The organism is Clostridium sp. AF15-41 (genome assembly GCF_003604095.1).
GTDB lineage: Bacteria > Bacillota > Clostridia > Lachnospirales > Lachnospiraceae > Coprococcus.
In genome coordinates this window covers 1-57,671 of record NZ_QTMQ01000011.1, presented here as the reverse complement: position 1 = coordinate 57,671, position 57,671 = coordinate 1, and the positions used below count along the sequence as shown (strand labels likewise).

Genomic DNA, 57,671 nt, shown 5'->3' with positions numbered 1-57,671 from the left:
ATGGACATCCTTTCGGGATACAGGTAATAAAGTCATAATATTTGAAACCACTGAAAATTTAAAATCGTTATTTGCTAATGTATTTATCATTTTTTCTTACCTTTCTCAAATATGCTGAATTTAATAATATGCATTTGGACATATGACTGATTTGTAAAGTATGCCTGCTAAGCCCGATCAATGGTCGGTTTCGAATCAGCCGATTGTTAATAAAGAAGAAATCACAGTCGAAAGCAAGCATTAGGTCCGATTCAGAACTGATTGTCCGGTATGGAACCAGATGGATGCCTTCCGGCATTGATAAAGCTGATTTTCGATCGAAAGACTGGGTGCCGTTTGTGTAGTCATATACAATGTAATGGTATTGTCTGGGCAAAAGATCATACATGATCTCAGGGGATGCAATGACGACGTGTTTTCCTGTTGAAATGTCTTTTAAGGTATTTCCGGTATCCATAAAGCCATTTGCCTGTATTGTCTGATGTTTTCTGCCTATAAATAAATTAAAAAAATAGTTCATATGATTTACTTTCTTTTATTTTGCAAATGCAATTATATATACATACAGGGAAATATTTCGTCGTATTAGGGAATTTGAAAACAAGGAATCCCGACTGTATATGACAAATGTGGATAAATATAGGATGAAATACCTGTTTTTTAGACTGAAAATCTTATTTTTGTGTATAAATCTGTTGATAATGTGGAAAAGTTCTAACTTTATTTATATTTTTCGATGTTTTCAAACAATTAACAACATTTTACAAAATGATTTGAATATTCTAAATTGCTGTAAAAAAACATATGATTAACAGATAAAGATTATACCTGAAAACAGGGTGGAAGTTGAAAATGGAAAATAATATTGATACGCAATTGGAGCTTGCGATATCGACAAGAAATACATACAACGAGAGCGAGGCAGAGCTGTATATCGGATACAGTTCCGAGAAGAATACATGGCAGCTTTTGATTCGATATAATGATGATATATCTGATCTGGTGGAACGGTATCGGATGCAGATATATTATCTGTTGGCAGGCTATGCGATTATTGAGATTTCAGAAGCATATTTGAATGCATTTGCAGCAGATCCCAGAATTATCTATATAGATAAACCGAAAAGTGTGGAACAGCAGGTGTCTTATGCTCAGTATGCATCCTGTCTGTCCGGAACTTTCATCAATAATTACGGCCTGGATGGTGACGGAACAATCTTTGCGATTATTGATTCGGGAATTGATTATAGACATAATGAATTTGTCAGGAATGGAAAAAGCAGAATTTTATCTTTTTGGGATCAGCAGGCGGTATATCAGGATACATATGCAAATACTTATAAGCTGGGACGTATTTATACAAATGAAGAATTGAATTCAATACTGGATGGAAGTTATGCAGGAATTCTTCCATCTGAGGATCGTTCCGGGCACGGAACACAGGTTGCGGCTATTGCGGCCGGTACGAATATTGGCGTTGCTCCTCAGACAGAGCTTTTGGTTGTAAAGATCGGAAGCGATACCGCATCTAAGCTCCCAACTACACTTGGTCTTATCCTTGGAATTGACTATGCAATTCGGACGGGAATCGAAATGAATCGACCGATATCGATAAATCTCAGTTATGGAAATAATTACGGCTCCCATAAAGGTGATTCGCTGCTTGAAAATTATATCAACGATGTGTCCAGATTTGCTATCTGCTCAATATCGACGGGAACAGGAAATGATGCGATCAACCGAAGGCATCAGCGTGTAATTCTCGGAAATACTTCATATCGTATGATTGATCTGCTTGTAAGCGACTATGTAGCTTCATTTAATCTTCAGTTATGGAAAAATTATAATGACCGCTTTGATATTGTGATCATTGCGCCAAACGGAGACATCATACTGACCTTAAGTGAGTCGCAAAACATCGGAACAGGATCCTATCGAAACACTTTTGTAAAAGGAATCTATGGAACGCCAAATCCGTATAACCGTAATCAGGAAATATTTGTATCATTTCAAGGACAGAAAAATTATATAGATAAAGGGCAGTGGAAGGTCTTGATTCACCCGAAGCAAATTGTTAGTGGGGTGATAGATGCCTATCTGCCGATTCGGGCAAGTCTTACAGGAAATGTGGAATTCCTGAATCCAACAGAATTTGGGACACTTACGATTCCCGCTACTGCCGAAGGGCTGATTACGGTAGCGGCTTATGATCAGAATGTGGATGATTTTGCATATTTTTCAGGAAGAGGTTATACGGCAAATGACAGGATCAAACCGGATCTTGCTGCACCCGGTGTGGATATTTACACTGCATATCCGGGAAATGATTATTCCTTTGCATCGGGAACATCTATGGCTGTTCCGTTTGTATCCGGATCTGCATGCTTGCTGATGCAGTGGGGAATTGTAAACGGAAACGATCCGTTTCTGTATGGAGAAAAGCTGAAGGCTTCGTTGATCCGCGGAGCAAAAAGGATAAAATCAGCGAGAGAGTATCCAAACATATATATCGGTTGGGGAACTTTATGTGTAGAAAATTCTATCCGTTAGAAATGTGAGCCGTAAGGAACACATAAAAAGAGCCAGTCACTAGAAAAGCTAGTGATTGGCTCCGCTTAATACATGATTTTTAATTGCTTTAAAGCTTTCTTTGCTGATCACATGCTCGATCTTGCAGGCATCGGCAGATGCAATATCGGGATCAACACCAAGTTGTATAAGCCAGGCAGAGAGAAGTTCATGTCGTTCATATATCATTTCAGCAATTTCTTTTCCTGAATCGGTGAGTGAAATAAACCCTGCATCACTCATCGTTATGTAGTTGTTCTCACGAAGATTCTTCATAGCAACACTGATGCTTGATTTCTTATAACCAAGTTCGTTTGAGATATCAACCGAACGGACAACAGGCAACTTCTTGCTTAATACCAATATTGTTTCCAGATAGTTTTCAACTGATTCATTCGTTGTTAACATAGCTTTACCCCATTAAAAATTTATTTACAAAAAATTATATCACAAACCGGAATAAGGTTCAAATGAAAGAAAGATAAAACTAATGGCATCCGTGACAATTGTTACAGTTTCCTCCGCACTGAACAGATTTTCCGGATTTTTTATCTTTTACCATTGAACGGATCGCAAGTACGCACACAAGTATAATAATAGCAGCAACAATAATAGTACCTATATATTTCTCCATAATAATCCAACCTTTCAATTTTATAATCGTAATTAGTTTAAACTAACCACATGAAAATGTCAAGCATAATAAATAAATTTGCATTTTAAGAATATAGCTTTGTTATATACGACTAAGATACGTTACAAGCTTCTAAATGATGTTATTTTTTTCTAAAAAATGTTATTGACTTCTAATGAGGGTTAGTATATACTAACGATGAAATTTGAAACAGCATATTGCTTAATGATAAATTTATACGATTATGAAAGAAGATGGAATATGATGCCTTTAACTTTTATGAATATTGGAGAAACAAAGACCATTACCAAAGTTGGTGGAAAAAATGAAACAAGACAGTTTCTTGAGAAGCTTGGTTTTGTCGTAGGTGGAGAAGTAACAGTTGTTTCAGAGATAAACGGTAATATGATCGTAAATGTAAAAGATTCCAGAGTTGCCATCGGAAAAGATATGGCAGCCAAAATTATGGTATAAGTATGCCGAAAAAACAGAAATATAAGTATTTGCACATTGGTATCTGCCGGTGCAATTGTTTATATACACAAATGTATAAGAAGAAAAGCCGTCACAGAATCCGGTCTGAATATGTGGAGACTTTCTTATATGTATAAAGAAAAAAGAAGGAGCGAAATGGTATGAAGACATTAAGAGAGGTTGCCGTCGGTCAGACAGTTAAGGTAACAAAACTTGTTGGCGAAGGGCCTGTAAAGAGACGTATCATGGATATGGGAATCACAAAAGGTGTAGAAATCTATGTCAGAAAAGTTGCGCCGCTTGGTGATCCGGTTGAAGTAACAGTACGTGGTTATGAGCTTTCTTTAAGAAAAGCAGATGCCGAAATGATCGTTGTTGAATAAATGTGTGGATCGTACCGATCCTACATACAACGAAGCAGATGATTTACTTATTTGATGAATCATAGAAAATGACAGACAAAAAGGAAGGAGCATAAAAATGTCAGTTAAAATAGCGTTGGCAGGTAATCCAAACAGTGGAAAGACAACATTATTTAACGCACTTACAGGTTCAAACCAGTATGTAGGTAACTGGCCTGGTGTTACAGTAGAGAAAAAAGAAGGAAAATTAAAGGGTCACAAAGATATTATCATCACTGACCTTCCCGGTATTTATTCACTTTCTCCATATACATTAGAGGAAGTTGTTGCCAGAAATTATCTGATCAAGGAATATCCGGATGCGATCATCAATATTATTGATGGTACGAACATCGAAAGAAACCTGTACTTATCAACACAGTTGATCGAGCTGGGAATCCCGGTTATCATGGCAGTTAACATGATGGATCTTGTAAAGAAGAATGGTGACAAGATCGATATCAAGAACCTGAGCAATGCACTTGGATGCGAGGTTGTAGAGATCTCTGCATTAAAGGGTACAGGAATTGATGAAGTAAAAGAAAAAGCAGTTGCGGCAGCACAGAAGAAAGTACAGAATAAGCGTGTACATAGCTTCGATCAGGCTGTTGAAGACGCAATCGACAGCGTAAGTGCAAAGCTTACAGTTGAAGAAAGAAAGAAGAGATTCTTTGCGATCAAGCTTCTTGAAAAAGACACAAAGATTGCAGAGCAGATGGACAGTGTTCCGGATTGTAAAGATGAGATCAAAGCACTGGAAGACAAATTTGATGATGATACAGAGAGTATTATCACCAGTGAGAGATATGCATATATCTCATCTATCATCGGAAAATGTGTGAAGAAGAATACAAAGGGCGAAAAGCTTACAACCTCAGATAAGATTGATAAGATCGTTACAAACCGTATCCTTGCACTTCCGATTTTCATCATTGTAATGTGGCTGGTTTATTATATTGCGATGTCAACAGTCGGTGCATGGTGCACAGACTGGACAAATGATAATCTGTTTGGTGATGGTTTCCATTTATTTGGTATCGGAACCAAAGATTATGAAGAGGCATCCGGTGATTACGATGCAGCTACAAATGCACTTGATGCATATGGCGTACTTGTAGCAGATGATGAAGATGCAATAGATGTTGACGCAACAAAGGCAGCTATCGAAGCAAATACAAATACAGAAGCAAGTGTTAAGTATCAGATGGAAGATGAAGAAACTCTTGATACTTACGATATCGATGTATATTATTCAGAAGTACCTGCCGGTGCAAAAAAAGATAAGACAAATGCTATGTCTTATTTAGATGCAGTAGAATACTTCAACAAGACAGAAATGGCAGAGATCGATCCTGCTGATTATGGTGTGTTCGTTCCGTCTATTCCTGATCTTGCGGAAAGAGGTCTTGACAAGATCGGATGTGCAGACTGGTTAAAGGGACTGATCCTTGACGGTATTATCGCCGGTGTTGGTGCTGTACTTGGTTTTGTACCTCAGATGCTTGTATTGTTCATCTTACTTGCAATTCTTGAGTACTGTGGCTACATGGCACGTATCGCATTCATCATGGATCGTATCTTCAGAAAATTCGGCCTTTCAGGAAAGTCCTTCATTCCTATTCTTGTAGGTGTAGGTTGTGGTGTTCCTGGTATAATGGCATCTCGTACAATTGAAAATGAAAAAGATCGTCGTATGACAGTTATGACAACAACATTTATTCCTTGTGGTGCTAAGGTTCCGTTTATCGCTATGATCGCAGGTGCGATTTTCGGTGGATCTTCACTGGTTGCTACAAGTGCTTACTTTATCGGTATTGCAGCAATTATCTGTTCCGGTATTATCTTAAAGAAGACAAAGATGTTCGCAGGAGATCCTGCTCCATTCGTTATGGAGTTACCTCCTTACCATATCCCGACAATCGGTTCTGTATTAAGAAGTATGTGGGAGCGTGGCTGGTCATTCATTAAGAAGGCCGGTACCATCATCCTCCTCTCAACAATCCTTGTATGGTTCACAACATACTTCGGTATTCTGGATGGTAAATTCCAGATGCTTTCAGAAGATCAGATCGACCACAGTATCTTAGCTAAGATCGGTGGAGCAATCTGCTGGATCTTTAAGCCACAGGGATGGGGCGACTGGCAGGCAACTGTTGCATCTATTACAGGCCTTGTTGCTAAGGAAAACATCGTTGGTACTATGGGTATCCTTTATGGTGGTGGGGAAGGCACTGTATACAGCGAGCTTGCAAAAGCATTCACAACAGCAAGTGGTTTCTCATTCCTCGTATTCAACTTACTCTGTGCTCCATGTTTCGCAGCAATGGGTGCTATTAAGAGAGAGATGAACAGTGCAAAATGGTTCTGGTTTGCAATCGGATATCAGTGTGGTTTCGCATACCTTGTATCCCTTGTTGTTTACAGAATTGCAGGACTCTTCACAGGTGCATGCTCATTCGGTATCGGCACTGTTGTAGCAATCCTGATCATCGTTGCTTTCTTCTTCCTGTTATTCCGTCCGGATCCAAACAAGAAGGTCAAGACAAGCAAAGAATTCTTAAATGCATAATTATAAAGGCTAACATATAATACACATACAATACGATGCGCGCTTCCCTTTGTGGCAGCGCGCATTTTGTGTATCGGTTATTATACAGAAATCAGATTTATATAAATTCCTGTCTGCCGGCTGGCGTTCATAGAATTGACAGACAAGATGACAAATGTAGATATTTATTAAAACTCCGTGAAATGAGTTGACAAATAAATGTATGATAGAGGAAAATGAATGTATACTATAATACAAGAACACTTACTTGTTAGAAATGTTTTTTGAAAGTACAGATGTAAGATGATTGAGATGTCTGTATAATTAACGAATGACGAATTGGAGGTTTTTACTATGGCAGTTATACATTTAAATGAAAAAGAATATGAAGATCAGGTTTTAAAGGCAAAGGGACTTACGCTGGTTGATTTCTGGGCCACCTGGTGCGGACCATGTAGAATGGTTGCACCGATCGTTGAAGAATTGGCTGACGAATTTCCTGAGGTAAAGGTATACAAGGTGGATGTAGATGAGAATCAGGAACTTGCACTTGCAAACAAAGTTGCATCGATTCCGACATTTTTATTATATAAAGATGGAGAAGTCATAAAGAAAATTGTGGGAGCAGTTCCAAAATCCGAGCTGATTCAGGCAATCCGCCAGTTTCAGTAGATAAGAATGCAGTCCAAAACGCTTGCAAAAGAAAGCATATTATTATAAGATGAAAGACAGCGACCAGATAAATGGGTACATGAATTGACTAATTTACTAAACGGAGGTTTACAAATGAAAATGTTATCATTATCAGAGGAACTTAAGGGTAATTCTTATCCCGGCAGAGGAATCGTGATCGGACGTTCGGAAGACGGAACAAAGGCAGTTACCGCATACTTTATCATGGGTAGAAGTGTGAATTCCAGAAATCGTGTATTTGTTACAGAGGGCGAAGGAATCCGTACAGAAGCATTTGATCCATCCAAGCTTGAGGATCCAAGCCTTATCATTTACGCACCGGTTCGGGTTCTTGGCAATCGGACGATCGTAACAAATGGTGATCAGACCGATACGATCTATGATGGAATGGATAAAGAGCTTACATTTGAACAGTCACTCAGATGCCGCGAGTTTGAACCGGACGGTCCAAACTATACACCGAGAATTTCCGGAGTTATGCATATCGAAGGCGGACAGTATGACTATGCAATGTCTATCTTAAAGAGCAATAACGGAGATCCGTCGGCATGCAACCGATATACATTTTCATATGAGAATCCCGCAAACGGAGAAGGACATTTTATTCATACATATATGCATGATGACAATCCACTTCCAAGCTTTGAGGGAGAACCGAAGTTAGTTGGTATATCAGGTGATATCGATACATTTGCAAATATGGTATGGGAAAGCCTGAATGAAGACAATAAGGTATCCCTGTTTGTCAGATATATCGATATCGCAACAGGAAAGTATGAGACAAGAATCATCAATAAGAACAAGTAATTATCACGAATCTGGAGGAAATACAGAATGAACGAAATTCAATTAAAATACGGATGCAATCCAAATCAGAAGCCATCAAGAATCTATATGGAGGATGGAAGTGATCTTCCGGTTACCGTATTAAATGGTAAGCCGGGCTACATAAATTTTCTGGATGCATTTAATGGCTGGCAGCTTGTAAAAGAATTAAAGGCAGCAACCGGACTTCCGGCAGCTACATCTTTTAAGCATGTGTCACCGGCAGGTGCAGCAGTAGGACTTCCTCTTACAGATACACTTGCAAAGATCTACTGGGTAGATGATCTGGGCGAACTGTCACCACTTGCATGCGCATATGCAAGAGCCAGAGGTGCAGACCGTATGTCATCCTTTGGTGATTTCATTGCATTGTCAGATGTCTGCGATGCGGATACAGCCCGTCTCATTAAGCGTGAAGTATCAGATGGTGTAATTGCTCCCGGGTATACAGACGAAGCTATGGAACTTCTGATGCAGAAGAAGAAAGGTAATTATAATATTATCCGGATCGATGAGAATTATGTTCCTGCTGAGATTGAACGCAAGCAGGTATTCGGAATTACATTCGAACAGGGAAGAAATGAACTGAATATTGATAAGGATCTTTTATCCAATATTGTAACAGAGAATAAAAATATACCGGAAGAAGCTCTTATCGATATGAAGATCGCACTGATCACATTAAAATACACACAGTCTAATTCTGTATGCTATGTAAAGGGCGGGCAGGCAATCGGTATCGGGGCCGGTCAGCAGTCCAGAATCCACTGTACAAGACTTGCCGGTCAGAAGGCAGATAACTGGTGGCTTCGTCAGTCTCCACAGGTTATGGGACTTCAGTTTGTTGATGGACTTGGACGTGCAGACAGAGATAATGCGATCGATGTATATATGGGTGATGAATATGAGGATGTTCTCCGTGATGGCGAATGGCAGAAGCGTTTCAAGGTAAAGCCGGAAGTATTCACAGCAGAAGAAAAGAAAGCATGGCTTGCCGGAAATCAGAATGTTACACTTGGTTCTGATGCATTCTTCCCATTCTCAGATAACATTGAACGTGCGAAGAAGAGTGGTGTTGCGTACATTGCTCAGCCGGGTGGATCTGTCAGAGATGATCTTGTGATCGAAGCATGTGATAAATATGGAATGGTAATGGTATTTACAGGTATCCGTTTATTCCATCACTAATCAGGAGCGACAGATATGGCAAGAAGAAACAGAAGACGACGCAGAAAGAAAAGATCCAATATTGATTTTGGAAAAGTATTTATATTTTTGCTTGCATGTGCGATCATTATTTTTGCTGCTGTTGTGATTCTTTCAAAATTAATATCACATAAAGATCGGTATTTTGATGAAGGACTTACATATTATCAGAATTCGGAATATGACAAAGCTCTTGATAAATTCACAGAAGCTCTTTCGGAAAAACAGATTTTTTCTCAAAACAAGGATAAGAATACCAGACTTTATATTGCAGATATCTATATGAAAACTGCAGATTATAAAAAAGCGGTAGATGAATACGATACGATCCTTCAGAAGACATCAGCGGATAAGAAGGATGTGAAAAAGATGCAGGAAATTGCTCAGGCGTTATCGGATTTCTCAGATTCGAATTATGCCGGAGCACTTCCGGTTCTGGAACAGTATGTTAAAGATTATCCGGAATTATATCTTTATATCGGAACCTGTTATGCTTCCATGAATGATTCCGAGCATATGTTTGAAAATTATGAGAAGTATATAAAAAAATATGGATATAATTCTTATCTGTATGCACAATATGCGGCATATTATATCAGTATCGGCGAACTGGATAACGCATACGGCTATATCAATAATGGTCTGGCCAGTGATAACACATTCCAAAAGGAACTCCGTTTACAGGAGATCACATATTATGAGAAGATACAGGATTATGATAAAGCATATGAGCTTGCAAAAGAATTATATAATCTGTATCCCGATTATCAGGCGGGTGCAGATGAATATAATTTCCTTTACACCAGAGTATCCCATGATGATGAATAGATAGAATTGGCAGGAGGCATTTTATTCATGGAAATACAATTATGGAAGGAGATCTTATCTCCATATGAGCAGGCAGTAGATGAACTGCTTCTGAAATTTAAGCATATCATAAAAGATTACCGCAGTCAGGGAATGTATTCTCCGATCGAGAATGTGACTGGACGTGTGAAAAGAATTTCAAGTATTTTAGATAAGATGCAGAAGAAACATATTCCGATGGATCATATCGTGGAAGAAATGGATGATATCGCAGGAATCCGTATTATGTGCCAGTTTGAAGAGGATATCTACAAGGTTGTAGAGATCATAAGAAATCGCAAGGATATGTCAATCCGAGAAGAGAAAGACTATATTACAAATGTAAAGGCAAGCGGATACAGAAGTTATCATATTATACTGAATTATGATGTTTATACGATCAAGGGACTGCAGACAATCCAGGCAGAGATCCAGATACGTACAATGGCAATGGATTTCTGGGCGACAATCGAACATTCTCTTCAGTATAAATATCGTCACAATATGCCGGAGCATATCCGGGAAAAACTGTTAAATGCAGCAAATGCAACCGTTGCACTGGATAAAGAGATGTCATCTGTCCGTGGCGAGATTATGGATGCACAGAATTCATTTAATTATAAGGCATCTGTAGTAGCAGATATACTGACTAATATACAAAATCTGTATTATGTCGGTAATCAGCGAGAGGTTGTAAAGATACAGAATGAATTTTATGATATTTACCAGAAGGATGATCTGGAAAAGCTGGAGGATTTTTCCAAACAGCTTGATATTATCGCAGAAGGATACAAAGCACAGGGGTTATAGATTATGAACTTACCGGAGTCATTTACAAACAGGATAAAGACACAATTAGGAGACGAATATGAAGCATATATGAATTGTCTGGATCAGGGCATGCATCATGGACTTCGTGTGAATACAAATAAAATCAGTGTGGAAGATTTCTTAAAGATCTCTCCATTTGAATTAAAGCCTGTACCATGGACAACAAATGGTTTTTATTATGATGATAAAGCATGTACACCATCCAAACATCCATATTATTATGCAGGGCTTTATTATATTCAGGAACCGAGTGCGATGGCACCGGCGAGTATTCTTCCTGTTGAAGACGGGGATGTGGTTCTTGATATCTGTGCAGCACCGGGAGGTAAATCAACCGAGCTTGCAGCAAAACTTCATGGAACCGGGTTCCTGATCTCAAATGATATCAGTAATTCCAGAGCCAAGGCATTGCTAAAGAATCTGGAATTATTTGGAATCGGTAATATGTGTGTGGTAAGTGAAGCTCCGAATAAGCTGAGCACAAAATTCTATCAGACCTTTGATAAAATTTTGATTGATGCGCCTTGCTCCGGTGAAGGAATGTTCCGTAAATCCCAGTCAATGGTAACAGCGTGGGAGAACAATGGCGTTGAGTTATTTGCCGGTTTACAGCGAGGAATTTTAAATGAAGTTGTAAAAATGTTAAAGCCGGGCGGAACCATGCTGTATTCGACCTGTACGTTTTCTCCGGAAGAAAATGAACAGTCAATCGAATATCTTTTATCACTGGATGATACATTAGAATTAATCGAAGTTCCGAAGTATCCGGGCTTTTGCAATGGAAATCCGGCATGGGGAAAGACCGAAAATGCAGAGCTTGAGAAATGTGCAAGATTATGGCCGCATCATATCGAAGGGGAAGGCCATTTCGTTGCACTTATCCATAAAAAAGAGGCAGAGCAGACACAGGTGTTTCAGTCATGGATACACAGAGGCTGTAAGCCGGATAAAAATGCAGAAGAATTTTTTACACATATTTCGGCTGATGCAGGAATTAAGTCTGCATATATTGAGGAAAATAACGGAAGACTGTATTACATGGCAGAATGTATGCCGGATGTATCTGGGCTTCGGATGTTAAGACAGGGCTTGTTCCTTGGCGAGATCAAGAAGAACCGGTTTGAACCGAGTCAGTCACTTGCCATGTATCTGCGGCAGGGACAGTTTGATAATGAAGTAAATCTGACTTCTTCAGATGACCGTGTTTTTAGATATCTGAAAGGCGAGACGATTGAAGCATCGGATCAGAAAATTAAAAATGGATATGTGCTTGTTCTGGTGGACGGATATCCGCTTGGATGGGCAAAAAATACAAACGGAACGTTAAAAAATAAGTATTTATCTGGATGGAGGATGATGTCATGAGTAAAATAGCAGTCGTTACCGGAGCTTCTTCCGGACTGGGCAGAGAGTTTGTTGTTCAGATCAGTGAAAAATATAAGACGATAGATGAAATATGGGTGATTGCCAGACGTACAGAACGCTTGTATGCCTTAGAAAGAGAGATTGAAGGCAAGAAGGTTATTGTTCTTCCGCTGGATGTAACAAAGCAGGATGATCTTGAATCCTATAAGAAGATGCTTGCAAAGGAGCATCCATGGGTGCGTGTTCTGGTAAACGCAGCCGGTTATGGCATTATGGGACATGTAGAGGATGTTGTATGCGAGGAACTTACAGGAATGATCGATGTTAACTGTAAGGCTTTAGTTGCCATGACGAAGATTACTCTGCCATATATGAAAGAACAGAGCAATATCATTAATATTGCATCATCTGCGGCATATCTGCCACAGCCATCCTTCGCTGTATATGCAGCAACAAAATCAATGGTAAGAAGCTTTTCCAAGGCATTAAATAAAGAATTGGAGGACAGAGGCATTACAGTGACAGCAGTATGTCCTGGACCGGTTAATACTGAGTTTTTTGATGTAGCCGAGAAATATTCCCATACAAAGGCATTTAAAAGATTGTTCCGTGTAGAAGCAAAAAATGTAGTAAAACGTGCCTTATTTGATGCATATTATCTGAAGACAGAATCTACCTACAGCATAACGATGAAAGCGTTCAAGGTCGTAACAAAGCTGCTGCCGAATGACTGGATCGTTTCCATGATCAAATAGAGACAGATATCCGGTTAATACAAAGATTTACCGGGGATTTGAAGAACATTATAATAAAAACAGAACAGGACAAAAACAATGGAAAAAGGACAGTATGGATATATAAAAAAACATAAGAAAAAAATCATAACCAGTATTATTATACTTGGCGTTATGATCCTTACAGGAGTAATTCTTTCGCTTGTCATGTTTAAAACAACAAAAACCTTGATCATCATACTTCCGATATTGATCAGCCTGCCATTTGCCAAACAGATCGTAGCACTTATCATGTGCTCCAAATTCAAGCCTTTAACAGAGGAAGAACACAAGAAAATAGAAAAAGGGATCCATTATGAGAACCGGGACGGCATCCTGTATGATATCTCAATCAGTCGATACGAGGGAATGATGTTTTTCCCTGCCGTGATCGTACGGGATGGCAGAATGTTGTTCTTGTATCAGGAAGCATTTGATAAGAAGATTCCTGATGTGGAATTCCTGAAAAAAGAAATTGCACGTTCCTTTGAAATGATAAAGAAACCGTATGTCATTATTACAGCGTTAACCGTAGATGAATTTATAAAAAAGGCAGAGACGATCAAAGAACCGGATGAAGATTACGTAGTAAAGGATCAGTCTATGCGTGAAAAAATATTTGAACTTGGTGTATAGGAGCCGGACATGAAAGAGATCATTATATCGCAGAATGAAGCAGGACAGCGTGTAAATAAATTTCTTTTGAAATATCTGAATAAGGCACCGTCAAGCTTTGTTTATAAGATGATGCGAAAGAAAAACATCAAATTGAACAATAAGAAAATTGAAGGAAACGAATACATCTATATCGGAGATACGATCCAGATCTATATGTCCGATGAAACGATCGCCAATTTCCGAGAAGATGTCAGCGGGACAGACAGCACTTCCTCTAAAAAGAAGATTCCGGTCGAGATCATCTATTCGGATGAAAATATTCTGATCGCAGATAAGCCGGCCGGCGTTTTGTCACAGAAAGCATCAAAAGATGACTACTCCTTTAATGAAGCATTGATCGACTATCTGCTCGACAGTGGTCATATCACAACTGAAGAATTAAGAACATATCGTCCGTCTGTATGCAACCGTTTAGACCGCAATACATCCGGACTCATTCTTTGTGGGGTGAGTCTTACCGGAAGTCAGGAATTATCCAGAATTATAAGAGAACATCTATTACATAAATATTATTATACACTTGTACGGGGACGCCTGACGCAGAAGCTTGACAGTACCTGTTATCTACAGAAGGATAATGCAAAAAACAAAGTCCGGATATCGGATCGCCCATGGGAACATGGCAAGAGTGAAGAAATCCATTCAATCTTTTATCCGGTTAAAAAAAATGATGATTATACGTTGGTAAAGGTTGAGCTTATCACAGGTAAGTCTCATCAGATCCGTGCGCAATTAAAGCATCTGGGATACCCGGTAGTCGGTGATACAAAGTATGGCATACCTGAAGTGAACCGGTATTTTTCAGATTCTTATCATGTAAAGCATCAGCTTCTTCATTGCGGAAACATTATATTTAAAGAAACAGACGGTCCGCTTTCTTATCTGGGCGGGAAAGAGTATTCGGCATTTCTTCCGGAACCGTTTCGGACGATCGAAAAAGATTTATTTGGGTAATTTGGATAATAACTTTAGTAAGATCAGAATCAGATAAAGATAAAGAGGCAGAATCGGATGGCAACTTGGAATTCCAGAGGACTTCGTGGTTCCTCACTTGAGGAACTGATTAATTATACAAATGAATATTATCGGGAAAAGAAGCTGGCAGTTGTCCAGAAGATCCCGACTCCGATCAAACCGATCCGTATGGATAAAGACAGCAGCCAGATCACACTGGCGTATTTTGAAAAAGATTCTACGGTCGATTACATCGGTGTCGTACAGGGCATTCCGATATGCTTCGATGCGAAGGAATGTGCGGTTGATACGTTTTCCTTACAGAATATACATGAGCATCAGTATCATTTTATGAAAGAGTATGAGGAACAGCAGGGAGTCAGCTTCCTGATCATATTTTTTACGCATAGAAACAAATATTACTATTTACGTTTTTCGGAATTAAAGACTTATATGGATCGCGTGAATGAGGGACATGCAAAGAATTTCAAATATGAAGAACTGAATCCGGATTTCTTTATTCATGCAAAAAACGGTGCATTGGTTCATTATCTTGAGCTTCTCGATAAAGATTTGCAGTTAAGAGCATAAGGGTTCAGGAAAAAATCTTGACAAATATCGACTGCTCCCCTATAATGAGCACGTTGTTGAAATAACTAATTACCATGTTATCACTTCAATGTAGTAAAGCGATATGTGGATACAAGGAGGAAAAAAGATGCAGGACAAACTGTTGCAGACTCCGGATGGAGTAAGAGACACTTATGATGTAGAATGTAAAAAGAAAAGAAAGATTATTGAAAAACTGCATCATACTCTGGAGTTATACAGCTATCATGATATAGAGACACCTACATTTGAATATTTTGATATATTTAACCGTGATAAGGGATCTGCACCGTCAAATGAAATGTACAAATTCTTTGATCGTGATAATAATACACTGGTATTACGCCCCGATATCACACCGAGTATTGCAAGATGTGTAGCAAAATATTATAAGGACGAACAGTTACCGATCCGTCTGTGTTATACCGGTAATACTTATTCAAACCCGAGAAAATTACAGGGTAAATTAAAGGAAGTAACACAGATCGGTGCCGAGCTTATAAATGATGATTCATCTGCGGCAGATGCAGAGATCATTGCAACCGTTGTTGATTCTTTTAAGGCACTTGGAATCGATGAGTTCCAGATCGAGATCGGGCAGATCGATTACTTTAAGGGAATCGTCGCAGAAGCCGGAATTACAGAAGCTGAGGAGCTTCAGATCAAAGAATATATCAATATCAAGAACTTCTTTGGTTTGGAGGAATATTTAAAGAAGCTGGATATGAGCCCTGTTTTAAAGAAAGCCTTTCTTGCGTTTGACTCTTTATTCGGTGGAGAATGCATGTTAGAGGAAGCAGAGAAGCTGGTTACGAATCCGGTATCACTTGCAGCCGTTCACAGATTACAGAGAATCCATAAAGCGTTATGCTGTTATGGATATGACAAATATATCGGCTTTGATCTCAGTATGTTAAATGGTTATAACTATTATACCGGCGTGATCTTCCGCGGATACACCTACGGAACCGGAGATGCAGTTGTAAAAGGTGGACGATATAATAACCTGTTAAAGCAGTTCGGCAAAGATGCACCGTCTATTGGTTTTGCATTTACCGTAGAAGAACTGATCATGGCACTGTCCAGACAGAATATCGAGGTTTCGGTTGAATATTCGAATACGATCATTCTCTATGATATCGAGAATCAGGAGCCTGCGATCAGCCTTGGTAAGTCTCTGCGCCAGAATGATAAGAAGATTGAATTGATACGCAAATCTGTCAGAAAGTCAGTGGACGATTATCTGGAATATGCAAAAAGAGAGCATTTCTCCGGACTGTTTTATTTTGAAAACAGTGATACGGTCAAGGTATTTGATCTTGTGTCCGGTGATGAGAATGAGGTGGCAATCGCATCCCTGAAATAAGCGGACAAAAGCAGAAAGAAATTCAAAATTAGAATTTGATCGATGGATAGATTGGAGAGATAAATCAATGAGATATTTAACATTTGCGCTTGCAAAGGGCAGACTTGCAAAGAAAACCCTTGCATTGCTTGAACAGATAGGAATTACCTGCGATGAGATGAAAGACCCGGATACCAGAAAGCTGATTTTTATAAATGAAGAACTGAAGCTGAAGTTCTTCCTTTCAAAGGCAACAGATGTACCAACCTATGTAGAATACGGTGCAGCAGATATTGGTGTAGTTGGTAAGGATACGATATTAGAAGAAGGCAGAAACCTGTACGAGGTAATGGATCTCGGATTCGGCAAATGCCGGATGTGTGTCTGCGGTCCTCATAAAGCAAAAGAATTATTGAAGAAAAATGAGATCATCCGAGTTGCCAGCAAATATCCGAATATTGCAAAAGATTATTTTAATAATCAGAAGAACCAGACGGTTGAGATCATCAAATTAAACGGTTCGGTCGAGCTTGCGCCGATCGTTGGCTTATCGGAGGTGATCGTTGATATCGTCGAGACCGGAAGCACCCTTCGCGAAAACGGACTGGAAGTTTTAGAAGAAGTTTGTCCGTTATCTGCAAGAATGGTTGTAAATCAGGTAAGCTTAAAGATGGAAAATGAGAGAATTAGAAAGCTGCTTGCTGATCTGAATTCGTTAATTAATAAGGAGGCATAAAAATGAGAATTGTAAATCTGACGGAAGAAACCAGAAAGAACATTTTAAAAGATCTGTTAAAAAGAAGCCCAAGCAATTTTGGATCTTATGCAGATACAGTAGAGAAGATCGTAAATGATGTCAGAGATCGTGGAGACGAGGCGTTATTTGGATATACAAAGCAGTTTGATAAAGCAGATATCAATGCCGGAAATGTTCTGGTTACAAAAGAAGAGATTGAATATGCTTATACACAGGTTGATGAGAAGCTGATCGAGGTTATCAGAAAAGCAAAAGAAAACATTCGTACCTATCACGAAAAACAGCGTCAGTACAGCTGGTTTGATTCTGATCCGAAAGGTATCATGCTTGGACAGAAGGTAACAGCATTGGAATCTGTCGGAGTATATGTACCGGGCGGAAAAGCTGTGTATCCATCTTCCGTATTGATGAACATTATGCCTGCAAAGGTAGCAGGTGTTAAAAATATTATAATGACCACTCCTTGTAACAGCGAGGGTGAAGTATATGCGACTACACTGGTTGCAGCAAATGAAGCCGGTGCGACTGCTATCTACAAGGCAGGCGGCGCACAGGCAATCGCGGCTCTTGCATATGGAACGGAATCCATTCCAAAGGTTGATAAGATCGTAGGACCCGGAAATATCTTCGTTGCACTTGCAAAACGTGCGGTATACGGACATGTCAGCATCGATTCGATCGCAGGTCCATCCGAGATCCTTGTAATTGCAGATGAGACTGCAAATCCAAGATATGTTGCTGCCGATCTGTTATCGCAGGCCGAACATGATGAGATGGCATCCGCCATTCTGATCACAACTTCAAAAGAACTTGCCGAAAAGGTATCAGCACAGGTTGATGAATTTATAGAAGTATTATCCAGAAAAGAGATCATACGGAAATCTATTGATACATACGGCTACATCTTATTAGCCGATAATATGGCAGATGCGGTTGAAACAGCAAATGCAATTGCCTCCGAACATCTGGAGATTGTAACTGCAAATCCATTTGATGTCATGACAAGAATCAAGAATGCCGGTGCGATCTTCATCGGTGAATATTCATCCGAACCATTGGGTGATTATTTTGCCGGACCGAACCATGTACTTCCAACAAACGGAACAGCGAAGTTCTTCTCCCCGTTAAGTGTGGATGATTTCATTAAGAAATCCAGTATCATCTATTATTCCAGAGAAGCTCTTGAAGAGGTACATGAGGACATTGAAAGCTTTGCAAAATCAGAGCAGCTTACAGCACATGCTAATTCTATTGCAGTAAGATTTGAATAGTGGTATAATATGAAACCAAGATTGCACAGGCGTCTGTATTATCAGTCCGCCTGTGCTTGTAGTTGCCAAAGTATCGGAAGAAAAATGTATAAAAACAAGGGAGAAAAGATATGGCGGATAGAGCAGTAAAATGCACAAGAAAAACCAGCGAGACAGATATTGTTCTGGAATTAAATCTGGATGGAAAGGGAAATGCAAAGATCGATACCGGTATCGGATTTTTCGATCATATGCTGACAAGCTTTGCCAAACACGGATTCTTTGATCTGAATCTGACTGTAAAAGGTGATCTGTATGTGGATTGTCATCATACGATCGAGGATACGGGAATTGTTCTCGGAAAAGCGATCAAGGGTGCGCTTGGAGATAAGAAATCCATTAAGCGTTTCGGTAATTTCTTTCTTCCTATGGATGAAACGCTTGTTATGTGTGCGATCGACCTTTCCGGAAGACCATACCTTGTTTATGATCTGAACCTGACAACAGAACGGGTTGGATATTTTGATACACAGATGGTAAAGGAATTCTTCTATGCAGTATCCTATGGAGCAGAGATGAACCTGAATCTGAAGCAGTTCTCCGGTTCCAATGACCATCATATCATCGAAGCAGCTTTTAAGGCATTTGCAAAAGCTTTAGATGAAGCAACTTCTATAGACGACAGATTAAATGGTAAAGTGTTATCTACCAAAGGTTCACTTTAAGGAGGTACTATGAGTTATAAGAAAATTATTCCATGTCTGGATCTTGAGAATGCACTCGAAATGGCAAAGTTCTATAACGATGCCGGTGCAGATGAGATTGCATATTTTGACAGTAAAGCAACAAAGGAAGGCAGAGAAGCGAATATTGCAGTTATCAAAGAGATCTGCAAGAATGTCGATATTCCATTGATCGCATGTGGTGGAGTAAGAAGACTGGAAGATATCAAGAAGATGTTATACGCAGGTGCTTCCAAGGTTTGTATGAAATCAGCAGCATTAAATACACCGGAGCTTGTAACGGAAGCCGCTGACCGTTTTGGTTCAGAACGTATCATCGTAACGATCGACCTGAGCGAATGTAAAGAGCCTGTAGCCTATGCAGAGCAGCTTAAGGAACTCGGAGCAGGTGAGCTCCTGTTATTACATAATAATATGGTTCCGGAATATATGGATATCGTAAATGAGATCAAAAATCGTGTAGCACTTCCTGTTATTGTTTCCACCTATTCAACAAATGGGGAAGCAATCTGTGAGATGCTTGAAAAGACAAATGCTGAATCCATTTCTTTATATAATCTGAAACAAATGGATATAATGGAGATAAAGCAGGAATGCAGAAAAGAAGGCATTCCGGTTAATACATTTGAAAGTGCAGTATCCTTTGATGAATTCAAGCTGAATTCTGACGGGCTGATTCCATGTATCACACAGCATTATAAGACCGGGGAAGTTCTTATGATGGCATACATGAATAAGGATTCCTTTGAAAAGACGATTGCAACCGGCAGAATGACATATTACAGCAGAAGCAGACAGGAGCTTTGGACAAAGGGAGAGACATCCGGTCATTTCCAGTTCTTAAAATCATTAAAATTAGACTGTGATAAAGATACCCTGCTTGCAGAGGTTTCCCAGATTGGTGCAGCATGCCACACCGGCAGCCCGACCTGCTTCTTTACTGATCTGGTTAAGAAGGAATACGATAATACCAATCCGTTAAAGGTATTTGAAGAAGAATACGATATTATCGTTGACAGAAGAAATCATCCAAAGGAAGGTTCCTATACAAATTATCTGTTTGACAAAGGAATTGACAAAATACTGAAAAAGGTTGGCGAAGAGGCAACAGAGATTGTAATTGCTGCCAAGAATCCTGATTCAGATGAAATAAAATATGAGATATCAGATTTCCTGTATCACCTTATGGTTCTTATGGTTGAAAGAGGTGTCAGTTGGACTGATATTACCAAAGAACTGGCTGATAGAAGGTAGGAGGAGAAAACAGTGGAAAAATATGGCGTAAATCAGTTAAGAAAAATGTTTCTGGAATTTTTTGAGAGCAAGGGACATCTAAAGATGAACAGTTTCTCACTGATTCCACATAATGATAATAGTTTGTTATTGATCAACTCAGGTATGGCACCATTAAAGCCTTACTTTACAGGACAGGAGATCCCGCCAAGAAGACGTGTGACCACCTGCCAGAAGTGTATCCGTACCGGAGATATCGAAAATGTAGGTAAGACTGCAAGACATGGTACATTCTTTGAGATGTTAGGTAACTTCTCATTCGGCGATTACTTCAAGCATGAAGCAATTTCATGGTCATGGGAGTTCCTGACCAAGGTTGTAGGCTTAGATGAAAATCGTTTATATCCATCTATCTACGAGGATGATGACGAAGCATTTGATATCTGGAATAAAGAGATTGGAATTGCACCGGAGAGAATCTTCCGTTTTGGGAAAGAAGATAACTTCTGGGAGCATGGCGCAGGTCCTTGTGGTCCATGTTCCGAAATCTATTATGACAGAGGCGAAAAGTACGGATGCGGTAAGCCTGGCTGTACAGTAGGTTGTGACTGTGACCGTTACATGGAAGTATGGAACAACGTATTTACCCAGTTTGAAAATGACGGCCATAATAACTATACAGAACTGGTTCAGAAGAATATCGATACCGGTATGGGACTGGAGCGTCTGGCTGTTGTTGTTCAGGATGTAGATTCCATCTTTGACGTTGATACGATCAAAGCGTTACGTGATAAAGTATGTGAGATGGCTGGCGTAAAGTACATGGAAGATGAGAAGACAGATGTCTCGATCCGTGTTATTACCGACCATATCCGTTCTGTTACCTTTATGGCATCTGACGGTATCCTTCCATCAAATGAAGGACGAGGTTATGTATTAAGACGTCTTCTCCGTCGTGCAGCAAGACATGGCAGATTACTTGGTATCGAAGGCAGATTCCTTGCAGAGCTTTCAAAGACAGTGATCGAGGTTTCTAAGGATGCATATCCGGAGTTGGAAGAAAAGAAAGCACATATCTTTACCTGTATCAATACAGAAGAAGAAAACTTCAATAAGACGATCGATCAGGGCTTATCAATCCTGAACGGCTTCGTTGAGGAGTTAAATAACAGCGGCAAAAAAGTATTAAATGGCGAAAATGCATTTAAGTTATATGATACCTATGGTTTTCCTCTTGATCTTACAAAAGAGATTCTGGAAGAAAAGGGTATCGAGGTTGATACCGAAGGCTTTAATAAGGCTATGGACAAGCAGAGAGAGACTGCTCGTAAATCAAGAAAAGTATCAAACTACATGGGAGCAGATTCAACTATTTATGAAGACATCGACACAGCTCTTACAAGTAAATTCATTGGTTATGACAAGGTAGAAGCATCTTCCAATATCATTGCCATAACAGCAGAATATAAAGAAGGCGATCAGGTAACATCCGAACTGGTTGATGTTATTTCCGAAGGCACAAACGGTTCGATCATCACAGCAGAGACACCATTTTATGCTACTATGGGTGGCCAGATCGGTGATGCCGGTGTGATCGAGACAGAGAGCGGACGTTTCATCGTTAAAGATACGATCAAGGTTGCCGGTGATAAGATCGCACATCTTGGCTATGTTGAATCCGGTGAATTAAAGAATGGAAGCACAGCGAAGCTTTCTGTAACAGCAGACAGACGTGCACTGATCTGTAAGAATCATTCCGCTACACATCTGCTCCAGAAAGCCTTAAAGATGGTCCTTGGTGATCATGTAGAACAGGCTGGTTCTTATGTATCCGAAGACCGTTTAAGATTCGACTTTACACATTTTCAGGCTATGACTCCTGAGGAAATCGCCAAGGTTGAAGCAATCGTAAATGAACAGATTGATAAAGACCTTAAGGTTAAGACAGAGGTTATGAGTATTGAAGATGCCAAGAAGACAGGTGCTATGGCATTGTTTGGTGACAAGTACGGCGAGAAGGTTCGTGTTGTATCTATGGATGACTTCTCCGTTGAATTCTGTGGTGGTACTCATGTTCCGAATACCGGTGTGATCGGTACATTTAAGATCATCTCTGAAATGGGTGTTGCTGCCGGTGTCAGAAGAATTGAAGCACTGACTTCTGTTGGCGCATTTAATTATTATAAAGAGATGGAAGACGAGTTGAAAGCAGCAGCAAAGGCAGCAAAAGTTGAACCTGCAAAGCTGGCTGAAAAGATCGAGACAATGCTCGCTGAGATCAAGGCGCTGACATCTGAAAATTCCAAGCTGAAGGATAAGCTGGCAAAGAATTCTGCCGGAGATGCACTTGCAGATGCAATAGATATAAATGGCGTAAAGGTTCTTGCTACCAGCGTAGAAGATACCGATATGAACGCACTTCGTAATCTGGGTGATGATTTCAAGAACAAGCTTGGTACATCGGTTATCATTCTTGCTTCCGCAAAGGATGGCAAGGTAAATCTGATCGCTATGGCAACAGACGATGCTGTAAAGAAGGGAGCACATGCAGGAAATATTATCAAAGCGTCTGCAGCACTTGTAGGCGGTGGCGGCGGTGGTCGTCCAAACATGGCTCAGGCCGGGGGAAAGAATCCTGCCGGTATTGTAGATGCACTTGCAAAAGCAGTTGAAACAGCCAAAGAACAGTTAAATGCCTAAAAATAGAAAAATAGAAAATAATAAAATTTTTTGTTGACGTTTTAATAATATATGTTATAATTGACTTCGTGCTTAAATAATACCCAAACAGTTGTTATTTTATTAGCATAGTACACAACTGGAGGGAGGTCAGGTGAGAGAATGTCAAATGTAATAGTTAAAGAAAACGAAACATTAGATAGCGCTCTTCGCAGATTCAAGAGAAATTGTGCGAAGGCTGGTATCCAGCAGGAGATTCGTAAGAGAGAACATTACGAAAAGCCAAGCGTTAGACGTAAAAAGAAATCAGAGGCAGCTAGAAAGCGCAAATATAAATAATCTATAGTTTGGATTAGTAAATATGATTTTTTTGAGTACCGAGCAATCGGTACTCTTTTTTTACGCGAGCAACGAGCCGAAGTCTGTGTTTACACGAGACCTCGGCGACTGCCGCGATAACCACAAGAAAATTACAAAGTAATTTTCTTGTGGTTACGGAAGTATCTATCTGTGCTTGGCTCACTTACGCAAAAAAAGAATATATAAAACGTATGCGAAACAATTAGGTATGATGGTGCGGTGTAAGAACATGAAATGTTCTTACAAACACAAAAAAGTTGACGCTGACATCACTATAATATATGATGAAATTAATATACAAAAACGAAAGGGACAAACGAATATGAAAAACGCAATTAATATTCTTGCAATAATCTTTGCCTGGGGAGCACTGATCTTAAGTATTTTTGCATTTGGCGATATGACCGGAAATATATTTAAGGCAGTTACCTATGGATTGATTGTAGGAAATGCCGTTCTGGTTAATTTTATCTGTGTCCATAATCTTAAAGAGAATAAAGAGTAAGTCATAATCCGATACCCAACCAACATAGTATAGATATAAAGTCAATTGGGTATCAGATCATGCAGCTTCCATTTAATCATAACAGTCTATATGATGTGCCGGATGTCACACCGGACATTAAAAAAAGTTCGTCTAAAATCACAATTCATGATAACCACATTATCTATATTGAAAACTATAAATGTATTATATCCTGTTCAGATACTCAGATCCTTGTTAAAACTAAAAAGAATACCATATCGATAAATGGAATTTGCCTGAAAATTGAATATTACTGCCCGGAAGAACTGAAGATATCAGGCAATATTCTATATATCAATTATGAATGATAATGTTGTGTACATAGAAGGGAGAAACCGGATGTTTGATATTATATTAAGGTATCTGTATGGCTTTGCAAAAATTCATCTTCGCGGCATTCATATCAACCGTTTTGTTAATCTATGCAAAGCGAGAGATATTAAACTTTGGGATCTGGAGCAGAAAGAGAATGAAATCTTCTTTTTTGTTGCCTCTAAGGATATAGCGCACTTAAAAGAGCCGGCACTCAAAACCGGAAGTGAAGTCGAAATTCTGAAAGAATATGGTATCCGACAGTTTATTCGAAAAAATAAAAAAAGAATTCCGTTTGTGATTGGGTTTATCTTGTTTACAATTCTGGTCTATATACAATCGTTATTTATATGGGAAATTTCCGTTTCCGGTGAATCAGATTATACATCGGATGAGATACTACAGCATATCAATGAATATTATGTGCAGACAGGAACTCCGAAATCAAAAGTAGATTGCGCCGAGCTTGAGAAGAACCTCCGAAAAGATTTTGAAGATATCGCATGGATATCATGTGCGCTTACAGGAACAAAGTTGTCTGTAGAGATTACGGAAACATTGAATGTATGTACGGACACCTCCATGAAAGGACCATGCAACATCGTTGCATCAAAGAACTGTACGATCGCAGAGATCGTAACCGCTTCCGGTACACCGGTGGTTAAATCAGGGGATGACGTAAAAAAAGGGGATGTCCTGATATCCGGAGCTGTCTATCTGTATGATGACAATAACGAAGTGATGGATACAAATTATGTGTCGGCAGAGGGAGAGGTTTATGGCATCTGCGTGTATCATTATGATGAAAGTATACCAAGAACAAATTATGTGAAAGAGTATACCGGAAACGAGAAAAAATATTATTCCTTTGGATTGTTAAAGTATGATTTTACCCCTTATGTACCGAAATGTCCTTATGATACATTCGACCGATTAAGTGATGATAAGAGATTACACATAGGAAAAAATCTTTATCTGCCATTTGAGATAAAAAAGACTACAGTCAAAGAATACACATTGATGATGAAAAAATTGTCCGAAAAAGATGCTACAGATAAAATGCAGGAAAAATTAAATCACTATATTGGCAATTTGCAAGAAAAAGGGGTGCAAATAATAGAAAAAAATGTTAAAATAACATGTAGCGAGGACGCATGCCATGCAGTTGGAGATATCACTGTAAAACAGCTGATCGGTGTCCCGCATGAATTACAGATAATAAGTGAGGAGCAGACACTTGAGTGAATTCAGCAAATCAATTACTGTTATGTCCGAATACGTTCAAAATGTATTTGGACAATTTGATGTACATGCAAAAAAAATTGAAAAAGCATTTCATGTTTCTATGATCCTGCGCGATGATAAGCTGAAGATTTCAGGAGAAGAAAAAGACGTGGAGCAGGCGGTTCATGTACTGATCCAGTTATTTGCAGTTGCAGCCAGAGGTACTGCGATTGATGAACAGAAGGTCGATTATACGATAGCCATGTCTAAGGATCATCCTCAGGAAACACAGGAAAATATCGCTGAGTTGGATCGGGATATCATTTGTCATACGATCAACGGCAAACCGATCAAACCAAAAACACACGGACAGAAAGCATATGTAAATGCAATCGATAAATCCATGATCGTATTCGGTGTAGGTCCTGCCGGAACCGGTAAGACATATCTGGCAATGGCGAAAGCGATCACTGCATTCAAAAACGGTGAAGTGAATCGTATTATATTGACACGTCCGGCGATCGAAGCAGGCGAGAAATTAGGTTTTCTGCCCGGCGATCTGCAAAGCAAGGTCGATCCTTATTTAAGACCGCTTTATGATGCGCTCTATGAGATCATGGGACCGGAATCTTTCGCTAAAAATATGGAAAAAGGATTGATCGAGGTTGCCCCACTTGCGTATATGCGAGGCCGAACTCTGGATAATGCGTACATCGTGCTTGATGAGGCACAGAATACAACTCCTGCACAGATGAAAATGTTCTTAACCCGTATCGGATTTGGATCAAAAGCCATCATTACCGGTGACCTTTCACAGAAAGATCTTCCGTTTGAGACAAGATCCGGACTTGAAGTTGCACTGATGGTTATTAAAAACATCGAAGAAATCAGTGTTTGTCATCTGACAAGTCTTGATGTTGTGAGACATCCGCTTGTACAGAAGATTGTCAATGCCTACGAAGTGTATGAGGAAAAGCAGAACAGACAGAAGAAAAGATCCGATCAGACAAAGCATGAGATAAGTGACAGCAAGCGTTACGGAGATAACCGCAATAATAAGAGAAAAAGGTAAGGATGTACAATGTCTTTAAATATTGAAAATGAATTCGGAGAGATCCGTGTGCCTGATTATGAACATGTAATAGAGACTGTGATCGGACAGGCGCTGGATTTTATCAAATGCCCATATGAATGTGAGATTTATGTATTACTCACAGACAATTCGGGCATACAGACTATCAATAATTGTCAGAGAAATATCGATGCACCTACAGATGTGCTGTCATTTCCTCTGATTGATTATAAAGAACCCGGAGATTTTAGTGTTGTAGACGGGGATACCTGTGATTATTTCAATCCGGAATCAGGAGAACTGATGCTTGGAGATATTATTATTTCCATGGATCGAGTATATGAACAGGCAAAAAGTTACAATCACTCGAACACCAGAGAACTGGCATTTCTGGTTGCACACAGTATGCTTCATTTATTTGGTTATGATCATATAGATGAAGAAGAACGCAAACAGATGGAAGATCTTCAGGAACAAATACTTAATGAGAAAGGATACACAAGGGATTATGAAGAAAACTAAATATGCAATTGCATTAGCAGCATTAGGAGTTTTATCACTTGGTGTTATGGGATGTGGAAAGAAAGAGACATCAACAGAAGGAACCACAGAAACCACAACGACAGAAGCAACAACAGAAGCAACTACAGAGGCAACAACAGAAGCTCAGCATGAGGGCGTGTACAACGACCTGACCGGAGAATGGGTTACAGACCGTACAGAAGAATATGGACGCCCGATCGCGGTTATGTTAAATAACATTTCTGACGCAATGCCGCAGTGTGATATAGGAAAGGCAGATATTGTTTATGAGATGAAGGTAGAAGGTGGAATCACACGTTTGCTTGGAATCTTCAATGATTATTCCAATCTTGAAAAACTGGGTTCAATCAGAAGCTGCCGTCCATATTATGTAACAGTTGCTATGGAATATGATGCTATCTACATGCATTATGGTCAGTCTCCACAGGGAGAAGATAAGCTTGCAAGCTCAGGGATCAATAATCTGAGTGGCTTAAGCTCAGAAGGTGGCGTAACATACTACAGAGCATCTGACCGGGTATCTCCACATAATGTATTCACAGATACCGAGAAGATCAAAGCCGGAATCGAACAGAAGGGCTATGAAACAAAACACAGCGACAGCTTTGAAAGTGTATTTTCATTCAATGATGAGATCACAACACCTGCCGGTGGGGAAACCGCTAACGAGATCAAGACACCAATCAGCAACTATACATCACCTTGGTTTGAATATCATGCTGATGATGGTCTCTATTACAGATTCCAGTATGGCGGAGAACAGACCGATGGAAATACAGGCGAACAGCTTAAGTATGAAAACGTCCTGATCCAGTTTGCTCATTATACAAGCATTGACGATCACGACAGACAGCAGCTTGATCTGGTCGGTGAAGGCACAGGCCTTTACGCATCAAATGGTGTGATCATTCCTGTAACATGGAAAAAATCTTCTGAAAATGCTATAACAAAGTACTACACAGAAGACGGCAATGAATTAAAACTGAATCCGGGAAAAACATGGGTAACTGTTTTTGAAAAAGATAAAGCAGACAGTGTAACCTGGAACTAAAATTTAATCAGACTTTTAAGATGTCTGTCATATCGGTTATGATATGGCAGGCATCTTTTTGTATATTTAGCCGTAAAATGCAGATAATCACTGATAAGAGGTGATTATTATGAAAAAAGTGCTTTTTTTGATCGGTGGAGCGGTGTTACTTTTTTTATTTTCATTTTACTGTTCATATTCGATCTATAAGAATTCTCGTGGATGCAATGATACAACGAAAGGACAGTCTAATATCGAAGAATATATCTGGACGATTGACAGAACAGATTCAGAAGAAACCACGGATGCGGTTGACAGGGTAGAGACGGTTGAAACCATATCAAAAAAAGAAAACTCCGAAACAGAAGAAGCTGCAGAAAAAGACTATCATTTTCTGGTCAGTGATCTGAATGGTTATGTTGCGGTTTTTACAGAAAAGGGAAGCTTATATGAATTTACCGACATTCGGATGGATCAATTGGAAAATAATATGAAAAAACGAATAGAAAATGGAATAAAATTTCAAAAAGCGAAAGAATTATTTACTTTCCTTGAATCATGTTCCAGTTAATGCTAGAATATGGGATGATTTAAAAGGAGAGAACAAATGATATATGATATGATCGTTATCGGTGCGGGAGCATCCGGCATGACAGCGGCTGCCTGTGCAGCAGATCCGAATATGATTTCAGATAAAAAGACTGATCCGGCATCGAAAAAACAACTTAAAATTCTGCTACTTGAAAAAAATAAAAAGATCGGGAAGAAGATTTATGCGACAGGAAACGGAAAGTGTAATATCGCAAATCAGGCATTTGATATAAACTGTTATTTCAGTAACAATGAGTTTTTCCCTTATAAGGTAATCGCTGCGGATGATTATAAAAAAGTAATTTCATTTTTTGAACAGGTGGGTGTATTGGTATCAGATGAAAATGGATATTATTACCCGATGTCCAGACAGGCTTCGACTGTTGTATGGGCATTTAATGATGTTCTGAAAAAGAATGAAATCGAGATCCATACCGGAGAACAGGTTGCAGAGATATCCATAAACAAGGATCATATCTATGAGATAAAAACAGATTATGCCGTGTATCATACAAAAAATGTTGTTCTTTCATGTGGCGGATCGGCAGCCCCGGCTCTTGGAGGAACAGATGCCGGTTTAGATCTGCTGGAACAGTTAGGCGTTCCTGTTTATCAGTTTCATCCGGCATTATGTAAGGTGAAATGCGCAGAAGATATATCTGAATTATCAGGTGTTCGATGCAAAGCAGGCGTTTATGTTGAATGTGGAGAAAATTCGACTTCTGATCACGAGAAAGAATTTGGCGAGGTACAGTTTACTGATACCTGTATCTCCGGCATTGTCGTATTCAACCAGAGCCATATCATCGGTGAAGCCTTAGAAGCCGGCGAACATGTCAGGCTCCACATATCACCGATACCGACGATGAATAAAGAAGATGTATTAAAGTATCTGAGAACATTTGTAAAGAACAATCCTGAGCGGAATATTCAGGCCTGTCTGAACGGACTGGTGCATGAAAAGCTCGGAGCCTATATAATAAAAAAATGCGGCACAGAGAAAAAGAGTGTGCAGCAATTATCAGAAAAAGAACTGGTAGAGCTGGCAGGTATACTCTTTGATCTACGGTTTGAGATCACGGACACAGCAGAGTTTACAGAGGCACAGGTAGCACGCGGAGGAGCAGACACAAGATTTGTAAATCCTGAAACAATGGGATTAAAGATGGTTCCCGGATGTTATGTTACAGGAGAACTATTAGATGTAGATGGTAAATGCGGCGGATACAATCTTATGTGGGCAGTTATCACAGGAATGAAAGCAGGAAAGAGTATATATGATTCGTATAAATAATATCAAATTGAAAATCGGCTATACGGCAGATGATATAGAGGCTGTAATTAAGAAAAATCTGAAGCTTTCGTATGTGCCTGCATATAAAATTGCCAAATTATCGATTGACAGCCGTAAAAAAGATCAGATCCATTATGTGGCAGCTGTAGATGTAATTTGCGACAACGAAGAAAAAATATTGCAAAAAGTTCACAATAACAATATTATGTTAACAAAAGAAACGATATACCTGATACCGGAGCCGGGAACTACGCCGATGCAGTATCGACCGGTTATTATCGGAAGCGGCCCGGCAGGTTTGTTTGCAGGACTTTTTCTCGCAAGAGAGGGCTATCGACCGATTATTCTGGAACGTGGTATGGCGGTTGATGAACGAACAGCCTGTGTAAATGGATACTGGAAAAAGGAACATCCGTTAAATCCAAACTGCAATGTTCAGTTTGGGGAAGGCGGAGCCGGAACATTTTCTGACGGTAAATTGAATACCGTAATTAAGGATAAATCAGGAAGAAGGACTGCGGTTCTTAAGACATTTGTCGAATTTGGTGCAGATCCGTCAATCCTATATGTGAATAAGCCTCATATCGGTACAGATGTGTTATTGACTGTAGTCAAGAATATCAGAAATGAGATTATAAGGCTGGGTGGAGAGGTGCGATTTGAGCAGCTTGTAACAGATATAGAAGTGATAGATTCTGAGACAACGCTCTTACATATAAAGAAGCTTTTGAAACCGGAAGACACATATGAATTAAAAAGCAATGCGGTGATACTTGCAATCGGTCACAGTGCAAGAGATACCTTTGAAATGCTCTATAAGCGTGGAATTCCGATGGAACAGAAGCCGTTTGCAATGGGACTCCGGATCGAACATCCAAGAACCTTTATCAATGAAGCACAATATGGATATCATCCCGATTATGAAGATTTACTGCCGACAGCAGATTATAAGCTGGTGCATCAGGCAGCAAACGGACGGGCGGTCTACTCCTTCTGTATGTGTCCCGGTGGTTACGTTGTAAATGCATCCTCAGAATCCGGAAGGATATGTGTCAATGGTATGAGCTACAGTGATCGGAAAGCGGATAATTCAAACAGTGCGATCGTTGTGAATGTTACGCCGGAAGATTATCCGGGAGATCATCCGCTTGCCGGTATGTATTTTCAGAGAGAGCTTGAAGAAAAGGCGTATCAGGCAGGAAAAGGAGCAGTTCCGGTACAACGTTTCGGTGATTTTAGAATGAACAGAATGTCTGAAATAGCCGGCAAGATCAAGCCTTGCATAAAGGGGGCTTATACGTTTTCCAACCTGAATTGTTGTTTGCCAGAGTATATCAGAGATGCTATAATAGATGGTGTTTTGTCATTTGACCGGGTGATATCCGGTTTTGCAGATGATGATGCAATATTAAGCGGCGTGGAAGCAAGAACATCTTCGCCGATAAAGATACTACGCGATGCAGATCTGACATCTGCACATACTTGTATTTATCCCTGTGGAGAAGGTGCAGGTTACGCGGGAGGTATAACATCCGCAGCCGTTGACGGAATAAAAGTTTTTGAGGCGGTTATGTCGAAATTTATGATACCGGAAGCATCAACCGGAAATCAGAGAATGTGAGGTTTCAGATATAAAATGGAAGATCGTTTATACTTAAAAAATAAAAAAAGAATCGTGATCAAGATCGGCTCATCTTCATTGATCCATGAGGAGACGGGTGGGCTTGATTACATAAAACTTGAAAAACTGGTACGGATCATCAGTGATCTGAAAAATCAGGATAAGGATGTTGTATTGGTATCCTCCGGTGCGATCGGTGTTGGTTCGAAGTCGTTAGGGCTTCAGAAAAAACCAAAGACAACATCACTCAGACAGGCATGTGCAGCAGTTGGACAGGGACAGCTCATGATGGTATACCAGCGCCTGTTCTATGAATATCACCAGATTGCAGCACAGGTTCTTCTGACATTTGATGTAATCACATCTCAGGAAAGAAGACATAACGCTGTAAATACTTTTAATGAATTATTACAAATGGATGTTATTCCTGTAGTTAATGAGAATGATACAGTTGCAATTGAAGAAGTGGATATAAACTTTGGAGATAATGATACCCTATCCGCTATCGTAGCCAACATGATCAATGCTGACCTTTTATTATTATTGACAGATATTGATGGCTTGTACACGGACGATCCGAGAAATAATCCGGATGCAACATTGATCCCTGTCGTAGAACGTATCGACGATAAGATCAAAGCAATGGCAAAGGGCGCCGGCTCCGGATATGGAACCGGTGGTATGACGACAAAAATCTCTGCAGCGAAGATTGCTGCAAATTCAGGAGCAGATATGCTTATTTTATCAGGAGATGATATAGGGAATCTCGGTCGGGCATTAAATGGCGAATCTGTCGGAACCTTATTTAAAGCATATAAAGAGCCGAATTTTGATGTCGTAAGATACATTACACATAAGGAATATCTGCAGTAGCAATGGATATAGTGTGTACCATTGTATCATATATAAGATGGTATCTGATCAAACAGAAGCAGTATACGATTCAGAAATAACAGTAATGAACAGGTGAATAAGAATGGACGAAAAAAAGATTGCAAGAATCAATGAATTATATAAGAAATCCAAGACTCCGGCAGGACTTACGTCGGTTGAAAAGGAAGAACAGAAAAATCTCAGACAGGAATATATTTTTGCCATGAAGCAGAATCTGAGAAGTGTATTAAATAACATTGATATCAAAGAACCGGATGGTAGTATTACCAGACTGGAAGATATCGATCCAACAAAAAAAGTATGATGGAACAGACAAAAGCAGAACTAAGAAAACAATATAAACAAAAGCGGCGTGCCTTAACACCGGAGCAGGTGACCGCTGCTTCAGCACAGATCAGGAAGCGATTTATGAATTCAGATGGATATAAAGACTGCAATCATCTGCTGATCTATGTCAGTCAGGATAATGAAGTGGATACGATCGAGATTATAGAGCAGGCACTTACAGATGACAAAATCGTTGCTGTGCCAAAGGTATACGGAGATCATATGCATTTTCATCGGATTCATGGAATGAGCGATCTAAAGGTAGGTGCATATGGCATCTTAGAGCCTGTCGGCTGTGATATGCTTCATCCGACGGAAGGAATTCTGATCGTTCCGGGAATTGTATTTGATAAAAACGGACATCGGATCGGATATGGTGGAGGATATTATGACCGTTATATGAAGCTTCATCCGGAACTTACTGCGGTTGCATTTGCCTATGATTATCAGGTGTTGCCGGAGATTTCATGCGAATCATTTGACGAAAGGCCGGATCAGCTTCTGACTCCGTCAGAGATATACAGCTTTATGGAGAAGAATATTGGTTAATAAACTTATCAGAATAACGAAAACGAATTTATACAAAAATTCAACAAGAACATTAAACACATACCGGAGAACAATATGATTAATGAAATTGATAAAAAAATAGATACAATCGATATAACAGAACCTTGTCCTGCCGAAGAACCATTTCGGCAATATTATTTTATAAAAAAAGCAAGGGGGTATTACCGGGAGCTTGCGAAAAAAGCAGGAAGAAACCTGACCTGCTCGATCCAGACCTATGGATGTCAGATGAATGTAAGAGACTCCGAGAAGCTGACCGGTATTCTGGAAGAAATCGGATATACAAGCAGTGATTCTGAGGATGCAGACCTTGTTATATATAATACCTGCACAGTCCGTGAGAATGCGAATCGAAAAGTCTACGGACATCTTGGAATCATGAAACATGACAAAGAGACACATCCAGATAAGATGATCGGGCTTTGCGGATGTATGATGCAGGAACCGGATGTTGTAGCTACAATTCAAAAGAAATATCGATTTGTAGATATGGTATTTGGCACGCATAATGTATTCAAACTGGCTGAAATCTACTGCAACCGTATCGAAGCCGGCGGACAGGTAGTGGACATCTGGAAGGATACCAATCTTGTTGTGGAAGATCTTCCGGTTAAGAAGGAATTCCCGTTTAAGTCCGGTGTCAATATTATGTTCGGATGCAATAATTTCTGTACATATTGTATCGTGCCATATGTCAGAGGCAGAGAACGCAGCAGACAACCGGAGGACATCATAAGAGAGGTTAAGCGGCTTTCAGAGGAGGGTGTAAAAGAGATCATGCTCCTTGGTCAGAATGTGAATTCTTATGGAAAGACGTTAGAGAAACCGATGACATTTGCCGAATTATTGCAGAAGGTGACAGAAGTTGATGGAATTGAACGTGTTCGTTTTATGACCTCCCATCCAAAGGATCTGTCCGATGAACTGATCGATGTGATCGCGGCAAATGAAAAAATCTGCCGTCACATCCATCTTCCGATGCAGTCCGGCTCATCCAGGATATTAAATCAGATGAATCGTCGCTATACAAAAGAATCTTATCTGGAATTAGTAGACAAGATCCGCAGACAGATTCCTGAAATATCACTTACAACCGATATTATTGTCGGTTTTCCCGGAGAAACAGAAGAAGATTTCTTAGAGACAATGGATGTAGTGAATCGGGTAAGGTTTGATACAGCATTTACATTTATATATTCCAAGCGCACCGGAACACCGGCGGCAACATTTGAGGATCATGCAACAAAGGAAGAGATCCAGAACCGTTTTGACCGTCTGATCAAGCGAGTATCAGAGATCAGCGGTGAGGAGATCTGCCGTTATAAAGGTCAGGTCATGCCTGTACTGATTGAAAGCGTCAGCGAACAGAATCCGGAACTCTTAACCGGTCGTCTGTCAAATAATATTCTGGTACATTTTAAAGGTGATCCGTCTATGATCGGCGAGATCCGGGATGTTTCGCTGGATGAATGTAAAGGCTTTTATTATATGGGAAATCTTGTATAAACCGAATTTATAGAATAGGGGTAAAAAACAGTGGCAGCTTTAACACCAATGATGCAGCAGTATATGGAAGTGAAGAATCAGTACAAGGACTGTATATTATTTTACAGACTTGGTGATTTCTATGAAATGTTTTTTGATGATGCCCTGACCGCATCCAAGGTTCTTGAGATCACTTTGACCGGAAGGGACTGCGGACAGCCGGAACGTGCACCGATGTGTGGCGTTCCATATCATGCCTGCGATGTCTACCTAAATAAGCTGATCGAGAATGGTTTTAAGGTAGCAATCTGTGAACAGGTTGAAGATCCAAAGCTTGCAAAAGGCATAGTAAAACGTGAGGTTATCCGGGTGGTAACACCGGGTACAAATATGTCAAATGCAATTCTTGATGAAACAAGAAATAATTATCTGATGAGTATTTTTGAAAACGATGGTGCATTCGGAATCTCACTGGTAGATATCACGACCGGTGAGTTTAAGACAGCGAGAGTTCCATCCTTATCAAAGCTTACGGATGAGATCAACAAATATTCTCCTGCCGAGATCATCGGCAATCATTCTTTCATGAATTGTGATCTGGATTTCGTTTATCTGAGGGAGAAAATGAAAATTTCCATTTCTGAAGCGCCGGAGCATTATTTCAATCAAATGCTATGTGAAGATGCAATTATGAGGCAGTTCGGCGTTAATAATATGGACGGGCTTGGACTGAAGGATTTCCCTGACTGTATCTTATCCTCCGGAGTCCTGCTTCAGTATCTGCATGAGACACAGAAGAATTTCCTTGCACATATCAATCATATCGTGCTGTATTCCATCGACGATTTCATGATTCTTGATTCCGCAACCAGAAGAAATCTGGAGCTTTGTGAGACACTTCGTGACAAGCAGAAACGAGGTTCTTTGTTATGGGTATTGGATAAAACCAAGACAGCAATGGGTGCGAGAATGCTTCGAAGCATGATCGAGCAGCCTTTGATATATAAAAAGGATATCGAAGCAAGACTTGATGCAGTAGAACAGTTAAATAATGATATGATCAATCGTGATGAGATGCGGGAATATCTGAACCCGATCTATGATCTGGAACGACTGATGACAAGGATTTCCCTACGATCCGCAAATCCGCGCGATATGATTGCATTTAAGACATCCCTTTCATATCTGCCGTATATCAGACAGCTTTTACAGATCTATCCGGATGGGCTTCTTGCAGATATTTATGAGAAAATGGATGAATTACAGGATATTTATGACCTGTTAGAGCGTTCGATCAACGACGATCCTCCGATACTGATCCGTGAAGGCGGTATTTTCAAGGATGGTTATCTGGAAGAAATTGATACTTTAAAATCGGCAAAGACAGATGGCAAGACATGGCTTGCAGAATTGGAGGAACGGGAAAAGCAGAAGACAGGAATAAAGAATCTTCGCATCAAGTTCAATAAAGTATTTGGCTATTATTTTGAGGTGACTAATTCCTATAAGGATCTGGTACCTGAATATTTTATAAGAAAACAGACACTTGCAAATTCAGAACGATATACAACAGAAGAACTGGACAATCTTGCAGGTTCGATTCTTGGTTCTGAAGATAAATTATATGCACTGGAATATGAAACCTATATTGCGCTCAGAGATAAGATTGCGGGTGAGATCCTGCGTGTGCAGAATACAGCAAGACAGATTGCTTTATTAGACTGTCTCTGTTCGCTGTCATATGTGGCATTTGCCAATCAGTTTGTTCGTCCGGAGATAAACGAAGATGGTGTAATTGATATCAAAGAAGGTCGCCATCCTGTCGTTGAGAAGATGATGAACAACGGTATGTTCATATCAAATGACACCTATCTGAATAATTTTGAGAGCAGGATATCGATCATAACCGGACCGAATATGGCTGGTAAATCCACCTATATGCGTCAGACGGCACTGATCGTTTTAATGGCGCAGATCGGAAGCTTTGTTCCTGCTGCTTCAGCAAATATCGGTATCTGTGATCGTATCTTCACCAGAGTAGGGGCATCCGATGATCTTGCAAGCGGGCAAAGCACTTTCATGGTAGAGATGAGTGAGGTTGCAAATATTCTTCGAAATGCAACGAAGAACAGTCTGCTGATCTTAGATGAGATCGGACGAGGAACCAGTACATATGACGGACTTAGTATTGCATGGGCAGTTGTGGAATATATCAGTAACAGTGAACTGCTTGGAGCAAAAACGTTATTTGCCACCCACTATCATGAGCTGACAGAATTAGAGGGTAAGTTATCCTCTGTAAATAACTACTGTATTGCAGTAAAAGAAGACGGTGATGATATCGTATTCTTACGAAAGATCGTAAAAGGCGGAGCGGATCGAAGCTATGGTATTCAGGTAGCTAAGCTTGCCGGAGTACCGGATATCGTGATCAATCGTGCAAATGAGATCTGCAACCAGCTTATCGATACGGATATAACGACGAAATTAAAAGATATCAAGATAACAAATGATTTTCATAAAAGTGCTTCCGATACCCAGATGTCATTTCTGGCAAATCCGGAAGAAAGTGCTATTTTAGAGGAGATCAAGAATGCGGATCTATCCAACATGACACCGATGAAAGCATTGTTATACCTGAATGAATTACAGGAGCGAATCCGTTAAGGAGAACCTATGATTAAATTACTGGATCAATATACAATTGATAAGATCGCAGCCGGTGAAGTGATCGAGCGTCCCGGCTCGGTTATAAAAGAATTAGTGGAGAATTCCATCGATGCGGGTGCAACCGCGATCACCATCGAGATCAAGGAAGGCGGAATGAGTTTTATCCGTATCACAGACAATGGATGCGGTATCTCAAAAGAAGAAGTCCCGGTTGCCTTCCTTCGCCATGCAACCAGCAAGCTTCAGACGGCGGATGATCTGTTAAAGATCGCATCCTTAGGCTTCCGTGGCGAGGCGTTATCTAGTATAGCCGCAGTTGCCCAGGTAGAGCTGATCACCAAGCAGGAAGATGCGCTTACCGGAACCAGATATCAGATCCATGGCGGAAAAGAGATCTCAAATGAGGAAATCGGCGCACCGCTTGGTACAACGATCGTTGTAAGAAATCTGTTCTATAATACACCTGCCAGAAAGAAATTCATGAAGACGCCTGCAACAGAGGGCTCGTATATTTACGATCTTGTCTGCCGTATGGCAATGTCACATCCGGATGTTTCATTTAAGTTCATTATGAATGGGACAGATAAGCTATTTACATCCGGCAACGGCAGACTAAAAGAGATAATCTATCATATATATGGTAGAGATATTACGAATAACCTTCTGGAGATCAATGCAGCAAATGATCAGGTAAAGATCACAGGATATCTTGCAAAACCGAGTATATCCAGAGGTAACCGTTCATTCGAGGATTATTATGTGAATCAAAGGTATATAAAGAGCAATATATTAACAAAGGCAATCGAAGATGCATATCGTACCTTTGTTATGGTTCATAAATTTCCATTTACAGTTATCAATTTTGAGATTGATCCATCTCTGATCGATGTGAATATCCATCCTGCAAAACGGGAATTGAAGTTCATAAATGAACCGGATATGTATGATTTTACTTATATCAGCGTTAGAAAGGCCCTGTTATTTAAAGAGCTGATCCCGACTGTTACACCGGGAAAGGATATGCGGCCGGAGACACTGGCAGAACGCAAGGTGGAGAAACGCCCGGAGCCATTCGAAGCTAACAGGAGAGCCGCAGAGCTTCCTCCGCAGCCGGCAAGGCCAGCGCAGCAGAAAAAGCCAAGCATGCCAATGCAACCGGCAAATTCAGGTATATCTGCTCAACCAACGCCGACAATGACAAGTGGTGCATTAGGTCAGACAGCATCTTCCATTATGCAGTCAACGCCTGAACTTGCTGATGTTCAGTCAAAGCCGGATAGAGCAGACCAAACAGATGTTTCAAATATACAGGCGAAGTCAGAGCAGCCGACACCATCTGTTACGATGGAAAACAGAAGTAGCTCGCCGGTTGAAATCCAATATTTGAAAGAAGATAAACAGTCTGGTAAAAATATCACAAATAATATGGTCGCTGAAAATATTGTTCCGTATTTGACACAACCGACAAAGACAGCATCAAATCCTGCTGAAGCGGGTGTACAGACTAACGAAACATCAGAACAGAAGGAACAGGAACCGATCACCCCGGAAGCTAAGGTCAAATATGAGCAGATGGATATGTTTGAAGATAAGTTTCTGACACCGGAAGCTAAGAAAAAGCACAGGATCATCGGACAGTTATTTAAGACATACTGGCTGATCGAGTATGAAGACAAGTTCTTTATCATGGATCAGCATGCCGCACATGAAAAGGTAAAATTTGAGGAATTAATGGCAAACTATAAGAATAAGACAGCCATTCCACAGTACCTGATGCCGCCTGCGATCGTATCCTTGAGCGGAACAGAATCAGAGTTCTTACGGGAAAATCTGGAATTTTTCCAGAATCTGGGATTTCAGATCGAGGGCTTCGGAGGAAAGGAATATAAACTGTCAGCCGTTCCGGCAAATTTGTTCGGATTAGACGGCAGGGAACTGTTCCTGGAATTTATCGGAGAGTTATCCGAAAACGGACAGAAACAGACGATCGACACTTTTATCAGCAAACTTTCCACAATGGCGTGTAAAGCTGCGATAAAAGGGAATACTTCCATTAGCTTTAAGGAGGCAGACACCCTGATCGACCAGTTGATGAAGCTTGAAAATCCATATACCTGTCCGCATGGCAGACCAACCCTGATCTCCATGACAGAGACAGAACTGGAAAAGAAATTCAAACGAATTGTTTAGTAATTAAACTTATATAGAAACGGAGCAGCAAATGAAGCCTCTTGTTATATTAACCGGACCGACAGCCGTAGGCAAAACAAATCTGTCGATCGGTCTTGCAAAAAGAATAAATGGTGAGATCATTTCTGCAGATTCCATGCAGGTCTATCGAAAGATGGATATCGGAACTGCCAAGATCATGCCGGAGGAAATGGATGGAGTTCCACATCATCTGATCGATGTATTAGATCCGAAGGAGCCGTTTAATGTTGTATTATTTAAAAAACTTGCAACAAAGGCGATGGATGATATCTATGCCAGAGGACGGATACCTGTCATTGTCGGCGGAACCGGCTTTTATATTCAGGCAGTTTTATACGATATTCATTTCGATGAAAATGACGATGATAAAAGCTACCGTACTTATCTGGAACAGCTTGCGGAAAAACATGGAAATCTCTGCCTTCATCAGATGCTTGAAAAAGTGGATCCGGCGTCAGCCGCAGCCATTCATTATAACAACCGCAAACGTGTGATCCGGGCATTGGAATTCTATAAAGAGACAGGAATCCCAATCTCCGAACATAACGAGAAAGAATCCAAACGGATTTCTCCATATAATTTTGAATATTTTGTGTTAAATGATGCAAGATCAAAATTATATGATAGAATAGACAGGCGAATTGACATCATGGTAGAACAGGGATTGATCGAAGAGGTAAAGGCATTAAAGGATCAGGGATATACAAAAGATCTGATATCCATGCAGGGACTTGGATATAAAGAGATCCTCGATTATCTGGATGGTGTAACATCTCTGGATGAAGCCCTCTATATCTTAAAACGTGATACCAGACATTTTGCCAAGCGTCAGATCACATGGTTTAAGAGGGAAAAAGAAGTCACCTGGGTGGATAAGAGTGAATTCACATCAGAAGATACCATTATGGATTTCATGCTTGAACAGTTGCGGTCAAAGGGAATTATTTCATAAAATAAAATGGAGCAGATAAAATGAACACATTATTAAAAGATTATTATACATCCTTACACATTGATGAACGGGTATTTGATTACTGTCAGAAGATTGAAGACAGCTTAAAGGACCGTTTTGCAGCGATCGATGCCATTTGTGAAATCAACCAGATGAAGGTCATCAAAGCCATGCAGGATAATCGTCTGGCAGAAGCGCATTTTGCAGGTTCCTCCGGATATGGTTATACCGATGACGGACGAGATGCACTCGAACGGATCTATGCAGATGTATTCCATACGGAAGATGCGCTGGTCCGTTCTCAGATTACCTGTGGAACACATGCGATCTGTACGGCGTTATTTGGTAACTTAAGACCGGGAGATGAACTGCTTGCAATTTCAGGAAAACCATATGATACGATGGATGAGATCATCGGACTTCGCCCTTCACCGGGTTCTTTGGCAGAATATGGTGTTACATACGCCCAGGTAGATCTGACACCGGAAGGAGAGTTTGATTTTGACGGAATCCGAAATGCGATCAATGAACACACAAAGCTTGTAGAGATCCAGCGTTCCAAGGGTTATGCCGTACGTCCGACTTTATCCTGTGAGAAGATCGGAGAAGCAATCGCATTTGTAAAGAGTATCCGTCCGGACATCATCTGTATGGTAGATAACTGTTATGGCGAATTTGTGCAAGATAAAGAACCAACAGACTATGGCGCAGATCTGATCGCAGGTTCCCTGATCAAGAATCCGGGTGGCGGACTGGCTCCGATCGGTGGTTATATCTGTGGTAAGAAGGAATATGTGGAAAATGCCGCATACCGTCTTACAACTCCGGGACTTGGCAAAGAGGTTGGTGCATCTTTAAATAATACAAAGGCTTTTGCACAGGGCTTATTCATGGCTCCATCGGTTACGGCAAGTGCTTTAAAAGGTGCGATCTTTGCTGCAAATGTATATGAAAATCTTGGTTTTAAGACAGTACCGAATAAGACAGAGGATCGTTTTGATATCATACAGGCAGTTGAACTTCAGACACCGGAACGTGTAGTTGCTTTCTGTGAAGGGATTCAGGCGGCTGCACCGGTTGACAGCTATGTAAAGCCTGTACCATGGGATATGCCGGGATATGATTCTCCTGTCATCATGGCGGCCGGTGCATTTGTATCCGGTTCTTCAATTGAACTTAGTGCGGATGCCCCTATGAGAGAACCGTATGCTGTATATTTTCAGGGAGGACTTACCTATCAGCATGCAAAATTTGGAATTGTAATGACATTGCAAAAAATGGTAGAAAATAACCTTATAGTGTGGTAGATTATTTTAGAACAAAAGCCGAAAAGAAAAAACGGTAAATACTCCTTACCGATTCGTGGAGAGACGGAGACGAAGGAGGAAAAATGAGATCAGAATTTACAATGAAAGATATGGCGGAATGTGAACGTCCATATGAGAAATGTCTGTCGGAAGGTGCAGCCGTCTTATCAGATGCGGAACTTCTGGCAGTCATACTTCGATGTGGAAGCAGACATGGGAATGCTTTGTTGACTGCGCAGAAAATATTAGCTGCACACCCGGTTCATAAAGGGATCATCGGATTGAATTATCTGTCGGTTGATGATCTTATGAATGTTGATGGTATCGGGAAAGTAAAAGCAATTCAGATGCAGTGTATCGCTGAGTTGTCCAGAAGAATGGCAAGATCAGAACACCGGTCAGGAGTTATCTTTGGTAATCCGAAAAGTATTGCAGACTATTATATGGAGCGCACCAGATATTTGTGCAAAGAACAGGTATATGTATTAATGTTTGATTCGAGCCATCATTTGTTAAAAGAGTGTCGACTGTCAGAGGGAACGGTCGATCATGCAGTTGTATCGCCGAGGGATATTTTTATTGATGCATTAAAATATCAGGCTGTATATATCGTACTATTGCATAATCATCCCTCAGGGAATCCGGAACCCAGCAACCCGGATATTCTTCTGACCAAGCGTGTGGAGGAAGCGGGAAAAACACTGGGGATACGTTTATCGGATCATATTATATTAGGGAATAATTGTTTTGTCAGCCTGGCAGAAAGAGGAATCATAGAATGAGACGACGTAATCGTAAAAGAATAGAAATTACACCAAAATATTTTTTGCTGGCACTTACAATCTTGTGTGTGGTGCTGATGGTTACTTCTTTATTTTTTGACGGAATGATGTCATCCGTCAGAAATGTAACTAATACTTTTATTGTACCGATGCAAAAGGGAGTTAATACAGTAGGTACATGGGTTGAATCCAAGGTAGAAGCCTTCCACAATTACGAGAGTGTAGTAACTGAAAATGAACAGCTTAAGGAGAAGATATCTTCCTACGAAACAAAGCTTGCGCAGTATCAGCAGGATTCCTATGAGCTTGACCGACTTCAGAAATTATATGAATTAGATGCTCTTTATACAGATTATGAAAAGACCGGAGCCCGCGTAATCTCAAAGGATACCGGCAACTGGTTTGATGTCTTTTATATCGATAAAGGTACAAAGGATGGCTTATCTGTTGGATGTAATGTCCTGTATGGTAACGGACTCTGTGGTATCATAACAGAAATCGGTGAATCCTATGCAAAAGTTCGTACGATTATTGATGATACATCAAATGTTAATGCCATGATCCTTCCAAGCAGATCCATCTGTAATGTGTCAGGAAGTCTGACGAATTACGCAGACGGATATATGATTGCTGAAAATATTGATAAAGATGCCGAAATATCGGAAGGAGATCAGGTTGTAACATCCTATGTCTCAAACAAATATCTTTCAGGTATTAATATTGGTTATGTGTCAAAGGTTGAGAGTGATTCCAACAATCTGACGAAGACTGCCTATATTATACCTGCTGCCGACTTCTCAAACATCGAAGAAGTACTCGTAATTTTACAGACTAAGAAAAATATCACGGATTAACAGAAAGAAGTGTAACATTGAAAAGAGTAATAATACTTGGAATATTAATAACAATATGTTTTGTTTTGCAGACTGCCCTTTTCCCGTTTCTTGAAATAGCAGGTATTGCACCGGATCTTATGCTGATCCTTACTGTTTCCTTCGGACTGATGCGGGGAAGAAAAGAAGGTATGCTGGTTGGGTTTTTCTGTGGTTTTTTATATGATGTATATTTTGGATATGCCATCGGACCATTTATGATCTTATATATGATTCTTGGCTATTGTAACGGTTTTTTCCACAGACTTTATCTGGTAGAAGATGTTCTTCTTCCAATAATTATAATCTTAGTTGATGATCTTATTTTTAATTTTGCAACCTATGTAATTTTCTTCCTTATGCGGAACAGACTGGAGTTCGCAACTTATTTAAAAGATATCATATTACCCGAAATGATCTACACAGCACTTATCACGTTGATCGTATTCAAGTTTTTTGCATTTGTAAATAAGACATTGAAAAAAATGGAAAAAGCAAGTGAATGATCCGGCAATTGTTTGATCATATGATCGTGAAAGGAACGTAAGAATGTTTAAAGAATTTTTCAGTTTGATAAAAGAATCAATAATTGAACATGTCAAGCATCGTCTGTTTGTTGTAACGGTCTTGTTTCTGGTTCTATTTGGAATACTTATATATCGTTTGTTCGATCTGCAGATCGTAAATGGCAAAAAATATCAGGAGAGTTTTACTTATAAATCCGTAAAGACAGTAGCGGTAAAAGCGACCAGGGGAAATATATACGATTGTAACGGAAAGCTTCTGGCTTATAACGAAGCATCCTATACTTTATCTTATATAAGTGGAACGGACCTGACGGAAGCGGCTGCCGCAAAGGAAACGACTTCGAATGAATTGCGTAATGACATAGTATATAAAACTATTCTGATCCTTGAACAAAACGGAGATAAGATGTCAGTAAGTCTTCCTCTGAAGTTAACCTCGAAGGGCTTTGAATTTACTGTATCCGGAAATACGTTAAATACTTTTTTAATGAATGTATATGGTGCAAGCTCTGTCGACAGTCTGACAGAAGAGCAGGCGTCTTCAACTGCCGATGATATATTTAAATATATGCGTGGAAAAGATTTATTCAATATCTCCGAAACATATTCCGATGAGGCGGCATTAAAGATCCTCGCGGTACGATATGAGATATGGCTGAATCGTTACCAGCAGTATATGTCTGTTCAGCTTGCTGATGGTATCAGTGAAGAAAGCTATGCAGCAATCAAAGAAAATTCGGATGAACTTCTCGGCATGGAGGTAAGTGTTGAATCACATCGTGTATATAATGATTCTGTATATTTTGCTCAGATCATGGGTTACATCGGAAATATCTCCAATGAGGAACTGGAAAAATATAATGAGACTCTGGATGATTCAGAAAAATACGGTGCAAATGATATGGTCGGTAAAATGGGACTTGAAAGTGAGTTTGAATCTTATCTGCGCGGCAAAGATGGATATCAGAAGATGTATGTCGATAATATGGGTAAGGTAATAGAAGTGATCGATTCCAAAGATCCTGTCGCAGGTAATGATATCTATTTGACAATTGATTCCGATCTGCAAAAATATTGTTATAATGCGCTTGAAACAGAAATTGCATCCATTCTTCTTGCCCATATAAAGAATGTAACAACATCCACGGATAAGGATGATATTCCAATCACCGATGTATATTTTGCTTTATTTGATAATAATGTTATAAGTATTGATGACCTTGCGGCAAAAGATGCATCTGAACTGGAACAGTCCGTTAATTCTTACTTCCAGTCCGCAAAACAAAATACACTTTCAAGACTGGATGATATATTAAACGTCAGCCATACTCCATTACATGATCTGACATTACAGTATCAGGATTATATGGAATTTATCTGTGAACAGTTAAGTGAGATGGGAATTTACAACCCGAGCAAGATTGACAAATCTGATGCTGCTTATGTTTCGTATATAAACAACAGTATTTCGCTGTGCGAATATCTGAAATATGCGATCAGCCAGGGCGCCATCGACATCTCCGGCATATCAACAAAGAGCGATTATTATGATACAGATGAGATTTACAACGTACTGACAGAATATATCTTAAAAGAATTTGAAAATAATACCAGTTTCGACAAACTTGTTTTTAAATATATGATAATATCAGGAGAACTTACAGGAAGTCAGGTAATTAACCTGTTATATGACCAGGGTATCCTTAATATGGCAACAGACGCAGATTATTCCGATTATAAAGCCGGTGTTATGGGAAGCTATGACTTCATATGTAAAAAAATTAAAAATCTTGAGATTACTCCGGCAATGCTGGCGCTTGATCCTTGCTCCGGTTCAATTGTCGTTACGAATCCGAATAATGGGACAGTTAAAGCAATGACAAGTTATCCAAGCTATGATAATAATCGTCTTACCAATATGATTGATGCAGATTATTATTCGAAGATTACGACAGACAAAACAACACCAATGTACAGTAGGGCAACTATGCAGCAGACAGCGCCCGGTTCTACATTCAAAATGATCACCGCATTTGCCGGTATGAATGAGAGCGTTATCGGGGTCAACGATGTGATCCAGACCAAAGGATACTTTGATAAAACAGAGACACCTGCTAAATGTTGGATTTATCCGTCTGCACATGGAACAATCGGTATATCTAAGGCAATTGAGGAATCCTGTAACTATTTCTTCTATGAACTTGGATATCGGATGGCAACAAAAGATACAGGAACCTACAGCGATATCACCGGTGTGGAACGGCTTCAGAAATATGCAGGTATGTTTGGATTTGACAGCACATCAGGCATTGAACTGCCTGAAAGTAAACCTCAGATATCAGATGCGGATTCAATCCGTACTGCGATTGGACAGGGTACGAATAACTTCACTGCAACTCAGCTTGCCCGGTATGTTACAACCCTTGCAAACAGCGGCACATGTTATGACTTAAGCCTTGTTTCGGAAATAAAGGATATTGATGGCAATGTTGTATATAAAAATGAGCATAAGGTTCAAAACCAACTTGATTTTCCTGTAGAACAATGGAATGTTGTAAGACAGGGTATGCGACAGGTTGTTTCCGTTCATACAAGCAGCAGTGCACTGATCAATCAGATCAATGTCGCAGTAGCAGGCAAAACAGGTACTGCCCAGCAGAGCGAAGCAAGACCGAACCATGCGTTATTTGTATCATTTGCACCATATGAAAATCCTGAGGTAACGGTTACAAGTGTAATACCATTTGGATATTCTTCCGGTAATGCAGTCGAGCTTTCAGGTCTCGTATATGCATATTTGTATGATCCTGATGTTCTTGAGAATACAACTATTACCGGTAACAATGCACTTTCCGATTAAATTCCTGATTGAATATAACAATTTGGATATCAGATACACCAGATAAAAGAGCCTTGGTTTGCAGGCATTTTATTATGATGAGGGATTGAATATGAATACCGACGTTGTTATGAAGGCAAACAGCCATGGAATACGTATCATTCTGAATGAAGATAATTCAATGGAACAGATTCTTTCTGATATCAGAGAGAAATTATACAGTCAGGAAGTATTTTTGAAAAAAAGCGGAAGAGTACCGGTTACATTTGAAGGGAGACTGTTATCCTCCGGAGAAGAGGAACAGATCCTATATGAATTGAATCATCTTCCAAATACCGAAGTGGAATTCTGTCTGGAAGCTTCCAAACAGGATCTGTGTAGTCAGATCGATATTCCACCTCACAGAGCAAAGAGTCCACCTGAAAAAAAACAAGTCAAAAAAAATGTTCAAAAGAAATTGTCTGACAAACAGTTTTCAACAATAGAAAAAAAAGCATTACCACCGGATATATTTAAGAATGATACGATTCAGTTTTTTTGCGGGAATTTACGAAAAGGTCAGACATTGGAGGTAAAAAAGAGTATAATCATACTCGGAAATATAGAGAAAAAAGCAACGATTATTTCGAATGGAAATGTCATTGTTCTCGGAAAACTTTCAGGAAACGTGATTGCCGGACAGGATCACTTAAAAAACAGATTTGTTCTGGCTCTTCAGATGGAGCCGGTTCATATAAAGATCGGTTCAGCTGTTTATAATAAAACAAAACAGAACCGAAAACAATTTCATACAGATGATGCGATGATGGCAAGCTGCGAAAATGGACAACTTCTTTTTCAGGCGCTGTCACAGACTTCACTTTAAGATAAAATTTCAAAGCATATTTTAAAACAGGAAAAGATATTGACGGAGGTGTTTTATGAGTGAAGTAATTGTTGTTACATCAGGAAAGGGAGGAGTTGGCAAGACAACTACATCAGCCAACATCGGAACCGGACTGGCAGGGTTGAAAAAGAGAGTCGTTATGATAGATACCGATATCGGTCTCAGAAATCTGGATATTGTCCTTGGACTGGAAAACCGGATTGTATATAACCTTGTTGATGTTGTAGAAGGAAACTGTCGGTATAAACAGGCTTTGATCAAGGATCGGAACAACCCGGATCTTTTTCTGATGCCATGCGCACAGACAAGAGACAAGACAGCAGTTTCACCGGAACAGATTATAAAGCTTGTCGACGAAATGCGGGCTGATTTTGATTATATTATTATCGACTGTCCGGCCGGAATCGAACAGGGATTTAAAAATGCTATTGCCGCAGCAGATCGTGCCATCGTAGTTACTACACCGGAGGTATCTGCAATTCGTGACGCGGATCGTGTTATAGGATTATTAGAAGCAAATGAAATAGACAAGATCGACCTTATCATAAATCGTATCCGTTATGATATGGTGAAAAAAGGTGATATGATGTCTGTAGATGATGTTGTCGATATCCTTGCAGTAAACTTGCTTGGGGTTATCCCGGATGATGAGCAGATTGTTATTTCAACAAATAAAGGAGAACCACTCGCGGGAAGTAATACCATATCAGGAAATGCTTATATCGATATTTGCAGACGGATACTTGGTGACAGCATTCCTCTTACAGATTTTAATGTTTTTAAACGAAAACCTTTTAAGCGTTTATTCAGAAAAAAACATGCATAAAGGGGTGAAGTTTAATATTATGAAAGAAAACAGAGCAGTATCGAATGTGATAAGCTATAATTCCGGGCATTATGCCAGAGAACGATTAAAAAATATATTAATGGCTGATCGAATAGGTTGTACTCCGGATGTCGTAACAAGAATTCGGGATGATATGCGAAAATGCGTTGCGGCCTATGTTAATATCGATTCAGCAAATATGACAGTACAGCTTTCGGATTCATTTATCATTGCACGAATCCCGGTTGTAGGAATACATATGAAAAAGGACAAAGAAAAAGATGAAACACATGAAACAGATGGACATGTCAACGGAAAAAAAATACAGTCTGATCAACTATAATTTTAAGCTTGTATTATTTGTGATCGCAGCTATGATTATGGGAACAATCACAATCTGCAGCGTTCGACCGGATTTTCAGACGAAACAGTTGATCGGTGTAGGCGCATGTGTAATTGGAATGATCATTGTATCATTGATCGATTACAATTTTATATGCAAATATTATATGATCCTTTATGCGGGAAATATACTTTTGCTTCTGCTAGTTCTGTTGGTCGGTTCCGGAGGAGGAGATCAGGGCGTTCGCCGTTGGTTCTATATATCAGACTCTTTCACAATACAGCCATCAGAATTTGCTAAAATTATTTTGATCATTTGTACAGCAGTTTTTCTGGAAAAAAACTACGAAGATTTGAACACGCCAAAGGTACTTGCAAAGCTTGCGGTATTTTTGGCTGTTCCTGTTGGTCTGATCGTGGCAGAACCCGATTTGTCTACCTCGATCTGTATTATGGTCACACTATTTATTGTTATATTTGTAGCAGGACTCAGTTTGAAACTCATAGGTATTATGATCCTGATTCTTGTTCCATGTTTTGGTGGATTTATCTGGTATATCCAACAGGATAATCTGCCTCAGTTTTTGAAAACTTATCAGATTAATCGTATTCTGGGACATATATACGGAAGTGAATATGGTGCATCCTCCGATCAACAGGATAATTCAGTTATGGCGATCGGTTCCGGTCAGTTATCCGGTAAGGGTATTAATAACTCAACCGTAGCAACCGTTAAGGATACGAACCTGATATCTGAGCAGCAGACAGACTTTATCTTCTCGGCAGTAGGTGAAGAATTAGGTTTTATTGGAAGTGTGATTATTATTGCAATTTTATGCCTGATAGTGTTACAATGTATTCGGGTTGCTAGGCACGCAAAGGACAAAAAGGGTATGTATATAGCAGCGGGAATCGGTTCACTGGTTGCTTTTCAGACATTCATTAATATTGGAGTTGCAACTGCGTTATTACCGAATACAGGCCTTCCGCTTCCGTTTATCAGTTACGGACTTAGTTCTCTTGTAAGTATGAGTGCCGGTATTGGATTGGTATTAAATATAAATCTGCAAAAGAAGAAATACTAGGAGGAGAGTTATGAATATAGGGTTAATAGCACACGATGCGAAGAAAAAACTGATGCAGAACTTCTGTATTGCTTACAGAGGAATTTTAAGTAAAAATGATTTATATGCGACAGGAACAACGGGACGATTGATTGAGGAGGTTACCAATCTGAACGTTCATAAATATATTGCGGGACATTTGGGTGGTGAACAGCAGTTAGGTTCACAGATTGAAAATAATGATATTGATATGGTTATTTTTCTCCGGGATCCTTTGCATCCAAAGGCACATGAACCGGATATCAACAATATCTTTTTATTATGTGATATGCATAATATTCCGCTTGCAACAAATCTTGCAACTGCAGAGCTCCTGATCAAAGCTTTAGACCGAGGAGATCTCGACTGGCGGGAATTTTATAAATAATTTGGAGATATAAAGATGAAAAAATTGACAAAATGGATGGCAGTCATGCTGATTCCCATTCTTGTTTTATCCGGATGCACAAAAAGAAGTTATGATACAAGCAATCAACTTGCACTTGGAATATCTGAGAATCTGCCTTTATACAGCTCTGACAGCTTTGGTGACCAGTATACAGTCATACCCGATGGAGAGGCTCTTGCTGATGAGAACTACAGCGCGGTTAAGTCGGCAGTTTTGATAAATGACTCAACAAAAGAGGCTTTAGTTGTACATAACGCACATGATCGTATTTACCCTGCAAGCATGACTAAATTAATGACAGGTCTTCTTGTTATGGAAAGTATCGAAGACGGAACTTTATCTTTAGATGACACGATTACATTATCACATACTGTTACATTTCAGGAAGATAATGTAGGTGTGAGCGATCTTACAAAAGGATGCTCTGTAACAGTAAAGAATCTGTTATATGGCCTTTTGATTCGTTCATACAACGACTGCGGTGTTCTGCTTGCAGAAAAGATTGCAGGAAGTGAGGATGCATTTGTTGAGAAAATGAATGAAAAAGCATTTGAATTAGGTGCTACAAATACGCATTTTGTGAACTGCCATGGATTACATTCAGACGATCATTATACGACTGCATATGATCTCTATCTGATCTTTTCAGAATTCATAAAACATGACATGGCATATCTGATTGATTCACTCGATTCATATGATTTTACATATACAGATGAAACAGGTGCAGAGAAAAGTGTCACATTACAGGCAACAAATGGTTATATATCCGGTGAGTTTAAATTCCCAGAGGGGTATTCGTTAGGTTCCTGGAAATCCGGTACGACCACAGCAGCCGGCAACTGTCTGATCCTTGAATTTGTAAAAGATGATACAGGTGATAAATATGTTGCTGTTATTGCCGGAGCAGAAGACAGGGATACGTTATATAATGATATGACTATGTTAATTAATACTGCAAAATAAACAGCTATCTGAGTGGACATTTTGTCCACTCAAAATGTATAACTGTTTTAATATAATTCAGGAGGTTTTATTATGATTCAGATTATTACAGGTGATAAGGGTAAAGGAAAAACAAAGGTTCTGATTGACAAGGTTAACAATGAGGTAAAAGTTGTAACAGGTTCTGTTGTCTTTATTGATAATAATAACAAGCATTTATATGAGCTCAGTAATCGCGTCAGAATGATTAACTGTACAAACTACGAAGTGGATAATCTGGAAATGTTTGCAGGCTTTATTCTTGGTATTATTTCTCAGAATAAAGATATTGAAAAGATTTATATTGACAACTTTACATCTGTAACATATGTAAAGCCGGAGCAGATCAGCTATGCTCTTGATCTCATGAACAAGATCAGTGAAAAATATAACATCGGTATCGTTCTCTGTTTTGCAACAGACAGCTCCGAAGTTCCTGATACATATAAGGACAATATCATTGCCGCATTATAATAAAAATATACCTGCGAAGGGTACTGTGTCTCTGATTCAGGATCAGTACACAGACTAAAGGAGATATATATGACTTCCATAAAAAGAAAAGTCAGGAAACGACAGCCTGTCAAGATCAGTTTCGGGTTTATCATTTTTGCGATCATGTTTATATATATGCTGATCCGTATCATTATATCAATGAATGATCACGACCTGAGTGTATTTCAGGTAGAAGAAAGCAGCTATGATACTAACTTTACTGTTCCGGGGCTTGCTGTTCGAAAAGAGACATTGAACTACAGTTCAACCTCCGGCTATATCTGTTATTATATCCGGGATGGCGAAAAAGTAGCAAAAGGATCCAGTGTATATTCTGTTGATGAGACAGGTTCTATGTATGATGCACTTTATGAAGTACAGAACAGTAACAATACTTCATTATCAGCAAACGATTATAATGATCTGAGTAAACAGATACAGATTTTCAAAACTGGATTTTCGACTTCTGATTTTTCAGAAGTATATGAATTTAAAAATACAATTGATAATAAGGTTCTTGAAATGTATGAGGATATGGCTTTAGAACAGTTATCCTCAGACAAATCATTTGATTCGACATTTACAGCGGTTAAATCATCGGCCAGTGGAATTGTATCCTATTATATGGATGGTTACGAAGACTTTGATATCAACAATTTATCGGCTGATGATTTTGATAAAACCAAGTATTCAAAAGAATTGTTAAAAAAAAGCGATATTGTTGAATCCGGAAAACCTGTATATAAGATTATTGATGATGAGGACTGGAAGATTGCTGTCATGCTTACAAAAGAAGAATACAGCAAAGTAAAAAAAGATGAACATGTTCGATTTCGAATCAATGACTCAAGTAAAAAGATTTCAGCCAAATACGAGACAATTGAAAAAGATGGAAATTATTTTATTATCATTGACATGAGCAGATATCTTGCTGAATATGTTTCAGAACGTTATCTGAATCTTACATTTATCTTCTCCGAAACAAAAGGACTTAAGATCCCAAATTCAGCGATTGTTGAAAAAGATGTTCTTATGATACCGGTCGGATATCTGTCCGGCGGAAGCGGAACGACGGAAAAGAAATATTTTAACCAGATCGTATTAACAGAGGATGGCTCAACTTCGGTTGTACAGATATCCCCTACTATATATTTTACAGATGATCATTTCTGCTATGTTGATCCGGCAGATATCAAGGAAGATGCGGTTCTCGCCGCAAATGAATCGGATATCACCTTTAATGTATCAACAGCGGGAATCTATAAGCTAAAAGGTGTTTATTGTATCACACAGGGAACAGCGCTGTTCAAACAGATCGATATAACCGTAAATGGAGATGATTATTCAATAATCGATCCTAATACAGCATATGGAATATCAGCATATGATCGTATTGTACTGGATGGTACATCTGTAAAGGAAAACCAGATCATATATTAGGAGTGATAGAAAAATGTTAAAAGAAAACTATGAGTTAGTAGATCAGAAGATTACAGAAGCCTGCAAACGGGCAGGCAGAGACAGAAAAGATGTTACACTGATCGCAGTCAGCAAAACAAAGCCTTTAAGTGATATTGAAGAACTGCTTGCAGAGACAGACGCTATAGATTTTGGCGAGAACAAAGTACAGGAACTGGTTGATAAGTATGAAACCGTTTCCCGCAAAGTAAACTGGCACATGATCGGTCATTTACAGACAAATAAAGTAAAATACATCGTTGATAAGGTCTGTCTGATTCATTCTGTTGATTCGGTAAATCTAGCTAAAACGATTGAAAAAGAAGCTGCAAAACACGATGTTATAGTTAAGGTATTGATTGAGGTAAATGTCGCCGGAGAAGAGAGCAAATTCGGTGTTTCTGTTGAAGATACGGAAGATCTTATTATGCAGATCAAGGATTTTCCTCATATACAGATAGAAGGTCTGATGACGATCGCGCCGTTTGTTGATGATCCTGAGGATAATCGGGTTCATTTCCGACGCCTGAGAGAATTATTACTTGACATCAATTCTAAAAACATTGATAATGTCCATATGAATGTCCTCTCGATGGGCATGACAAATGACTATGAAGTTGCCGTTGAGGAGGGTGCCACTATGGTCAGAGTGGGTACAGGAATTTTTGGTGCAAGAAACTATAATATTTAAAGGAGAACCATTATGGCAAAGAATGGAAAAAAAAGCTTTCTGGATTATTTTAAAATAAATGACTCCAGCGATGAATATGAAGATGATTTATTTGATGATGATGAATATGATGACGATGAAGATGATTTTGATGAAGAATATGAGCCAAAGCCAAAGGCTGTAAATGGAAGATCATCTGCATCTACATATACAGCAGCTGCTACACAGAGTGCCGGCGCTGCTGCTAAAAAATCAAAATTTGTAAAACCGGCAAAGAATACAGCTACAGCTTCCAATAATACAAAGCTTGTTTCATTTAACAACAGAAGTCAGGGCGGTTCCCAGCAGGTATTTGTTATTAAACCGGATGAATTTGATGATGCACAGATGATTATTGATCATTTAAAAGGCGGACAGGCGATCGTGATCAATATGGAGGGAATGGAGCTGTCTACAGCACAGCGAATTATCGACTTTATTGCCGGTGCATGTTATTCCCTTGATGGATCGTTACAGGCAATTTCCGGTAATATCTTCATTGCAGCTCCGGCAGATATCTATGTATCCGGTGACCTCAGAGAAGAATTATTGAATGATGCATTTTTGTCTCCAGAATTAAGCAAGTACTAATAAATGACTAAATAATGATCTGCACTTGCAGATTCTGAAGGAATGTTAAGGGAGGATTACAAATGCTTACACCTGTTGATTTACAACAAAAGAAATTTCAGCATGGTATGGGGTATACCAAAAAAGATGTTGATTCATTTTTTGATATTGTTATTTTGAGTTATACAGAGTTGTATAAATCAAATGCTGAACTGACCAATCAGGTCAAGACACTTACAGATAGTCTGGTGCATTACAGGACTACAGAATCAAAGCTTCAGAAATCACTTATGCTTGCAGAGAAGAACGCAGAAGAAGCTACAAAGAATGCAAATGACAAGGCCAAGATTATTGAGAACGATGCAAAAATCAAGGCAAATAATATTGTTCATCAGGCAAGAGAAGAGTTGGAAAGAATTGAAGACAGTATTGAGGGCATTAAGCAACAATACAGAGATTACACGATGGCATTTAAGAATCTGATGGATTCACATCTTCAATTTCTTGCAACGAATCCGATCAACGAAGAATTAGGTGTTGATTTTGACGAAATTATGAAGGATGCCAAGTATTTTAATGGAAATGCTGCAGCATATGCTCCTGCAGGTTCTAATGGCGAGGGGGCAGGTTCAGGCAGTTTTTCTACTTTCAGTGGCGATCCGCAGGGACGTGAAGAATCTACACTTGGCGGAGGAGGAGGTTCCGGTATGGGAGATTCCACACTTGGCGGATCATCCGGAGGTAATCTTTCAAGTGATTCTTCAGTATATACAAAGAATCTTGGTGGCGGTTCTTTCGTAGATCCGTTCAAATATAAAAACCAGTAAATCTAAAATCAAATAACAAATAAAGATTCCCTGCCTGAATATTGTTTCAGACAGGGATTTTACTGATAAATGCAAAAAAATCATAGAAAGGAAATCAGAATGAAAAAAAACAGTATATTTGCAATCGTAAGTGTATTCTTACTGATTGGTCTGGATCAGCTTGTAAAATTCCTGATCACAAGCCATATGGCGTTATCCGATACAATACCAGTCATAAAAAATGTATTTCACATCACCTATATCCAGAATCGTGGAGCAGCATGGGGTAGTTTACAGGGAAAACGTATCTTGCTATTAGCTGTTACACTGCTTGTACTGATATTCCTCGTATACTTTTATATTAAAATGTTAAAGATGGATAAATATAAAGATCTCAGGATCCTGTTTTTATTTGTATTTTCGGGCGCAGTTGGCAATATGATCGATCGCATCCGCCTTGGTTACGTTATAGATATGTTTGATTTCCGTTTGATTAATTTTCCTGTCTTTAATGTTGCCGATATCTATGTAACTTGTAGTATGATCATTCTGCTTATCCTTATCTTGTTTAAATATAAGGATAATGAACTGGAAGATTTGTTTGGAAGGTCTAAAAAGGGCTCTGATCAAGAATAAATATATGGAAACTTATAATATAGAAGCAGATGAAAACTGGACAGATAAGCGAGTTGACAAGGCCTTAGCCGATTATTTTGATAATTATTCACGCTCTTTTCTGAAAAAGCTGTTAGATGATGGGAATATACTGGTGAATGATAAAAAAGCAAAACCAAGTCTGAAAATCGCGTCCGGTGACAGAATAGACATTACGATTCCGAGTATTGCATCCGTTGAGATTGAACCGGAGAATATTCCACTTGATATCGTATATGAAGATGAGGATATTATTATTGTAAATAAACCAAAGGGAATGGTTGTTCATCCGGCTCCCGGGCATTATTCCGGTACACTTGTGAATGGCTTAATGTATCATTTTAAAGATTCTCTGTCAGGGATCAACGGAGAACTTCGCCCCGGTATTGTCCATCGAATAGATATGGATACAACCGGGCTCCTTGTTGTCTGTAAAAATGATACTGCTCATAATTTTCTGTCAGAACAGCTTGCTGTCCATTCAATCACAAGAAAATATTATGCAATCTGTTTTAATTATTTTACAGAAGATGAAGGTATCGTTGATCTGCCTATCGGAAGACATCCGACAGATCGAAAAAAAATGGCAGTCAACTATAAAAATGGTAGAAATGCAGTAACTCACTATAAAGTTCTGAAAAAACTAAAAAACAATTTCTGCCTAATTGAATGTCAGTTAGAGACAGGAAGAACGCATCAGATTCGTGTTCATATGTCATATATTAAGCATCCGTTGTTAGGAGATGCCATATATGGACCTAAAAATCAGCCATATCATCTGCAGGGACAGACACTTCATGCCGGTGTACTTGGTTTTATTCATCCATCCACAAAAGAATATGTAGAATTTTCAAGTGAACTTCCTGAGTATTTCCAAAAGTTGTTAAAACAGTTGGAGCTTTAAATGTCTGAGGATTGTAAAATTTCATTTCTAAAAAGATATTCGTTTGAATATTCTTCCATTAATTTATTAAATTCGTTTTATATTATTTTTAGATATAAAACGAA

General features: G+C 39.4%; 57 protein-coding genes (1 of these 57 running past the window's edge). 54 read left to right on the top strand and 3 right to left on the bottom strand.

Going from position 1 to position 57,671, the window contains the following annotated elements; all coding sequences use genetic code 11:
* Positions 1-90: the 5' portion of an RNA polymerase sporulation sigma factor SigE gene (gene sigE, locus DWW43_RS08900; protein WP_008400784.1), read on the bottom strand. 648 nt of this gene lie to the left of the window's left edge; only the first 90 of its 738 coding nucleotides appear in the window; its start codon is at positions 88-90; its stop codon lies off the left edge, out of view.
* 762 nt (positions 91-852) lie between these two features.
* On the opposite strand from sigE, the gene DWW43_RS08890 reads away from it, so the two are divergent.
* Positions 853-2,550, top strand: coding sequence for a S8 family peptidase (locus DWW43_RS08890; RefSeq protein ID WP_119963338.1), 1,698 nt, complete (start codon positions 853-855; stop codon positions 2,548-2,550).
* A 48-nt stretch (positions 2,551-2,598) separates the two neighbouring features.
* On the opposite strand, the gene DWW43_RS08885 is transcribed toward DWW43_RS08890, so the two are convergent.
* Both DWW43_RS08885 and DWW43_RS08880 read right to left on the bottom strand, forming a co-directional pair.
* Entirely contained in the window at positions 2,599-2,976 is a 378-nt protein-coding gene (locus DWW43_RS08885; protein ID WP_119963337.1) for a metal-dependent transcriptional regulator, read from the bottom strand.
* Positions 2,977-3,055: 79 nt separating this feature from the next.
* Complete coding sequence (locus tag DWW43_RS08880) at positions 3,056-3,202, bottom strand: FeoB-associated Cys-rich membrane protein (protein ID WP_008400788.1); 147 nt, start codon at positions 3,200-3,202, stop codon at positions 3,056-3,058.
* A gap of 261 nt (positions 3,203-3,463) precedes the next feature.
* Here DWW43_RS08880 and DWW43_RS08875 point away from each other — a divergent pair, with 261 nt between their 5' ends.
* From DWW43_RS08875 to DWW43_RS08610, 53 genes are all read left to right on the top strand, one after another.
* The gene (locus tag DWW43_RS08875; RefSeq protein ID WP_117807586.1) at positions 3,464-3,676 is read left to right on the top strand and encodes a FeoA family protein; all 213 of its coding nucleotides are present in this window, start codon (positions 3,464-3,466) and stop codon (positions 3,674-3,676) included.
* Between the two features lie 161 nt (positions 3,677-3,837).
* A complete protein-coding gene (locus DWW43_RS08870) occupies positions 3,838-4,059 on the top strand; it encodes a ferrous iron transport protein A (RefSeq protein ID WP_008400791.1) in 222 nt (73 codons plus the stop codon).
* Between the two features lie 97 nt (positions 4,060-4,156).
* Positions 4,157-6,646 carry a ferrous iron transporter B gene (locus DWW43_RS08865; RefSeq protein ID WP_119963336.1) on the top strand — a complete coding sequence of 830 codons (2,490 nt, stop codon included), beginning with the start codon at positions 4,157-4,159 and terminating at the stop codon, positions 6,644-6,646.
* Between the two features lie 333 nt (positions 6,647-6,979).
* The gene (gene trxA / locus DWW43_RS08860) at positions 6,980-7,297 is read left to right on the top strand and encodes a thioredoxin (protein ID WP_119963335.1); all 318 of its coding nucleotides are present in this window, start codon (positions 6,980-6,982) and stop codon (positions 7,295-7,297) included.
* Positions 7,298-7,411: 114 nt separating this feature from the next.
* Positions 7,412-8,125, top strand: a complete 714-nt coding sequence (locus tag DWW43_RS08855; RefSeq protein WP_008400795.1) for an IMP cyclohydrolase — start codon at positions 7,412-7,414, stop codon at positions 8,123-8,125.
* 27 nt (positions 8,126-8,152) lie between these two features.
* Positions 8,153-9,331, top strand: coding sequence for a phosphoribosylaminoimidazolecarboxamide formyltransferase (locus DWW43_RS08850; protein WP_008400796.1), 1,179 nt, complete (start codon positions 8,153-8,155; stop codon positions 9,329-9,331).
* Positions 9,332-9,346: 15 nt separating this feature from the next.
* On the top strand, positions 9,347-10,177 hold the full coding sequence (locus DWW43_RS08845; protein ID WP_119963334.1) for a hypothetical protein: 831 nt from the start codon (positions 9,347-9,349) through the stop codon (positions 10,175-10,177).
* A 27-nt stretch (positions 10,178-10,204) separates the two neighbouring features.
* Positions 10,205-11,005: a GTP pyrophosphokinase family protein gene (locus tag DWW43_RS08840; protein ID WP_008400800.1), complete on the top strand. Its 801-nt coding sequence runs from the start codon at positions 10,205-10,207 to the stop codon at positions 11,003-11,005.
* Positions 11,006-11,008: 3 nt separating this feature from the next.
* On the top strand, positions 11,009-12,391 hold the full coding sequence (locus DWW43_RS08835) for an RsmB/NOP family class I SAM-dependent RNA methyltransferase (protein WP_008400801.1): 1,383 nt from the start codon (positions 11,009-11,011) through the stop codon (positions 12,389-12,391).
* Positions 12,388-13,146 (top strand): SDR family NAD(P)-dependent oxidoreductase, encoded by a 759-nt coding sequence (locus DWW43_RS08830; protein ID WP_044944953.1) that lies wholly within the window; start codon positions 12,388-12,390, stop codon positions 13,144-13,146. Before DWW43_RS08835 ends, DWW43_RS08830 begins: the two co-directional genes overlap by 4 nt.
* A 78-nt stretch (positions 13,147-13,224) precedes the next feature.
* Entirely contained in the window at positions 13,225-13,800 is a 576-nt protein-coding gene (locus tag DWW43_RS08825) for a hypothetical protein (RefSeq protein ID WP_119963333.1), read from the top strand.
* 9 nt (positions 13,801-13,809) lie between these two features.
* Positions 13,810-14,796, top strand: a complete 987-nt coding sequence (locus DWW43_RS08820; protein ID WP_119963332.1) for an RluA family pseudouridine synthase — start codon at positions 13,810-13,812, stop codon at positions 14,794-14,796.
* Between the two features lie 57 nt (positions 14,797-14,853).
* Positions 14,854-15,387: a Holliday junction resolvase RecU gene (locus DWW43_RS08815; protein WP_008400805.1), complete on the top strand. Its 534-nt coding sequence runs from the start codon at positions 14,854-14,856 to the stop codon at positions 15,385-15,387.
* Between the two features lie 127 nt (positions 15,388-15,514).
* A complete protein-coding gene (gene hisZ / locus DWW43_RS08810; protein WP_243104443.1) occupies positions 15,515-16,771 on the top strand; it encodes an ATP phosphoribosyltransferase regulatory subunit in 1,257 nt (418 codons plus the stop codon).
* Positions 16,772-16,838: 67 nt separating this feature from the next.
* Entirely contained in the window at positions 16,839-17,486 is a 648-nt protein-coding gene (hisG, locus tag DWW43_RS08805; RefSeq protein ID WP_008400808.1) for an ATP phosphoribosyltransferase, read from the top strand.
* A 2-nt stretch (positions 17,487-17,488) separates the two neighbouring features.
* Positions 17,489-18,778 carry a histidinol dehydrogenase gene (gene hisD, locus DWW43_RS08800; protein WP_008400809.1) on the top strand — a complete coding sequence of 430 codons (1,290 nt, stop codon included), beginning with the start codon at positions 17,489-17,491 and terminating at the stop codon, positions 18,776-18,778.
* A gap of 110 nt (positions 18,779-18,888) precedes the next feature.
* Positions 18,889-19,482 (top strand): imidazoleglycerol-phosphate dehydratase HisB, encoded by a 594-nt coding sequence (gene hisB / locus DWW43_RS08795; RefSeq protein WP_008400811.1) that lies wholly within the window; start codon positions 18,889-18,891, stop codon positions 19,480-19,482.
* Between the two features lie 9 nt (positions 19,483-19,491).
* On the top strand, positions 19,492-20,754 hold the full coding sequence (gene hisIE, locus DWW43_RS08790) for a bifunctional phosphoribosyl-AMP cyclohydrolase/phosphoribosyl-ATP diphosphatase HisIE (protein ID WP_119963330.1): 1,263 nt from the start codon (positions 19,492-19,494) through the stop codon (positions 20,752-20,754).
* A gap of 45 nt (positions 20,755-20,799) precedes the next feature.
* Entirely contained in the window at positions 20,800-23,433 is a 2,634-nt protein-coding gene (alaS, locus tag DWW43_RS08785) for an alanine--tRNA ligase (protein ID WP_347475259.1), read from the top strand.
* 141 nt (positions 23,434-23,574) lie between these two features.
* A complete protein-coding gene (rpsU, locus tag DWW43_RS08780) occupies positions 23,575-23,751 on the top strand; it encodes a 30S ribosomal protein S21 (RefSeq protein WP_008400815.1) in 177 nt (58 codons plus the stop codon).
* A gap of 343 nt (positions 23,752-24,094) precedes the next feature.
* A complete protein-coding gene (locus DWW43_RS08775; protein ID WP_119963328.1) occupies positions 24,095-24,277 on the top strand; it encodes a hypothetical protein in 183 nt (60 codons plus the stop codon).
* Positions 24,278-24,637: 360 nt separating this feature from the next.
* Positions 24,638-25,855: a sporulation protein YqfD gene (locus DWW43_RS08765; RefSeq protein ID WP_165853048.1), complete on the top strand. Its 1,218-nt coding sequence runs from the start codon at positions 24,638-24,640 to the stop codon at positions 25,853-25,855.
* A 22-nt stretch (positions 25,856-25,877) separates the two neighbouring features.
* A complete protein-coding gene (locus tag DWW43_RS08760; protein WP_119963367.1) occupies positions 25,878-26,906 on the top strand; it encodes a PhoH family protein in 1,029 nt (342 codons plus the stop codon).
* A 9-nt stretch (positions 26,907-26,915) separates the two neighbouring features.
* A complete protein-coding gene (gene ybeY, locus DWW43_RS08755; protein ID WP_008400821.1) occupies positions 26,916-27,428 on the top strand; it encodes an rRNA maturation RNase YbeY in 513 nt (170 codons plus the stop codon).
* Complete coding sequence (locus DWW43_RS08750) at positions 27,415-28,500, top strand: DUF3048 domain-containing protein (RefSeq protein WP_008400822.1); 1,086 nt, start codon at positions 27,415-27,417, stop codon at positions 28,498-28,500. Before ybeY ends, DWW43_RS08750 begins: the two co-directional genes overlap by 14 nt.
* Before the next feature lie 109 nt (positions 28,501-28,609).
* Positions 28,610-29,050 (top strand): hypothetical protein, encoded by a 441-nt coding sequence (locus DWW43_RS08745; protein WP_008400824.1) that lies wholly within the window; start codon positions 28,610-28,612, stop codon positions 29,048-29,050.
* Between the two features lie 36 nt (positions 29,051-29,086).
* Positions 29,087-30,364, top strand: coding sequence for an aminoacetone oxidase family FAD-binding enzyme (locus tag DWW43_RS08740; RefSeq protein ID WP_119963326.1), 1,278 nt, complete (start codon positions 29,087-29,089; stop codon positions 30,362-30,364).
* Positions 30,348-31,985, top strand: coding sequence for an FAD-dependent protein (locus DWW43_RS08735; RefSeq protein ID WP_119963325.1), 1,638 nt, complete (start codon positions 30,348-30,350; stop codon positions 31,983-31,985). Before DWW43_RS08740 ends, DWW43_RS08735 begins: the two co-directional genes overlap by 17 nt.
* 15 nt (positions 31,986-32,000) lie before the next feature.
* On the top strand, positions 32,001-32,858 hold the full coding sequence (proB, locus tag DWW43_RS08730) for a glutamate 5-kinase (protein WP_008400827.1): 858 nt from the start codon (positions 32,001-32,003) through the stop codon (positions 32,856-32,858).
* Between the two features lie 103 nt (positions 32,859-32,961).
* Complete coding sequence (locus tag DWW43_RS08725; RefSeq protein ID WP_119963324.1) at positions 32,962-33,183, top strand: DUF896 domain-containing protein; 222 nt, start codon at positions 32,962-32,964, stop codon at positions 33,181-33,183.
* Positions 33,180-33,755 carry a 5-formyltetrahydrofolate cyclo-ligase gene (locus DWW43_RS08720; protein ID WP_008400830.1) on the top strand — a complete coding sequence of 192 codons (576 nt, stop codon included), beginning with the start codon at positions 33,180-33,182 and terminating at the stop codon, positions 33,753-33,755. Before DWW43_RS08725 ends, DWW43_RS08720 begins: the two co-directional genes overlap by 4 nt.
* Before the next feature lie 75 nt (positions 33,756-33,830).
* The gene (gene miaB / locus DWW43_RS08715; RefSeq protein WP_008400832.1) at positions 33,831-35,282 is read left to right on the top strand and encodes a tRNA (N6-isopentenyl adenosine(37)-C2)-methylthiotransferase MiaB; all 1,452 of its coding nucleotides are present in this window, start codon (positions 33,831-33,833) and stop codon (positions 35,280-35,282) included.
* 48 nt (positions 35,283-35,330) lie between these two features.
* Positions 35,331-37,928, top strand: coding sequence for a DNA mismatch repair protein MutS (gene mutS, locus DWW43_RS08710; protein ID WP_207666010.1), 2,598 nt, complete (start codon positions 35,331-35,333; stop codon positions 37,926-37,928).
* Positions 37,929-37,937: 9 nt separating this feature from the next.
* Entirely contained in the window at positions 37,938-40,121 is a 2,184-nt protein-coding gene (gene mutL, locus DWW43_RS08705; RefSeq protein WP_119963322.1) for a DNA mismatch repair endonuclease MutL, read from the top strand.
* Between the two features lie 31 nt (positions 40,122-40,152).
* Positions 40,153-41,094, top strand: a complete 942-nt coding sequence (gene miaA, locus DWW43_RS08700) for a tRNA (adenosine(37)-N6)-dimethylallyltransferase MiaA (RefSeq protein WP_119963321.1) — start codon at positions 40,153-40,155, stop codon at positions 41,092-41,094.
* Between the two features lie 20 nt (positions 41,095-41,114).
* On the top strand, positions 41,115-42,401 hold the full coding sequence (locus DWW43_RS08695) for a methionine gamma-lyase family protein (RefSeq protein ID WP_008400836.1): 1,287 nt from the start codon (positions 41,115-41,117) through the stop codon (positions 42,399-42,401).
* Positions 42,402-42,484: 83 nt separating this feature from the next.
* Positions 42,485-43,183 carry a DNA repair protein RadC gene (gene radC, locus DWW43_RS08690; RefSeq protein ID WP_119963320.1) on the top strand — a complete coding sequence of 233 codons (699 nt, stop codon included), beginning with the start codon at positions 42,485-42,487 and terminating at the stop codon, positions 43,181-43,183.
* Positions 43,180-44,037, top strand: coding sequence for a rod shape-determining protein MreC (gene mreC, locus DWW43_RS08685; RefSeq protein ID WP_008400838.1), 858 nt, complete (start codon positions 43,180-43,182; stop codon positions 44,035-44,037). Before radC ends, mreC begins: the two co-directional genes overlap by 4 nt.
* Before the next feature lie 17 nt (positions 44,038-44,054).
* Positions 44,055-44,561, top strand: a complete 507-nt coding sequence (gene mreD, locus DWW43_RS08680; RefSeq protein ID WP_119963319.1) for a rod shape-determining protein MreD — start codon at positions 44,055-44,057, stop codon at positions 44,559-44,561.
* A gap of 43 nt (positions 44,562-44,604) precedes the next feature.
* Positions 44,605-47,442 carry a penicillin-binding transpeptidase domain-containing protein gene (locus DWW43_RS08675; protein ID WP_119963318.1) on the top strand — a complete coding sequence of 946 codons (2,838 nt, stop codon included), beginning with the start codon at positions 44,605-44,607 and terminating at the stop codon, positions 47,440-47,442.
* A 91-nt stretch (positions 47,443-47,533) separates the two neighbouring features.
* Positions 47,534-48,286, top strand: a complete 753-nt coding sequence (locus DWW43_RS08670; RefSeq protein ID WP_133302410.1) for a septum site-determining protein MinC — start codon at positions 47,534-47,536, stop codon at positions 48,284-48,286.
* Positions 48,287-48,341: 55 nt separating this feature from the next.
* On the top strand, positions 48,342-49,133 hold the full coding sequence (gene minD, locus DWW43_RS08665) for a septum site-determining protein MinD (RefSeq protein ID WP_008400842.1): 792 nt from the start codon (positions 48,342-48,344) through the stop codon (positions 49,131-49,133).
* Positions 49,134-49,152: 19 nt separating this feature from the next.
* Positions 49,153-49,476: a cell division topological specificity factor MinE gene (locus tag DWW43_RS08660; RefSeq protein WP_161116708.1), complete on the top strand. Its 324-nt coding sequence runs from the start codon at positions 49,153-49,155 to the stop codon at positions 49,474-49,476.
* Positions 49,424-50,560: an FtsW/RodA/SpoVE family cell cycle protein gene (locus tag DWW43_RS08655; protein ID WP_044944964.1), complete on the top strand. Its 1,137-nt coding sequence runs from the start codon at positions 49,424-49,426 to the stop codon at positions 50,558-50,560. The genes DWW43_RS08660 and DWW43_RS08655 overlap by 53 nt, the downstream gene beginning before the upstream one ends.
* 10 nt (positions 50,561-50,570) lie before the next feature.
* Complete coding sequence (gene mgsA / locus DWW43_RS08650; protein WP_008400845.1) at positions 50,571-50,966, top strand: methylglyoxal synthase; 396 nt, start codon at positions 50,571-50,573, stop codon at positions 50,964-50,966.
* A 15-nt stretch (positions 50,967-50,981) separates the two neighbouring features.
* Positions 50,982-51,953: a serine hydrolase gene (locus DWW43_RS08645; RefSeq protein ID WP_008400846.1), complete on the top strand. Its 972-nt coding sequence runs from the start codon at positions 50,982-50,984 to the stop codon at positions 51,951-51,953.
* 72 nt (positions 51,954-52,025) lie between these two features.
* Positions 52,026-52,445: a hypothetical protein gene (locus tag DWW43_RS08640; RefSeq protein WP_008400848.1), complete on the top strand. Its 420-nt coding sequence runs from the start codon at positions 52,026-52,028 to the stop codon at positions 52,443-52,445.
* 69 nt (positions 52,446-52,514) lie between these two features.
* A complete protein-coding gene (locus tag DWW43_RS12345) occupies positions 52,515-53,906 on the top strand; it encodes an HlyD family efflux transporter periplasmic adaptor subunit (protein ID WP_243104442.1) in 1,392 nt (463 codons plus the stop codon).
* Positions 53,907-53,919: 13 nt separating this feature from the next.
* Positions 53,920-54,615, top strand: coding sequence for a YggS family pyridoxal phosphate-dependent enzyme (locus tag DWW43_RS08630; protein WP_119963315.1), 696 nt, complete (start codon positions 53,920-53,922; stop codon positions 54,613-54,615).
* A 12-nt stretch (positions 54,616-54,627) separates the two neighbouring features.
* Positions 54,628-55,224 (top strand): cell division protein SepF, encoded by a 597-nt coding sequence (locus DWW43_RS08625; protein ID WP_008400853.1) that lies wholly within the window; start codon positions 54,628-54,630, stop codon positions 55,222-55,224.
* 62 nt (positions 55,225-55,286) lie between these two features.
* Positions 55,287-56,030 (top strand): DivIVA domain-containing protein, encoded by a 744-nt coding sequence (locus DWW43_RS08620; RefSeq protein ID WP_119963314.1) that lies wholly within the window; start codon positions 55,287-55,289, stop codon positions 56,028-56,030.
* A gap of 99 nt (positions 56,031-56,129) precedes the next feature.
* Positions 56,130-56,645: a signal peptidase II gene (lspA, locus tag DWW43_RS08615; RefSeq protein WP_119963313.1), complete on the top strand. Its 516-nt coding sequence runs from the start codon at positions 56,130-56,132 to the stop codon at positions 56,643-56,645.
* Positions 56,646-56,649: 4 nt separating this feature from the next.
* On the top strand, positions 56,650-57,567 hold the full coding sequence (locus tag DWW43_RS08610) for an RluA family pseudouridine synthase (RefSeq protein ID WP_119963365.1): 918 nt from the start codon (positions 56,650-56,652) through the stop codon (positions 57,565-57,567).
* Positions 57,568-57,671: the final 104 nt, after the last annotated feature.

Bases quoted from the DNA above. Each gene is read 5' to 3' on its own strand.
- DWW43_RS08820 (WP_119963332.1), top strand. From the start codon at position 13,810: ATGAAAGAGATCATTATATCGCAGAATGAAGCAGGACAGCGTGTAAAT.
- DWW43_RS08815 (WP_008400805.1), top strand. From the start codon at position 14,854: ATGGCAACTTGGAATTCCAGAGGACTTCGTGGTTCCTCACTTGAGGAA.
- DWW43_RS08775 (WP_119963328.1), top strand. From the start codon at position 24,095: ATGAAAAACGCAATTAATATTCTTGCAATAATCTTTGCCTGGGGAGCA.
- hisZ (WP_243104443.1), top strand. From the start codon at position 15,515: ATGCAGGACAAACTGTTGCAGACTCCGGATGGAGTAAGAGACACTTAT.
- hisIE (WP_119963330.1), top strand. From the start codon at position 19,492: ATGAGTTATAAGAAAATTATTCCATGTCTGGATCTTGAGAATGCACTC.
- DWW43_RS08840 (WP_008400800.1), top strand. From the start codon at position 10,205: ATGGAAATACAATTATGGAAGGAGATCTTATCTCCATATGAGCAGGCA.
- DWW43_RS08830 (WP_044944953.1), top strand. From the start codon at position 12,388: ATGAGTAAAATAGCAGTCGTTACCGGAGCTTCTTCCGGACTGGGCAGA.
- DWW43_RS08890 (WP_119963338.1), top strand. From the start codon at position 853: ATGGAAAATAATATTGATACGCAATTGGAGCTTGCGATATCGACAAGA.
- DWW43_RS08850 (WP_008400796.1), top strand. From the start codon at position 8,153: ATGAACGAAATTCAATTAAAATACGGATGCAATCCAAATCAGAAGCCA.
- hisG (WP_008400808.1), top strand. From the start codon at position 16,839: ATGAGATATTTAACATTTGCGCTTGCAAAGGGCAGACTTGCAAAGAAA.
- mreC (WP_008400838.1), top strand. From the start codon at position 43,180: ATGAGACGACGTAATCGTAAAAGAATAGAAATTACACCAAAATATTTT.
- DWW43_RS08720 (WP_008400830.1), top strand. From the start codon at position 33,180: ATGATGGAACAGACAAAAGCAGAACTAAGAAAACAATATAAACAAAAG.
- trxA (WP_119963335.1), top strand. From the start codon at position 6,980: ATGGCAGTTATACATTTAAATGAAAAAGAATATGAAGATCAGGTTTTA.
- DWW43_RS08660 (WP_161116708.1), top strand. From the start codon at position 49,153: ATGAAAGAAAACAGAGCAGTATCGAATGTGATAAGCTATAATTCCGGG.
- hisB (WP_008400811.1), top strand. From the start codon at position 18,889: ATGGCGGATAGAGCAGTAAAATGCACAAGAAAAACCAGCGAGACAGAT.
- DWW43_RS08845 (WP_119963334.1), top strand. From the start codon at position 9,347: ATGGCAAGAAGAAACAGAAGACGACGCAGAAAGAAAAGATCCAATATT.
- ybeY (WP_008400821.1), top strand. From the start codon at position 26,916: ATGTCTTTAAATATTGAAAATGAATTCGGAGAGATCCGTGTGCCTGAT.
- DWW43_RS08695 (WP_008400836.1), top strand. From the start codon at position 41,115: ATGAACACATTATTAAAAGATTATTATACATCCTTACACATTGATGAA.
- lspA (WP_119963313.1), top strand. From the start codon at position 56,130: ATGAAAAAAAACAGTATATTTGCAATCGTAAGTGTATTCTTACTGATT.
- DWW43_RS08865 (WP_119963336.1), top strand. From the start codon at position 4,157: ATGTCAGTTAAAATAGCGTTGGCAGGTAATCCAAACAGTGGAAAGACA.
- proB (WP_008400827.1), top strand. From the start codon at position 32,001: ATGGAAGATCGTTTATACTTAAAAAATAAAAAAAGAATCGTGATCAAG.
- mgsA (WP_008400845.1), top strand. From the start codon at position 50,571: ATGAATATAGGGTTAATAGCACACGATGCGAAGAAAAAACTGATGCAG.
- minD (WP_008400842.1), top strand. From the start codon at position 48,342: ATGAGTGAAGTAATTGTTGTTACATCAGGAAAGGGAGGAGTTGGCAAG.
- DWW43_RS08885 (WP_119963337.1), bottom strand. From the start codon at position 2,976: ATGTTAACAACGAATGAATCAGTTGAAAACTATCTGGAAACAATATTG.
- DWW43_RS08670 (WP_133302410.1), top strand. From the start codon at position 47,534: ATGAATACCGACGTTGTTATGAAGGCAAACAGCCATGGAATACGTATC.
- miaB (WP_008400832.1), top strand. From the start codon at position 33,831: ATGATTAATGAAATTGATAAAAAAATAGATACAATCGATATAACAGAA.
- DWW43_RS08675 (WP_119963318.1), top strand. From the start codon at position 44,605: ATGTTTAAAGAATTTTTCAGTTTGATAAAAGAATCAATAATTGAACAT.
- DWW43_RS08640 (WP_008400848.1), top strand. From the start codon at position 52,026: ATGATTCAGATTATTACAGGTGATAAGGGTAAAGGAAAAACAAAGGTT.
- DWW43_RS08765 (WP_165853048.1), top strand. From the start codon at position 24,638: ATGTTTGATATTATATTAAGGTATCTGTATGGCTTTGCAAAAATTCAT.
- DWW43_RS08880 (WP_008400788.1), bottom strand. From the start codon at position 3,202: ATGGAGAAATATATAGGTACTATTATTGTTGCTGCTATTATTATACTT.
- DWW43_RS08735 (WP_119963325.1), top strand. From the start codon at position 30,348: ATGATTCGTATAAATAATATCAAATTGAAAATCGGCTATACGGCAGAT.
- DWW43_RS12345 (WP_243104442.1), top strand. From the start codon at position 52,515: ATGACTTCCATAAAAAGAAAAGTCAGGAAACGACAGCCTGTCAAGATC.
- DWW43_RS08645 (WP_008400846.1), top strand. From the start codon at position 50,982: ATGAAAAAATTGACAAAATGGATGGCAGTCATGCTGATTCCCATTCTT.
- mutS (WP_207666010.1), top strand. From the start codon at position 35,331: ATGATGCAGCAGTATATGGAAGTGAAGAATCAGTACAAGGACTGTATA.
- DWW43_RS08655 (WP_044944964.1), top strand. From the start codon at position 49,424: ATGAAACAGATGGACATGTCAACGGAAAAAAAATACAGTCTGATCAAC.
- DWW43_RS08620 (WP_119963314.1), top strand. From the start codon at position 55,287: ATGCTTACACCTGTTGATTTACAACAAAAGAAATTTCAGCATGGTATG.
- miaA (WP_119963321.1), top strand. From the start codon at position 40,153: ATGAAGCCTCTTGTTATATTAACCGGACCGACAGCCGTAGGCAAAACA.
- DWW43_RS08825 (WP_119963333.1), top strand. From the start codon at position 13,225: ATGGAAAAAGGACAGTATGGATATATAAAAAAACATAAGAAAAAAATC.
- DWW43_RS08835 (WP_008400801.1), top strand. From the start codon at position 11,009: ATGAACTTACCGGAGTCATTTACAAACAGGATAAAGACACAATTAGGA.
- DWW43_RS08750 (WP_008400822.1), top strand. From the start codon at position 27,415: ATGAAGAAAACTAAATATGCAATTGCATTAGCAGCATTAGGAGTTTTA.
- DWW43_RS08875 (WP_117807586.1), top strand. From the start codon at position 3,464: ATGATGCCTTTAACTTTTATGAATATTGGAGAAACAAAGACCATTACC.
- DWW43_RS08725 (WP_119963324.1), top strand. From the start codon at position 32,962: ATGGACGAAAAAAAGATTGCAAGAATCAATGAATTATATAAGAAATCC.
- DWW43_RS08610 (WP_119963365.1), top strand. From the start codon at position 56,650: ATGGAAACTTATAATATAGAAGCAGATGAAAACTGGACAGATAAGCGA.
- radC (WP_119963320.1), top strand. From the start codon at position 42,485: ATGAGATCAGAATTTACAATGAAAGATATGGCGGAATGTGAACGTCCA.
- rpsU (WP_008400815.1), top strand. From the start codon at position 23,575: ATGTCAAATGTAATAGTTAAAGAAAACGAAACATTAGATAGCGCTCTT.
- alaS (WP_347475259.1), top strand. From the start codon at position 20,800: ATGTTTCTGGAATTTTTTGAGAGCAAGGGACATCTAAAGATGAACAGT.
- DWW43_RS08760 (WP_119963367.1), top strand. From the start codon at position 25,878: ATGTCCGAATACGTTCAAAATGTATTTGGACAATTTGATGTACATGCA.
- DWW43_RS08740 (WP_119963326.1), top strand. From the start codon at position 29,087: ATGATATATGATATGATCGTTATCGGTGCGGGAGCATCCGGCATGACA.
- hisD (WP_008400809.1), top strand. From the start codon at position 17,489: ATGAGAATTGTAAATCTGACGGAAGAAACCAGAAAGAACATTTTAAAA.
- DWW43_RS08870 (WP_008400791.1), top strand. From the start codon at position 3,838: ATGAAGACATTAAGAGAGGTTGCCGTCGGTCAGACAGTTAAGGTAACA.
- DWW43_RS08625 (WP_008400853.1), top strand. From the start codon at position 54,628: ATGGCAAAGAATGGAAAAAAAAGCTTTCTGGATTATTTTAAAATAAAT.
- DWW43_RS08745 (WP_008400824.1), top strand. From the start codon at position 28,610: ATGAAAAAAGTGCTTTTTTTGATCGGTGGAGCGGTGTTACTTTTTTTA.
- DWW43_RS08630 (WP_119963315.1), top strand. From the start codon at position 53,920: ATGTTAAAAGAAAACTATGAGTTAGTAGATCAGAAGATTACAGAAGCC.
- mutL (WP_119963322.1), top strand. From the start codon at position 37,938: ATGATTAAATTACTGGATCAATATACAATTGATAAGATCGCAGCCGGT.
- DWW43_RS08855 (WP_008400795.1), top strand. From the start codon at position 7,412: ATGAAAATGTTATCATTATCAGAGGAACTTAAGGGTAATTCTTATCCC.